The following is a 54,460-nucleotide window of genomic DNA, read 5'->3' on the forward strand; positions in this document are numbered from 1 at the left end:
CTAGCAAGTATTACGTAGCTAGTGGAGCTTTTGGATTTGACATTCGCTTCACGAACGAGCGGCCTAGTGTCCCGATTCCGAAGTTCGTAAGCATTTGCGGCACGCTCGTACGAACTTCGGAATCGATAAGGACACTAGAAACTCTATACCTTTTGTGCCGCTGAGGCTCCCGCCGAGGAGCCCGCCGCTGAGGCTCCGGCCGAAGAGCAGGCCGAGGGCTGAGCATGGCTCACCCCTCCCCTTCAGGGGAGGGGCAGGGGGTGGGGCCCGTGCGCTGCACGGCTCCATCTCGTCCCCACCCCAACCCCTCCCCTGAAGGGGAGGGGCTTGCTTCTGAACGCCCCGTCACTCTCGCCGTCATCACTGGCGCCCACGGCGTCACCGGCGAGGTGCGCCTGAAGCTTTTCAGCGACGATCCGGCGAATCTGAAGCGCTATGCGGCCTTCACCGCCGCAGGGCGAACCCTCACGCTCAAGGCCATCCGTCCCGGCAAGAACGGCGCCATCGCCCGCTTCGCCGAGGTGGCCGACCGCAACGCCGCCGAAGCCTTGCGCGGCACGGAACTCACAGTCCCCCGCTCGGCCCTGCCGGAACTGGAGGAAGGCGAATATTATCACGCCGACCTCCTCGGCCTGCCCTGTGTGTCGAGTGAAGGCGAGGAACTGGGCGTTGTCGTTGCCGTCGAGAATTTCGGCGCAGGCGACATACTGGAAATCGAACGTCCGAACGGCAAGCGCTTCATGGTTCCGATCCACGCGGTGCATGTCGAGGATGCGCGTGCGGTAATTGACTCCGCTTTTGCCACTTAGTATATACACGTCGTATATACGGAGCTTGCAATGAACGCGCCTCATAAGCCAGAAGCAACTGGTCAAAGGACCACTCGCACTTTCAAGTCGGGGAATTCAGTGGCCCTTCGCTTACCCAAGGATCTGGGATTTGGCGAAGGGGACGAAGTGACAATTGTACCCCATGACGACGGCTCTTTCACCTTCTGGAAGCAGGACAATACCCGCGATTTGCTGATGAGCCTTTACGGCAGCATGTCGCCCGGTTTCATGCGGGATGGCCGGGGTGATATTGAACAGGACGAGCGTGACTGGTCCTATTCCGGAAAAAAACCGGATACGGTTTGAAAAGCCACGCAGTCCATGTACATGCTCGACACGAATAGCTGCATCGATTTTCTGCTGGGACGCAGCGAACGACTCGCCAAAAATATGGCCGAGGCATTCGGCAATTTGACCGTTTCCATGATTACCGTTGCCGAACTACGCGTAGGCAGCCGGACTTCGAGTGACCCTAAGGGTGACGATCGGCGGCTCGATGCGTTTCTCGCTGCGCTCACTGTTACCCCGTTCGGTGAGCAGGAGGCGGCGACCTACGGCAGGATCGTCCGCAACATAGGCGTGAAGCGCAAAAGTTTTGACCGGTTGATCGGCGCGCACGCCCTTTCGCTCGATCTCATACTGGTCACCCGAAACAAGCAGGATTTTGCCGATTTTCCGGGGTTGAAGATCGAGAATTGGACGGTGTGATGGATGCTGCTGGCGGTTTCTTAATGTATCTTTTTATTTATGCGACCGCAGTTACGATGTTGCCTTCCGCAGTTGCAGGTGCTGTGGTTGGCGCGCTTGCTGGAATAACGGAATCGAACCCGTTTTCCAGATTTCATCATTGCTTGTTTATAGGAGTTGTTTGGTCCGTTGCGCTGATTTTTATATTCGGCGCTACGATCAGCAGTTTGATGTCGTACGCATTGACGTTAGGGTTCCTGCTGATTGTGTCGACAATTTCTGCCTTGGGAACTTCTCTGTTTTTCTGGTTTCTGGTGCGGGGCGTAATTGCTTCTTGGCGAATGTTGCGGAACAGCGTTGCTTCATGACCTTCACCACCCAAATCCTTACCCTATACCCGGAAATGTTTCCCGGTCCTCTCGGCCAGTCCCTCGCGGGCCGTGCGCTGGCGGAGGGGATATGGTCGTGCGAGCCGATCCAGATTCGCGACTTCGCGACCGACAAGCACCGCTCGGTCGACGACACCCCGGCGGGCGGCGGGGCGGGGATGGTGATGCGGGCCGATGTGCTCGCCGCCGCTGTCGACCATGCCATTGCCCGCCAGCCGCAAGCGCCCATCCTCGCCATGACCCCGCGCGGCGCGCCCCTCACGCAAACCCGCGTCCGGCAGCTTGCGCAAGGCCCCGGCGTCACCATTCTCTGCGGTCGTTTCGAGGGGATTGACGAGCGACTTTTTGAGGCTCGCCCGATCGAGCCTGTATCCATCGGCGACTATATTCTTTCGGGCGGAGAAACGGCTGCGATCGTGCTGATTGACGCTTGCATTCGCCTGCTGCCCGGGGTAATGGGCGCGGCTTCTAGCGGAGATGAGGAAAGCTTCGAAGCGGGGCTTCTCGAATATCCGCACTATACCCGTCCTCAAATGTGGGAAGGGCGCGCGATCCCTGAAGTGTTGCGATCGGGGGATCACGCGAAAATCGCCGCCTGGCGGAAACAAAGGGCGGAGGATGATACACGGCTAAGGCGGCCGGACCTTTGGGAGCGCTATGTCAGTGCTCGGGACCAGTCGCCCTCTGGCGCGCAACGGAAGAAGAAAAGGGAAGATGAGTCATGAACCTCATCCAGACGCTCGAGGCTGAAGCCATCGAGGAATTCAAGTCCAAAAAGTCCATCCCGGACTTCCGCGCGGGCGACACGCTCCGCGTTGGCGTGCGCGTTGTCGAAGGCGACCGTACCCGCATCCAGAATTATGAAGGCGTTTGCATCGCCCGGTCCAATAAGGGCCTGGGCTCCAGCTTCACCGTGCGCAAGATCAGCTTCGGTGAAGGCGTGGAGCGCGTCTTCCCGCTCTATTCGCCCAATATTGACTCGATTACCGTCGTCCGCCGCGGTGTCGTGCGGCGGGCGAAACTCTACTACCTCCGTGGCCGCACCGGTAAAAGTGCGCGTATTGCGGAGCGCAGGGACAACCGGCCAACGGAAACCGGGGAATAAGGCGGAGCAGGTCCACCAGACCCCAAAAACAGGTTTCAAGACAGCCGGTGCCCAAGCGGGAACCGGCTGTTTTCATATCGATAAGGGACCATTAATCCGTCATTCCCGCGAAAGCGGGAACCCATCTTCTGAACTAGTCGCTTGGCGCAACGTTGGGAGATGGATCCCCGCCTTCGCGGGGATGACGAAAAAGGATGGTGGCGCCCGGCACCAGATGAAGGGAACACAGGAAAATGGGTTATCGCGTAGTTGTCGTCGGGGCCACGGGCAATGTTGGCCGCGAAATGCTGAACATCCTTGCAGAGCGCGAATTTCCGGCTGACGAGATCGCCGCCGTCGCTTCGCCCCGCTCCACGGGAACGGAGATCGAATATGGCGAGACCGGCCGCAAGCTGAAGGTGAAAAATATCGAACATTTCGATTTCACCGGCTGGGACATCGCCCTCTTCGCCGCAGGCTCGGGCCCGACCAAAATCTATGCGCCGAAGGCCGCCGAGGCAGGCTGCGTCGTCATCGACAACAGTTCGCTCTACCGCATGGATCCGGACATTCCGCTGATCGTGCCGGAAGTGAACCCGGACGCCATCGACGATTACAAGAAGCGCAACATCATCGCCAACCCCAACTGCTCGACCGCGCAGATGGTCGTGGCGCTAAAGCCCCTGCATGACTATGCGAAAATCAGGCGCGTCGTTGTGTCGACTTATCAGTCCGTGTCCGGCGCAGGCAAGGCCGGCATGGACGAGCTGTTCGAACAGTCGCGCAACATATTCGTCGGCGACCCGGCTGAGCCCAAGAAGTTCACCAAGCAGATCGCCTTCAATGTCATTCCGCACATCGACGTTTTCCTGGACGACGGTTCCACCAAGGAAGAATGGAAGATGGTGGTCGAGACCAAGAAGATCCTCGACCCGGCTATCAAGCTCAACGCGACCTGCGTGCGCGTGCCCGTCTTCGTCGGCCATTCGGAAGCCCTTAACATCGAGTTCGAGAACGAAATCTCGGCGGAAAAGGCCCAGTCCATCCTGCGCGAAGCGCCGGGCATCATGCTTGTCGACAAGCGCGAGGACGGGGGCTATGTGACCCCGGTTGAATGCGTTGGCGACAGCGCCACCTATGTCAGCCGCGTACGCGAGGACCCGACGGTCGAGAACGGCCTGGTCCTCTGGTGCGTATCCGATAATCTCCGCAAGGGCGCGGCGCTCAATGCCGTTCAGATCGCGGAACTGCTGGGACGCCGCCACCTGAAGAAGGGCTGACCTTCTGATTCGGCAAGGCAGGCGCGGCCAATGATGCTGCGCCTGCCGGTGCCTGGTGCCAGCCTTCTGGCACGCATTTACTCCATCACTGGCCGCAGATCTTGCTCGCCCTTCTTCCCGCCCTTGGGCGCGCGGAGCAAAAGGATCAGGGGGAGGGCTGCCAGGCAGGCCCACATCATGAACCAGAAATCGTCGATATAGGCTATCATCGCGGCCTGACGGTTGATCTCCATATCGATCATCGACATCACGACATCGCCCGCCGAACCGGCGCTCAGTGCCATGTTCGGATCGACCGGCAGCTTGTACTGGGTGAAATGCCCGGCAAGATCAGAATGACTGACCTGAATGTTCTGGGCGAGCAAAGCGGTCACGATGGAGATCCCGATCGATGCCCCCATATTCCGCATCAGATTCAACAGGCCAGAGGCTTCTGTGCGATATTGTGGCGGCAAGGTCGCGAAGGCCATGGTGTTGAGCGGTACGAAAAGGAAACCGAAACCCAGACCTTGCACAAATCCGCTGCTGACAATCGGCCACCAATCCATGTCCAGCGACCAGCCGGTCATCATGTAAAGCGATAGCGCGCCAATGCTGAACCCCATTAACACCATGAGACGAGGGTCGATCTTGTTCAGCAGGCGTCCCGCTATGCCCATGGTGAGGAGAACCCCGAAACCGCGTGAGGCAAGAAGAACGCCCGTGTCCATCACTGGATAGCCATAAATGCCCTGCAGCATGGGGGGGAGGAGCGCCATGCTGGCTGTCAGGACAAGGCCCAGGATGAAGAGGAAGAAGGTGCCGGTGATGAGATTGCGATCGGCCATCATGCCAGGACGGAAAATCGGTTCCCGTCCGGTCGCCAGGTGAATGATGAACATCCACAGGGCTGCCACGGCTACGCCGGCCTCGATCCAGATTTCGGTGGACCGGAACCAGTCCTCTTGGACCCCGCGATCCAACATCAACTGCAGCGCGCCCAGCGCCAAAGCCAGCAGGGCAAAGCCTGTAAGATCGAAACTCCGCCGTGTCACAGGCTTGCTTGGCAACAGCGCCCAAAGCCCCGCAAGGCAGAGCAAGCCGACCGGAAGATTAACGTAAAAGACCCAGCGCCAGGAAAAATTCTCCGTCAGCCATCCGCCTAATACAGGTCCCATGATTGGCCCGATCATGATCCCCATGCCATAGATCGACATTGCCCGGCCATGTTCTTCGGGCCGGTTGATATCCAGCATGACCGTTTGCGCGAGCGGAGCGATGAAGGCGCCGGCAACGCCTTGAAACAGCCGGAACACCACCATTTCAGGCAAGCTGGTCGCCACACCGCAGAGCATGGAAGCCACGATGAAGAGGCTGACCGAAAAAAGGAATAGCTGCCGCGATCCCACCCGGTCGGACAGCCATCCCGTGATCGGAATGGCCACAGCGGAGGCGATGATATAGCTGGTCAGCACCCAGGTGACGGTCTCCTGCGTGGCGCCGAGCTCCGCCTGCATATGGGGCAGCGCCACATTGGCAATGGTGCTGTCCAGGATCTGCATCACCGTGCCGCCCATCACGGCGATGGTGAGCAGCGCCTTGCGTGACCCTCTCAAGGTCTGGCCCGGAACAGCACCCTGCGCGTCAATTCTTTTGCCGGACATCCACCGTCACCTCGGCACTCATGCCCGCGATCAGCTGGCGGCTGGATTTCTCGTCAATAACTATACGGACAGGGATGCGCTGGGTGACCTTGACCCAGTTACCATTGGCATTCTGGGCGGGTATCACCGAAAATTCCGATCCCGTTCCCGCACCGACGCTCTGCACATGGCCCTTGAGCTTGAGGCCGGGATAGGCGTCCACCTCGACCTCGGCGGCCTGGCCTGGCCGCATCTTGTCCAACTGCGTCTCCTTGAAATTCGCTTCGACCCAGCTCCGCTCGTCCGCCACAATGCTGACACCGGGCAGGCCGGTCACCATCATTTGCCCGACCACCAGCCGGTCCGCCTGGCTGACCCGCCCTGAAACCGGTGCGCGCACGACCGTCCTTTTCAGATCGAGCGCGGCCTTGTCCCTCTGGGCACGCGCCGCTGCAATGGCGGGATTTTCTCCCGGTACTGCGGAGCCCGTGGCCAGGGCGGCCTTGGCCTTTGCTACATCAGCCTGTGCCGTGCGCCATTCTTCCCGCGCTTGTTGCAGCACATGCTCGGCGTCCTGCAACCTTGCGCGGGTTGTGAACCCCTGCGCCATCAAAGCCCTCTGCCGCTCATATTGCTTCTGCGCATAGTCGATATCTTCTTCTGCACCGGAAATATCGACGCCGGCCGCGCTATAGTCGGTGTGCAGCTTCTTTAGGTCCACCTGCGCCGAGGCGATGGCGGCATTGGCCTGCGCCAGTGCCACCTCATAGGGTTCAGGATCGACGCGGAACAATATGTCTCCTGCCTTAACGTGCTGGTTTTCCTTGACATAAACTTGCACGATGCGCCCCGACACGTCGCTGCTGATGGCAACCTTGTCCTGTTGCACATAGGCGTTGTCAGTGCTGACAAAGCGTCCGCTTGTCAGCCAGAAATACCCTCCTGCCACAGCAAGCAGCAGCGGCAGGGAAAACATCAGAACCCTTTTCCTCCAGGGCCCTGCCGTGCCTTGCATCTCCAATGCCGGTGCGTCGGCCGGAGGTGCGTTCGAAGGCCGAATTCTGACTGGACTGTCCGCCTCAGCCATTGCTGGCCTCCTTCTGCTCACTGGCGCCTGACAAATTGTTTCGGATGACCTCAAGTTGGGACGTCAGAGCCTCGATTTCCTCTTCACTCAGGCCCTTGAGCGCCCGCCGCCGCATCTCCACGCTCCGTTCCTGCAACCGGTCGAGCAGAGGCATCGCAGCTTGGCCCAAAAATAACTGCCAGGCCCTGCGGTCGTTCGGATCAGGCCGCCGCTCCACAAGGCCCGCCTGCTCAAGGCGGTCCACCATGCGGCATGTGGTGATGGGTTCCACCTCCAGAAGCTCCGCCAACATTCCCTGGTTAAGCCCGGGCCGGCGGCTGATGGCGAACAGAGCCCGCCACTGGGCGCTTGTGACGCCCAGATCCTGGCACATTTCATCGAAGCGCTTGCGCATGAGACGTCCAACATCGTTCAGCATATATCCGATATTCTCAGCCATGGGCGGAGATATAATAACTATGCTTATAATATGCAAGAACTATGGCTTACCCTTGCGGAAATGCGGAAAGTAGCGGCTGCTGCGGGGGGCTGGGCAGAGTCGAGGAGGCAATCATCATGGCGAGGCAGATGACCGGTGGCTGTCAGTGCGGCCGAGTCCGCTATGTGGCCGAGGTGGAGCATGAGGAAGCTTATCTTTGTCACTGCCGCATGTGCCAGCGAGCAACCGGCGGCGTATCGGTAGCATTCAAGAATCTTCCCCGGACGGCGGTCCAATGGGAAAGCGGCAGGGAAGCGGACTGGTATCAAAGCTCGCCCATTGCACGGCGCCCCTTTTGTTCACGCTGTGGTACGGTGCTCGGCTTTGCCTATCTGGAAGGGCCGAACATCGATCTTACCATCGGCAGCTTCGACGAACCCGGCTATTTCCGGCCAGTGTACCATTTCGGAGCGGAAAGCATGCATGAAGCATGGCTCGACACAAGCAATCTGCCGCGCTACCGGTCCGATGAGAATGAAGCCCTGGTTGAACGGTGGATGACAAGTGTCGGCAAGCTTCCCGGCTGAACCAAAAACGGACTGGTTCCAATCCTTTGATGGCGCGCGGCTATGCGTCCATGAAATGGGGGAGGGCCGTCCGCTGCTGCTGTTGCACGGGCTGTTCTCAAGCGCCCATGTGAACTGGATCAAATATGGGACGGCGAACCGTGTCGCAGCGGCGGGGTTCAGGGTCATCATGCCGGACCTTCGGGCCCATGGCGAAAGCGCTGCGCCCCATGATCCCTCGGCTTATCCGCACGACGTGCTGGTCAGGGACGCGCAGGCCCTGATCGCGCATCTCAACCTGACGGATTTTGATATTGGCGGCTTTTCGCTGGGTGCCCGGACGACGGCCAGGCTTCTCTCCCACGGGCTTGGCCCCAGCCGGGCGATTCTTGCGGGCATGGGGCTTGAGGGGCTGTCGGGCTGGGCGAGACGGCGGGATTTTTTTCTGGCCGCCATCGAACGGCGAGAGAGCGTTCAGCGAGGCGATCCGCACTGGATGGCAGTGCAGTTCATGAAGACCATGAAGATAGACACGGTCGCTGCGGCCTTGCTGCTCGGGACTTTGGGCGATCTGGAGCCGTCCGAAGTCGCCGGAATCAACACTGAGATCCTGGTCCTTTGCGGCCGGGAAGACAGGGACAATGGCTCGCCCGTCGCGCTGGCCGACCTGCTGCCCAATGGTCGTCTCAAGGAAATTCCGGGCAACCATATGAGCTGCGTCACCATGCCTGAAATGGGCTTTGCCATGGTGGATTTCCTGACCGCTTAGTCATCGTGCTGGCGAAAGGGCGGAGCTCGCTTGACCCCTTTGGTTGCATTTGTCACTAATTGGACAATGAACCATTCCCCGGAAAAGGACTGATAATCATGAAGTTCGCTATCTCTGTCGCCGCCCTGGCGATGGTCCTTGCCGCATCGCCGGCGCTGGCCGCGCCTGCTCAACCGACAGCGGGCGACGCCGAAGCCTTTGTGGCTAGGGCAGAAAAGGAGTTGTCGGACTATACCGTCGACGCCTCCCGCATGAGTTGGATCAATGCCACCTACATCACAGACGACACCGATGCGCTTGCCGCCAAATTCGGCGCGCAGGGGACGGAGATGGCGGTGCGCTTTGCCCTGGAGGCCGCCAAATATCAGAAGGTTTCCGGTCTTTCCCCGGACGTGAAACGGAAACTCGATATATTGCGTGGCGGCATTGTCCTGCCTGCTCCCACCACGCCGGGGGCGGCGGCAGAACTCAATGCCATCGCGACCAAGCTGCAATCCTCCTATGGCAAGGGTAAGGGAACGCTGAACGGCAAGCCCATCAACGGCAGCGATATCGAGGCGGAGATGGGGACCAACCGTAACCCGGCTCAGCTTCAGGAAATGTGGACGAGCTGGCACGACAATGTCGGCACGCCAATGAAGCAGGATTATGCCAGGCTGGTGGAGATCGCCAACAAGGGCGCGGTCGAGCTTGGCTACAAGGATGTCGGCGCCATGTGGCGGTCGCAATATGACATGCCCGCCGATGAGTTTGCGGCTCTAACCGACAAGCTCTGGAAGCAGGTGAAGCCGCTCTATGACGAGCTTCATTGCTATACCCGCACCAAATTGAACGAAAAATACGGCGCCAGGGTCCAACCCGCGAGTGGCCCCATCCGCGCTGACCTCCTCGGCAATATGTGGGCTCAGGAATGGGGCAATATCTATGACGTCGTAGCGCCCAAGGGCGCGGGCGATCTTGGCTTCGACACCACCGATCTGCTGGCCGCCAAGGGCTATGATCCCTTGAAGATGGTGAAGACTGGCGAGGGCTTCTTCTCATCGCTCGGCTTTGCGCCGCTGCCCGAAAGCTTTTGGCAGCGTTCAATGATCACCAAGCCACAGGATCGCGAGGTTGTCTGCCATGCCAGCGCCTGGGATATCGACAACAAGGATGATCTGCGGATCAAGATGTGCACCAAGGTCAATGGCGACGATTTCGTCACCATCCATCATGAACTTGGCCATAATTACTATCAGCGCGCCTATAACAAGCAGCCCTTTCTTTATCTGAACGGAGCCAATGATGGCTTCCATGAGGCGATCGGCGATATGGTCGCGCTGTCGATCACGCCCGATTATCTTGTGCAGATCGGCCTCCTTGATCCCGCCAAAGTGCCCAGCGCCGACAAGGACATCGGCCTTCTTCTGCGGCAGGCGATGGACAAGGTTGCCTTCCTGCCGTTCGGCCTGCTGGTCGACAAATGGCGTTGGGGCGTGTTCAACGGATCGATCAAGCCGCAGGGCTATAATGACGCCTGGACCTCGCTTCGCCTGCAATATCAGGGGATAACGCCGCCGGTGGACCGGCCCGACGGCGCCTTTGATCCGGGAGCGAAGTTCCATATTCCGGGAAACACGCCCTATACCCGCTATTTCCTCGCCCGGCTGCTTCAATTCCAGTTCTACAAGGCGGCGTGTGACATTTCGGGCTGGAAGGGCCCGCTGCACCGCTGCTCCTTTTATGGGAACAAGGAGGTGGGCCAGCGGCTTAACGCCATGCTGGAAATGGGAGCCTCAAAGCCTTGGCCGGACGCGCTTCAGGCCTTTACCGGCAGCCGTGAGATGTCCGGCGAAGCCATGATCGAATATTTCGCGCCCCTGCAGGCCTGGCTCAAGGAGCAGAACAAGGGGAAACAGTGTGGCTGGTAAAGTTCCGGCAACTAGGTCCGAACTGGAGAAAACGCTGCATTTCCAGCTATTTGGTAACTGATCCTTAACTGTTATGCTCCGGCCAAAGATAAAATGCGCGGTCGCAGCAGCAACATTTTGTCTTTTTCAGACAGGGGATCATCAAATGAAGAAATTGCTTCTTGCAGCCGCCCTGGCGGTATCGACCATCGCTGTGTCCGCACCCGCGCATGCGGCGGCTGTCATTTCCTTCGACGGCACGACGGGCACTTTCGCGCATAACAGCATCGCCGGGGGCGCATTTTCCGATACGCTGAAGTTCACCGTACCCGGGATCGGTTCGGTCGGCTCGACCATTTCGTCCATCGCGGTCAGCTTTCTCAACAATATCGACTTCACTTCGGTAACGCTGAACGGACAGGAGTTCGATATCGCCAGCCTGGGCATGTTGGAGTTCCGTTCCATCAAGGTGCCGGTGGGGGCAGGCGAGCAGACGCTGGTGATCAGCGGCAATTCGGGCGGCAATGGCTCCTATTCCGGCACCTTGGCCTTCGCAGTTCCTGAGCCTGAAAGCTGGGCGATGATGATCACCGGCTTCGGCCTTGCCGGTGCTGCTATCCGCACCCGCAAGCGGCGCCAGGGAGCAAAGCTGGCGACTGCCTGAGCAGCAATAAATAGAGCGCAACTGAAAGGCCCCGCCCGCTCACCAGCAGGCGGGGTTTTTCGCTGGGAGTCGCGATTCCCCGCTTCACCCCCTCATCCCTGTGCCGGGACGAAGGCCATGGCGTGCGCCTTGCATTGCGAATGATAATCAGTTACATTGTTTAATCAGACGAGACTAATCGCTCCAATCGATCAGTCATATTCAGAATTCCTCTTAGCCGCCTTACCTTCCCTCGGCTAAAGTCCTTCGGCTTTCGAAGATCCGCAGCATCTTGCCGCGCTGTTCAAGGAGAAAAGCCATGGAACTCAAAGGTTCGAAGACCGAGGATAATCTGAAAGCTGCCTTTGCTGGCGAAAGCCAGGCGAATCGCCGCTATCTCTATTTCGCCCAGCAGGCCGACATTGAAGGCTATAATGATGTCGCCGCCGTGTTCCGCTCCACCGCCGAAGGCGAGACCGGCCATGCGCATGGGCATCTGGAGTTCTTGCAGTCCGGCGGCGGCGATCCGGCGACCAACATGCCGATCGGTGACACTTCGTCCAATTTGAAATCGGCCATCGCTGGCGAGACGCACGAATATACTGACATGTATCCGGGCATGGCGCGCACCGCCCGCGACGAAGGCTTTGACGAGATCGCCGACTGGTTCGAAACGCTGGCCAAGGCGGAAAAGAGCCATGCAGGCAAGTTCCAGAAAACGCTGGACGGACTGGAAGCCCTGGCTTGAACAGATAATCCCTCTCTCCTTCAGGGGGATCGTTGCTCATCTTTCGTTATTCGCGCGAGGGCGGGAATGACGGCGGCTGGCGTTTCGCAAGGATCTCCCTTGGAGAGGGGATAAGGACCACCGAATGAAGGAAGGCAGCCTGGAGGCACCCATCCGCCACCCGATCGCTTGGCAGGATGAGGAATTTTACGACGAGGCGGCGCTGGACGCGGAGTTGCGCCGTATCTTCGACATCTGCCATGGCTGCCGCCGCTGCTTCAACCTGTGCGACAGCTTCCCAACGCTTTTTGACCTGGTCGATGAAAGTCCGCACGAGGATGTGGAGCATCTCGACAGCAAGGATTTCAAGAAGGTTGTCGACGCCTGCACGCTTTGCGACATGTGCTTCATGGTGAAGTGCCCCTATGTTCCGCCACACGAATGGAACGTGGATTTCCCGCACTTGATGCTCCGCTATCGCGCGGTCGAGCACAGGAAGGGACTGACGAGCCTTGCGGACAAGGAACTCGCCAAGACTGACCGCAATGGCAAGCTCGGCACATTGTTCGACGGTCTCGCCAATATCGCCACCAAGGAAAATGGTCCGGCGCGCGGTGTCATGCAGAAGATGCTTGGCATTGATAAACGCGCGCACCTTCCGGCTTTTGCCGATGCCCCGCTGACGAAGAAGGCCGCGCATCGCATCCCAGCACCCAACCCGGATGCGCCTGGCTTTGGCAAGAAGGTGGTGCTCTATGCCACCTGCTATGGCAATTTCAACGATCAGACGCCGGGCGAGGCGGCCATGAAGGTTCTTGCCCATAATGGTGTAGAGGTACGGATCGAGCACCCCGAATGCTGCGCCATGCCCAAGTTCGAAAATGGCGATCTTGCCGCCGTGGCGAGCGCGGCGGAGCGCATTGCGGCCCATTTCGCGCCTCTTATCGAGCAGGGCTATGACATAGTGCCATTGACCACCAGTTGCTCGCTCATGCTGAAGTTCGAATGGCCGCTCATCCAGCCCGGCCATGAGAAGATCAGGACGCTTAGCGAGCATAGTTATGATCTTAGCCAATATATGGTCGCCCTCGCCAAGGAATGCGGTCTTGCCCCGATCGATGAGCTTCCCGCCAATATCGCCGTGCACTTCGCTTGCCACAGCCGGGCGCAGAATATGGGACCCAAGGCGATGGAGATGCTTCGCCTGATCCCCGGTGCGCGGCCTGCGCTCACTGACCGCTGCTCAGGCCATGGCGGCAAATGGGGCATCTATGCCGAGAATTTCGATACGGCGGTGAAAATCGGCCGCCCCACAGTCCGCAATATGGAAAAGGCTGCTCCTGATTTTATGGTCAGCGAATGTCCGTTGGCGGGCCAGCATCTGCGCCAAGTGATGCAGCTTTCCGGTTCGGACCATGTGCCCGAACGGATCGGCCATCCCATAGAGGTGATGGCCAGGGCCTATGGGCTGTAGACAGAGGAGCGGATATGCCCCGCGACCAGAATATCATCACTGCCGAAGACATAATGGAGCTTGGCACCTATGAGACGATCCGCGCCGAAAAGCGGCAGGAAAATATCGTCCGCAAGCGTTTCCGCCGCCTGTCCGTCGGTCCCTATGTGACGGTGCATTTTGAAAACTGGGACACAATGTGGTGGCAGGTCCAGGAGATGCTTCGCGTCGAAAAGGGTGGCGAGGAACAGTTGAATGATGAGCTTGCCGCCTATAACCCGATGATTCCCAAGGGCAGCGAACTGACCTGCACCTTGATGTTCGAAATCGACGATCCCGGCACGCGCGGGCGGGTGCTGGGCCAATTGGGCGGCGTCGAGAATCACATCTCCATCAGCATTGGCGGAGAGAAAATCGCCGCCGTCCCGGAAGGCGACGTTGAACGCAGCCGCCCGGACGGCAAGGCATCAAGCGTTCATTTCCTGCACTTCCCCTTTAGCAGCGCCGAAATCGCGGCTTGGAAAGACGGCAGGGGCCAGGCGATGTTCCATATAGATCATCCCCATTATGGGCATATCGCCATCATCGGCGAAGAGATGCGCAGGGAACTGGCGCGGGATTTTGGATAGTGGAATGGGACGTTCTCAACCAGGGCGAGGGGTTCTACGCTACTGGTGGGGCGGATCCGCTCACCAACTCCGGCTAGGCTGCAAGCAGCCAAGCCTTCATATCCTCTCCCCATGGGAGAGGGAAAACAGACTGGCTGCTCCTCACCCGCCCGGATCAATCCGCCCAGTACAGCCGCTCGGGATTGTCGACCAGCAGCTTCCTCTGGAGCTCCGCGGTGACCGCGATCCGGGGGATGACATCCACCAGATGACCATCATCGGGAATGTTATCTTGCATATTGGGGTGCGGCCAATCGGTGCCCCACAGCACGCGGTCGGGGTAGCGTTCGACCACTGGCCTCACGACTTCCACGAAATCATCCCAGGGGTAGCCCTGCGCCGATAGCCGGTCAGGGCAAGTGACCTTGGTCCAGATATTGGGATGCTCGTCCAGCAGCCTCTTGAAGGCGGAAATCTCCGCCCCGTCCCGGCCCTGCGTCATGGAGGGCCGCCCCATATGGTCGACTACGACGATCGTCGGAATGGCCTCCAGGAAGGGAAGCAGTTCCTCCAATATGTCCGCCTCGAAATAGATCACCACATGCCAGCCAAGCGGCGCGATGCGCTTGGCGATCTCCAGGAACTTGTCCTTCGGGGCATCGTCGACCAGGCGCTTCAGGAAATTGAAGCGCACCCCGCGGATGCCGCCTTCATGCAGCAGCTTCAATTCCTCATCGTTGATCACCGGATCAACGACAGCGACGCCGCGCGCCTTGCCATTCGACTTGGCGATAGCGTTCAACGTAGCGCTGTTGTCCGTGCCATGACAACTCGCCTGGACAATCACATTGCGGTCAAAGCCCAGCCGGTCGCGAAGCGCGAACAGCATTTCCGGCCCGGCGTCCGCCGGATGATATTTGGTCTTGGGCGAAAAGGGGAACTCCGCCTCTGGCCCGAACACATGGCAATGGGCGTCGATTGCGCCCGCGGGCGGGATATAGGATGGTTTGCTGGCCTCTTCGACCCAGCTTATGATGCGAGACATCTTTTCTCCTCTGGACCTTGTGTCCGTTCGGGCTGACCCTGTCGAAGCCCTCCCTTCCGCTTTATGGAAGAACTGCCCTCGACAGGCTCAGGGCAAAGGAATTTCTTAAAAAACCACCCCATCGAACAGCTTCCGTGCCGTCCGCAGCATGGCCGCGCTCGTCACCTTGCCATTGTCGTCCAATTCCATCACGCAAGTGGTCTCGCCGGTCGGATGCTCCACCGACAGAGTTTTGCGCCTTCCTTCTGGAATGAAGGCGACCTCAGCGGCAGGAGATCCCTCGATCAGGCAGGCGGTGGCGACGCTGACCGCGCCCAGCACGCCAATGCTGGCATGTGCCCGGTGTGGAATGAAGCTGCGCACCGTCACCGCCCCGCCATGGCGCGGGGGCGCGACCAGCATCATCTTGGGCACGGATTTTTCCCGCACATCGCCGAGGTTCATCCGTTCTCCTACGGCCAGCCGGATAGCCTCTATCCTGCCCTTGAGTTCTGTCGAATTGTCCAGTTCCTCCCGGCTTTCATAGCCGGTGGCGCCGACATCCTCCGCCTTCATCACGACGCAGGGCATGCCATTGTCGATCAGGGTCACACGCACCCCGCTCACTTCGTCAACGGCATTGCCGGTGGGCAGCAGCGCGCCGCAGCTCGATCCCGCCGTATCACGGAATTCCAGGGGAACCGGCGCGGCTGTGCCCGGCACCCCATCTATTCGCGCCTCACCTTCATAGGTCGCCCTGCCGCCCGGCGTCTGCACCGTGGCAACGGCGATCTGGCCCGTATTCTCCATGAAGATGGTGACCGGGGTTTCGCCGTCGTGCGCAGCGGTCAGCCCGCGTTCAATGGCAAAGGGGCCGATCCCGGCGAGGATATTCCCGCAATTCTGCGCGTCGGAGACTAGCGCCTGGTCCACGAAAACCTGCAGGAACAGATAGTCGACGTCCACGCCTTCGCGTTCGGATTTGCTCACCACCGCCACCTTGCTGGTCAGTGGATCCGCCCCGCCCATTCCGTCGATCTGCCGGGGATCGGGGGATCCCATGATCCGCAGCAGCAGCTTGTCCCGCGCCTGAGTGTCGGCGGGGAGATCGCTTTTCAGGAAATAGCCGCCCTTCGACGTGCCGCCCCGCATCCAGAGGCAGGGGGTGCCGGTGGTTTCCGTCACGCTCCGATCCGTTCGTGTCGAGCCAAGTCGAGGCACGCTCCTCGAGCCAAACGTCCCTCGACTTCGCTCAGGACGGACGGCGTATGCGCCGTGTCACACATATTTGAGGCCCATTTCGGCGAGCTTGCCCCGCATGTCATACATGTCGAGCCCCAGTTCACCCGCTGCCAGCCTTTGCCGCTTCGACTCTTCATTCGCCTCGCGCGCCCTTGCCTTTTCCAGCACCGAAGCGGCATCGGAGCGCGGCACGACGCAGACCCCGTCGTCATCTGCGATCACGACGTCCCCCGGATTGATGAGCGCGTTGGCGCATACCACCGGCACATTTACCGAGCCGAGCGTCGCCTTGACCGTGCCCTGACCATGCACTGCCCTTGACCAGACGGGGAAGTTCATTTGCGTCAGGTCGCGGACATCGCGCACGCCGGCGTCGATAATCAGCCCCCGGCAACCCCGCGCCTGTGCCGAGGTTGCAAGCAGGTCCCCGAAATAGCCGTCAGTACAGGGGCTCGTCGGCGCCAGCACCAAAATGTCCCCGGCCTTGAGCTGCTCGATCGCAACATGCACCATCCAGTTATCGCCTGGAGGAGCCGAAATGGTTATCGCTGATCCCGCTATCCGCGCGCCGGCATAGATGGGCCGCATATAAGGGGCGAGGAGGCCGGTTCGGCCCTGCGCTTCATGAACTGTTGCGACGCCGGATGCGGCAAGACCGTCAATGACGGAAGGGTCCGCCCGCTCGATATTCTGTACGACTATGCCGCTCATAAAATCGCCTCTCACCTGTATCTGATTGGAACAATTGCTTGCACAGTGGCCTTCGGGGCCCGCCAAGGCAATTTCGAATATCGGCACGGCCATAAGTTTTTGCTATAAGCCCATGATGCAGCTTTGGAGTCTGAATGTCCGCCATCTAAGGGCGATGGCCGCTATATGCCGTCTGGGCAGCGTCAGTGCGGCTGCCCAGGCCATCAGTCTCTCGCAGCCTGCAGTGACTCAGGGAATGGCCCGGCTGGAGCAGCAACTGGGCCGTCCTTTGTTCGAACGGCGAACAGATGGCATGACGCCAACCCCGGCCGGCGCGGTTTTGTGCGCGCGGGTGGATAAGGCGCTGGCCAGCCTTGCGGCGGGCTTCCGTGCGGCACGGGGCGGCTCGGCCCTGGGGGGCTTTGCCGAAGCCGACCGGCTGGTGACCATGGCGCAGCTTCGCGCTCTCATCGCTCTTGCCGACGCGGGCAGCTATATCAGCGCCAGTGCCGCTACAGGCCTTTCGCAACCGTCGCTCCACCGGGCAGTCCGTGAGCTGGAGACCGCCAGCGGCCTGACGCTTTTCGTGCGGCGGGGCAGGGGCGTGGCGATCACCAAGGCGGGCCGTATCGTGGTCCGCGCGTTCCGCCTTGCCCGGACGGAATTGCAGGCGGGTCTCTTCGAGATCGCTGCACTCGCGGGGGCCGCTACCGGACGGATTGCGGTGGGGGCCATGCCGCTTGCCAGGGCGAAGCTCATTCCCCAGGCCGTCGCGCGCTTCCATGCCGCGCATCCAGAGGTGCGGATCGACATCGTGGATGGCCCGCACGCCGAATTGATGGAGCAGCTTCGCGACGGCGATCTTGATTTCCTGATCGGCGCCTTGCGTTATCCTGAGCCCGGCAAGGATGTGGAGCAGCGGCGCCTGTTCGACGATCATCTGGTCATTGCCGGGCGCGCCCGCCACCCGCTGGCGGGGAGCAATGTTCCCTCGGCGGAGGAGCTTGCCCGCTATCCCTGGGTCATCGCCCGGGGCGGAACGCCGATGCGCCGCCTGTGGGAAAAGATGTTCACCAGCGCCGGCGTGGAGCCGCCCGCGGCGCCTGTCACCTGCGGTTCCGTTCTGGCCATTCGCTCGCTGCTGCTCGAGGGGGATTATCTGACGCTGCTCAGCCCCGACCAGATCGCCCGCGATGTCGAAAGCGGCCTCATCACCACCATTGGCGAGCCCCTTCCCGGCACCAGCCGTCCCATCGGCATCACCGTCAGGGCGGGCTGGCAGCCCACAGGGCTCCAGCAGGAATTCCTGCTCCAGGTGGAAGGGATGCGATAGGTCCAGGTCGTGCCGAGTTGCCCCCTCTCCCTCAAGGAGGCCTTTGCATAAGTGGCTGCTCCCGCCCTCGTCCCTGCCTGCTCAGGGACGACGGAAAAAAGGAAGGCTGCTTATGCAGATGTCTTTTCAAGGGAGAGTGTTTCATGGATGGGGCAGCTCTCTTCCGAAAATCTTATGACCCCCTTGCGCTTCGGATTAGCGGTTCCTGCGGCGGGTGGATAATTCCAGCATATGACACATGCGGATGGCACCATAGCATTTATAGGCTTCGGCGAGGCTGGGCAGGCCTTTGCAGAGGGCTGTGCCGGCGCTCTGCGCGCCAGGGCTTATGACATCAAGACGGACGACCCCTGCACGCGCCCGGCCAAGCTTTTCGACTATACCGCTTACAATGTCCGCGGGTGTGACAGCTTGGCCGAGGCTCTGGACGGCGCGCGCCTGATCCTCAGCCTCGTCACCGCCGATGAAGCGCCCAGGGCCGCACACGCCGCTGCGGAGTGCATTGCTCCCGGGACGGTTTTCTGCGACATGAACAGTATCGCGCCCGACACCAAGCGCGCCAATGCGGCGCTCATTGAGGCAGCGGGCGGCCATTATGTGGATGTGGCGGTCATGTCGCCGGTCCGCCCGGCGCTCAACAATGTTCCGCTGCTGCTTTCAGGTTCCAGCGCGCCGGAAGCGCTCGCGTTGCTGAAGGCTTGCGGTTTTGGCAAGCTTCGCGTCGTGGAGGGAGACGTCGGCAGCGCCTCCGCCATCAAGATGATCCGCTCGGTCATGGTAAAGGGCCTTGAGGCGCTCACCACAGAATGTGTGCTGGCCGCCCGCCGCGCCGGGGTTTATGATGAGGTGATCGCCTCGCTGAACGCCAACTGGCCTGGCACCGACTGGGGCGAGAAGGCCGATTATAATCTCGACCGCATGATGATCCACGGCCTGCGCCGGGCGGCGGAGATGGAGGAAGTGGTGAAGACGCTTGAAGCGCTCGGCACCGGCGCAACACTGACATCCGGGACAGTCAAGCGGCAGCGCGCCATTGGCTTGATGCACATCAATGAGCCCCCCTGCGGTCTGGACCAGAAGATCGACCTTATCTTACAGAGGATAGCGAGCGAATGATCATCGATTGCCACGGCCATTACACTACCGCCCCTGAGCCGCATAACCAGTGGCGGGAGGCGCAGAAGGCCGCGTTCAAGGCTGGCGAAACGCCACCCCCCTATCCAGAAATCTCCGATGACGAGATCCGCGAGACAATCGAGAAGAACCAGCTCCGCCTGATCCGGGAGCGCGGCGCGGACATGACCATCTTCTCGCCCCGCGCCTCCGCCATGGCGCATCATGTGGGTGACGAAGCGGTCAGCATCGAATGGGCGCGCCGCTGCAACGACCTTATCGCCCGCGTCGTCAAGCTCTTCCCCGAAACTTTCGCAGGCGTCTGCATGCTGCCGCAGTCTCCCGCTGCTGACCTTGAAGGCTCGATCGCGGAGCTGGAGCGCTGCGTCAACGAACTTGGCTTCATCGGCTGCAACCTCAATCCCGATCCGGGCGGCGGCCATTTCAAGCATCCGCCGCTCACCGATCGCTATTGGTATCCCTTTTATGAGAAGATGGTGGAGTTGGACGTTCCAGCGATGATCCACGTCTCGGGAAGCTGCAATCCCGGCCTCCATGCAACGGGCGCCTTTTATATCGCGGCCGATACCATAGCCTTCATGCAGTTGATCGAAGGCGATCTGTTCAAGGATTTCCCCACGCTTCGCTTCATCATTCCGCATGGCGGCGGCGCGGTCCCCTATCATTGGGGCCGTTACCGGGGCCTTGCCGACATGCTCAAGAAGCCGGACCTGCAAAGCCATGTCATGAACAATGTCTTCTTCGACACCTGCGTTTATCATCAGCCGGGTGTCGACCTGCTCGCCGATGTGATCGACAACAAGAATATCCTTTTCGGCTCCGAAATGGTGGGCGCGGTGCGGGGCATTGACCCCATGACCGGCCATTATTTCGATGACACCAAGCGCTATGTAGACGCGCTCGACATCCCCGACGCCGAGCGCCAGGCCATTTTTGAGGGCAATGCCCGCCGGGTCTTCCCCAGGCTCGACACGATCTTGAAGGAGAGGGGCCTGTGAAACGGGACATCCACGAATATCTCAAGGAGTTCGACGACATCCCTGGCACCCGCGTCTATACGGCCGCCCGTGCGCGCCAGGGCTATTGGATGAACCAGTTCGCCATGAGCCTGATGAAGGCCGAGAATCGCGATCGTTGGAAGGCGGATGAGCGGGCCTATATCGACGAATGGCCGATGTCCGAGGAACAGAAACAGGCGGTTCTCGACCGGGACTATAACCGAATGCTCGATCTGGGCGGCAATATCTATTTTCTCTCGAAAGTCTTTTCGACCGATGGCCTCAGCTTCCTGCAGGCGGTCAGCACGATGACCGGCATGAGCGTCGAGGAATATCAGGCAATGATGGTCGCAGGCGGCAGGTCGCCCAAAGGGCTCCGCTCGATCAAGGAAGGGCGCTGAACAGCATGGCACGAATAACCGCAGGCGTCGCCACCAGCCACATTCCCGCGCTTGGCGCGGCCATGGACCTGGGCAAGACGCAGGAAGATTACTGGAAACCCGCCTTCGCCGGCTATGAATGGACGAAGAAGTGGGAGGCCGAACAGGCCAAGCCCGACGTGGTGATCCTCGTCTATAATGATCATGCCTCCGCGTTCGATATGAAGATCATCCCGACCTTCGCCATCGGCTGCGGCGAGGAATATAAGCCCGCCGACGAAGGCTGGGGCCCGCGCCCGGTGCCTGTGGTGAAGGGGCATGCCGACCTTGCCTGGCACATTGCCCAGAGCCTGATCCTTGATGAGTTCGACATGACCGTCATCAACGAAATGGATGTTGACCATGGCCTGACCGTCCCGCTGTCATTGATATTCGGCGATGCCGAGCAATGGCCTTGCCGCGTCATTCCGCTTGCCGTCAATGTCGTCACTTACCCGCCGCCGTCCGGCAATCGCTGCTGGGCGCTGGGGGAGGGGATCAAGAAGGCCGTCGAAAGCTTTCCCGAGGACCTCAATGTCCAGATCTGGGGGACGGGCGGCATGAGCCATCAGTTGCAGGGCGCGCGCGCGGGCCTCATCAACAAGGAATGGGACAATATGTTCCTGGATGGGCTGGTCGGAGACACGGACAAGCTCCGTTACATTCCGCATATCGAATATCTGCGGGAAACGGGAAGCGAAGGCATCGAAATGGTGATGTGGCTCATCATGCGCGGCGCGCTGGGCAAGACCACCAGATGCCTGCACCGCCATTATCATGTGCCCGCCAGCAACACCGCCGTTGGGCACATGGTGCTGGAGCCGGTGGAATAGACCAAAGCCCCTCTCCTTCAGGGGAGGGGTTGGGAGAGGGGATCAGCCCTCTATTTGCAAAATGCACGGGAGGAGAAGGCACAGCCCCTCTCCCCCGCCCTCTCCCCTGAAGGCGAGAGGGAGAAGAAGGAGAAATTCATGAGAATAGCCCTCGCCGGAGCCGGCGCCTTTGGTGAAAAGCACCTTGACGGCCTCAAGAACATCGACGGCGTCGAAATCGTCTCGGTCATCAGCCGCCGCGCGGAGCAGGCCGCCGCGGTCGCCGAAAAATATGGCGCGAAGCACAGTTCCACGGAATTGGAGGATGCGTTGGCCCGCGACGATGTCGACGCCGTCATCCTTTGCACGCCGACGCAGATGCACGCCAGCCAGGCGATCGCCTGCATGAATGCGGGCAAGCACGTTCAGGTCGAAATCCCGCTGGCCGATAGCTGGGCCGAAGCGCAGGCGGTCATGGACAAGCAGAAGGAAACCGGCCTTGTCTGCATGGTAGGCCACACCCGCCGTTTCAACCCAAGCCACCAATATGTTCACAACAAGATCAGGGCGGGCGAGCTCAACGTCCAGCAGATGGACGTTCAAACCTATTTCTTCCGTCGCAAGAATATGAACGCCAAGGGCGAACCCAGGAGCTGGACTGACCACCTCCTCTGGCACCACGCCGCGCACACCGTGGATCTCTTTGCCTATCAGGCGGGTCCCGTCGTGCAGGCGAACGCAGTGCAGGGGCCCTATCACCCCGAACTCGGTATTGCGATGGACATGTCGATCCAGCTCAAGAGCGAAAGCGGCGCGATCTGCACCCTGTCGCTCTCCTTCAACAATGACGGGCCGCTCGGCACCTTCTTCCGCTATATTTGCGACAATGGCACCTATATCGCCCGCTATGACGATCTGGTGACCGGCAAGGAGGAGATTATCGACGTGTCCAATGTGGATGTCTCGATGAACGGCATCGAGCTCCAGGACCGCGAATTTATCGCCGCCATCCGCGAAGGCCGCGAACCCAACAGTTCCGTCGCGCAGGTGCTGCCCTGCTACAAGGTGCTGCACGATCTGGAGCGGCAGTTGGAAGGCAACTAGGGCCGCATATAAATCACATTGCCCCTCCGTCGTCCCCGCGCAGGCGGGGACCCCGCTTTCCTTCCGGTAGTCCGCAGGCGACAAGATTCCCGCCTGCGCCGGAATTACGAGGGATCAAGCCACGCGACCTCGCGAACAGGAAGGCCCGGGAGATGCAACTCCCGGGCCATGGTTTTAATGTCTGATTTGGTGGAAGGCGGACATTCAGCTTCCGGACGTTTTGGGGAGAAAGCGGACCTACCCGTCCGTCGATAACTTGCACTCGTTGCCGCCGCTATGGCACCAGAAGTCAGCTTACTATTCAGGGGGTTTATGCGATCTCTCAAGATGCCTTTTAATTTGGCATGCTACACTACCGTCGGCTTGCTCGTGTTATTGGCATTTTTCAGCGCAGATATATGGCTAGCGGCCGCCTTTCATGGTGCAGGGTTCATACTTCTATTCTTTGTTAAGATAACTTCTGACAATGCCAAGAATGATTGGCAGGCCGAGTCATATGGTGCTGCGCTCATCGCGGTAATGGCTCTTGTTTCATGGGGACCTCTTCTACTTGGTGGTGATCCAAAGCCTGTGCCCGCTTTAAGCGATTTATATGTTACCTCAGGCCTTTTGAAAAAAGGGGCCGGAGGCAATCGCTATATAATTAAGGATGACGGCAAATCTTTGAAGATAATATGCGCTGACAAACATGGCAAAGGTCCAGACAACTGGTGCTTATACCCTCACGAGAAGCCGTATCTAGGGAGAGCAGTTACAGTATATCATAGTAAACCGTTCAAAATTTCGAATAGCGTAGCGCATTTCTATGAAATGAGATCGGGAGATGTCATAATCGTCGAGCATAGCCAGATCGCGTCGCACATTCGAGATCAGATACCGCATTCAAAGAAGATGAATCTAAATTTTTCTATCTTTTTGACGATCTGGTCAATCTACTCTGGATTCGTAACCTTTTTTTACCGCCGAAAAGCAATATGCAATCCCATCGGTTTTACGGCCCGGAGGGTTGATGGCAGCTTTGTGAACGATTGAAGCCGGGTCGATGATTCCGATATTGGTCGCTTACGGATGGACGGCTTACGCAACTGGAAGCCGATTCCTGGCCTTTCATCTGGTTCAGACTAGTGATCCAAATTAGCATCCAAGCTGAGATGCTGGGCAGCATTTCGCAAGCGCTTGTCACGCGTCCAGAATTGCGCGCCAGGTGTGAGCAGCGTCCCTGCCAGCAGATGCGCATCGATGTAGCCAATGCCACTTCCGAACAGCCTATGATCCTCTATGAAGGAATGAACTTCTTCATCGCGGGCGACGAGAGCCGAGGGCAATCCACGAAGCGCCTCGAGAATGATGTCTCTCTGCCGAAGGCTGCCCAATGCCAACTCCCCAATTACGAAGGGATGGGCAAGAACCTGCCGCCGGTCGAGCAATTGGGAAAGGGTCGGATCGTCATGTCGAAAATGATCGATCCAGACAGAAGTGTCGACCAGGATCACGCAGGCTCGGGACGTCGGCGGGGTGGGGCTTCACCCTGAGGCTCAGTGCCACCAAGACGGGCCAGGCGGGCTGCACTCTCCCTCTCTATCAGGGCCTTAAGCGCTTCACGAATGAGCGACGATTTTTCGGCCAAGCCCGTGAAAGCCTGCGCCTTGGCGACCAGCTCATCATCTAACGCAACCGTAGTACGCATAAACCTACTCCTTGAGGCATGCAATATAACATCAGATGATGCGATTTCCAGTGGCTATATGATGTTTCAGGCCGTGGCAGGAGCAGGCACGCGGCCTGTTCCTTGGCGTGATTTTTGCCTTTTCAATAGGAAGGGGGAGGGTGTTATTCTTCGCCGCTCTCGCCTTCAGCGGCCCGCTCATACCAGGCCTCGACCGGACCGCTCAGCTTGATCGTCAGCGGCTGGCCGTTGCGATCCTTGGTCTTGCCCGCGGCGACGCGGATCCAGCCTTCGGAAATGCAATATTCCTCGACATCATTGCGCACCCGGTCCTTGAAACGGATGCCAATGCCGCGTTGCAGCTTCTCCATGTCGAAATGGGGGCTGCGCGGATTGGTGGAGAGGCGGTCTGGCGGTGTGTCGCCGGGATTGTTCGCTGCGTCGGTCATGGCCGCGCCATTGCCTCAATTCAGGCTCTAATTCCAGCGGAAATGTCTGCTTCAATAATGGTAGCGGCATTGGGCGATTTCCAGCCGCTGTTCTTCTGCCGCACCGGCGCAGCGGTAAACGAGCCGATGCTCGCCTGTGATCCGCCGTGACCACCAGCCCGTCAGGTTTCCGCGCAGCGGCTCCGGTTTGCCAATGCCCTTGAACGGTGAATGGGCGGTTTCCTGTATGAGGGCGTTAAGCCGTTCCAGCACCTTGCGGTCTGTTTCCTGCCAGTGGAGATAATCCGCCCATGCCTGCGGCAGGAAAATGATTTTCACGGACGCTTGAAGGCTTCAGCCTGCTCGTCCCAGACCATCTCGACACCCCTGCCTGCTTCAGCATCGGCAATCGCCTCATTCAACCGCCGTGCATTGGCGGGGCTGGACATAAGGTGCAGGGTCTCGGTCATGCTCTCATATTCGCTCTGCGCGAGGAGGACGCATGGCTCAGCGCCTTGCCGGGTGACAAGTACGAAATCATGGTCCTGCGTCGCCCGATCCATGAAATGGGCGAGCCTTTTGCGGAGTTCGGAAAAGCTGACGTGAATCATATGTACAAATTAATGTACATATGATCGCATATCAAGCGGCCTTTGCCCGGTTCGCCTTCTTCCGCTCATGCGGATCGAGGTAGCGCTTGCGCAGGCGGATGGACTTGGGCGTCACCTCGACCATTTCGTCCTCGTCGATATAGGCGATGGCCTGCTCCAGCGTCATGCGCCGGGGCGGAGTCAGGCGGATGGCGTCGTCCTTGCCGCTCGCGCGGAAGTTGGTGAGCTGCTTGGACTTCATCGGATTGACCTCAAGGTCTTCCGGCTTCGCGTTCTCGCCGATGACCATGCCCTCATAGATCGGCTCGCCGGGCGAGACGAAGAGGATGCCGCGGTCTTCCAGGGCATTGAGCGCATAGCCAACCGCCTCGCCGGTGCCGTTGGAGATGAGGACGCCATTGGGCCGGCCTTCGATCGTGCCCTTGTACGGGCCGTATTTCTCGAACAGCCGGTTCATGATGCCGGTGCCGCGCGTGTCGGACAGGAATTCGCCATGATAGCCGATAAGGCCGCGCGAGGGCGCGGAGAAGGTGATGCGCGTCTTGCCGCCGCCGGAAGGACGCATGTCCGTCAGTTCAGCCTTACGGATCTGCATCTTTTCGACGACCGTGCCCGAATATTCATCATCCACGTCGATAACGCAGGTTTCATAGGGCTCTTCGCGGCCATTCTCGCCGTCGCGGAACAGCACGCGGGGCCGGGAAATGCCAAGCTCGAAACCCTCGCGGCGCATGGTCTCGATAAGCACGCCAAGCTGCAATTCGCCGCGCCCGGCGACTTCGAAGCTGTCCTTGTCGTCGCTTTCGGTGACGCGAATGGCGACGTTCGATTCTGCCTCGCGGAACAGGCGGTCGCGGATCATGCGGCTTGTCACCTTGTCGCCCTCGCGGCCCGCCATGGGGCTGTCATTGACGGCAAAGCGCATCGACAATGTCGGCGGATCGATGGGCTGGGCGTAGATCGGCTCGGTCACCTGCGGGTCGGCAATGGTGTTCGCCACCGTCGCAGTGGTAAGGCCAGCAAGGCTGATGATGTCGCCCGCCTTGGCGCTTTCCACCGGAATGCGCTCAAGGCCGCGGAAGGCCATGATCTTGGTCGCGCGGCCCGTTTCCACCACCTTGCCGTCGCGGTCGAGCGCGTGGATGGGCTGGTTCATGTTGAGCGTGCCGGTCTGCACGCGGCCCGTCAGGATACGGCCAAGGAAATTGTCGCGGTCGAGCAGCGTCGCGAGGAAGCTGAAGGGCGCGTCCACATCCACCTTGGGCGCAGGGACGTGGGAGAGGATCGTCTCGAAAAGGACCGAAAGGTCGCCCTCGCGTACGTCCGGCGTCAGTCCCGCATAGCCCGCGCGGCCCGAAGCGTAGAGCGTCGGGAAATCGAGCTGCTCGTCATTGGCTTCCAGCGACACGAACAGGTCGAACACCTCGTCCAGCACCTCTTCGGCGCGGCCATCGGGGCGGTCGATCTTGTTGACGACGACGATGGGTTTCAGGCCAAGCGCCAGCGCCTTGCCGGTTACGAACTTCGTCTGCGGCATGGCGCCTTCGGAGCTGTCGACCAGCAGGATGACACCGTCGACCATGGAGAGGATGCGCTCCACTTCGCCGCCGAAATCGGCGTGGCCGGGGGTATCGACGATGTTGATGCGCGTGCCGTTCCATTCGACGCTGGTGCACTTCGCCAGAATCGTGATTCCACGTTCCTTTTCCAGATCGTTGGAGTCCATGGCGCGCTCTTCCACGCGCTGGTTGTCCCGGAAGGTGCCGGACTGGCGGAAAAGCTGGTCAACCAGAGTGGTCTTGCCATGATCGACGTGCGCGATGATGGCCACATTACGAAGGCTCATGCGGAAAAAACTGCCATGTGAGAGAGAATACAGGGCGCGCCCATAGCCTTTTTGTGGCAATGCAGCAAGGGGCCCTGGATCAGCCGGCAATCTCCATGACCGTCTCAGGGGTCAACAGGGGCAATATCCGCCGCATCTCCTCCGGCGCAATAGCGACGCAGCCCTCCGTGGGATGGGCATCGACCCAGATGTGGAAGAAAATGGCGCTGCCGGCCCCCGGAACAGGCGGCGCGTCATTATGGCCAAGCACCACGATGATGTCATAGGCCTGATCCCTCCGCTGCAGCGTTTCGGCAGACCATGGCCAGGGAAGGCGGACGGGGCGGTTATAGGTGGGATCGCGTATGTCGTCTGACCAGCCGTCATTGGACCGGGTCCAGCGCCAGGGGACGGAAAGCGGCTGGTCCAGCCTCACCCGTCCCGGCCGCAAAAGTGCTCCGCGCACTGGCCAGAGGCCAAGAGGGGTGCAGCCGTCGCCTTCGCGCTTCGTGTTCGCCGGACAACTACCGGAGCGGCCAATGGCGCAGGGAATATCGATATCCCCGAAGGTCAGGCGCCTTGCGCCAGCATCGACGGAAATCAGACTCACAATTTATGCCCCGTCCGGTCGCGCTTGGTGGTCAGGTAATGCGCATTGTGCGGATTGGCCTTTATGGCGAGCGGCAGGCGCTTGGCGACCTTGATGCCGGCCTTCTCCAGACCTTCGACCTTTAGCGGATTATTGGTGAGCAGGTTGACCTTGTCGATGCCCAGAAGATGAAGCATTCGGGCCGCGACCGAAAAGTCCCGCGCATCTATGGCAAAGCCGAGGCGCACATTCGCGTCGACGGTGTCGAAGCCCTGGTCCTGCAACGCATAGGCGCGCAGCTTGTTGACAAGGCCGATGCCTCGTCCCTCCTGCCGCAAATAGAGCAGAACGCCCCATTTGGCGTCCGCGATCTGGTGCAGGGCCTGATGCAGTTGCGGCCCGCAATCGCATTTCAGCGAGCCGAGCACGTCGCCGGTCAGGCATTCGCTATGCAGGCGAACGACCGGCGTGCTGGCGTCCCGCTTGCCGATGATGAGGGCGATATGCTCCTGCGGCTCTTCGGGACTGCGGAAAGCGACGATCTCCGCCATTTCACTTGCCGCAACGGGAAGCCTCGCCCGCGTCGCGATCGCAAGTCGGGCTGCATCGTCATAGGCCTCCACATCGGCGGCGTCCGCCGTCACTTCGGTGGGCACATCGCCTTCGAGCAGGAAAAAGGCCGGCAGAATGCCTGCGAGGCGAGCAATTCTGAGCGCTGCTGCAGCCGCTTCGGGGGCTATCAGCGGCTTGGCCCGGAAGGGGCCCTTGAGGGGCGAGTTCAGATCCTGCACCGGATCGGCAATGGCAAAGGCGAGTGGTAGATCGATCCAGGGCGCGCGCTCCAGCAGCACCCCGCGATCGGGTTCGGCAGCGGCGAACTGGTTGGTGAGCTTCAGTGTTTCGGCACGCGAGGCGGAAATCAATATGTCAGCCCGCCCGCCGGGGTCGAATTCGGCCAGCGCCTGATCGCTGGCGCTTTCCACGGCAAGCAGCGCATAGCCGCTGCCGCCCGCCATGACGGTCACCGGCCATCCCCGGTGCAGCGCGTCAATGGCGCGGGCGGCCGCGCGCGCATTCATCAGAACTGAAATTCCGTGATGAGCGGCACATGGTCGGAGGGCCGGTTCCATCCCCGGCAGGGTTCGGCCACGCGATGCGAAATGGCGGTGTGCGCGATGGCCGGGCTTGCCCACATATGATCGAGGCGGCGGCCCCGGTCGGACTCCGACCAGTCCCGCGCCCGGTAGCTCCACCAGGTATAGAGCCTCCCCGGCGGCGGCACGAATTTGCGGCCGATATCGATCCAGCCGTGCGCCGCTTGAAGGCGGCCCAGCATTTCGCACTCAATGGGCGTGTGGCTGACGACGTTGAGGAGCTGCTTATGACTCCAGACGTCGCATTCCAGCGGTGCGACATTGAAGTCCCCGACCAATATGGTCGGCTTGTCGAGTTGTTCCGACCAGGTGATCATCCTCTCCAGGAAATCGAGCTTCTGGCCGAATTTGGGATTTTCGTTCCGGTCAGGAATGTCGCCGCCAGCGGGGACATAGACATTTTCCAGGCGGATGCCATTGTCCAGGCGCACCCCGACATGGCGGGCTTCGCCATTCGCCTGCCAGTCGAGCCGGTCGTCCTCGCGAATGGGAATCTTGCTGATGATGGCGACGCCATGATGCATGGGTTGGCCATGCAGGATCTGATGATTGTACCCGAGCTGGCGGAACGGACCTTCGGGGAAGGTCTGGTTGATGACCTTGGTTTCCTGAAGGCACAATATGTCAGGGGATTCTTCCTGAAGGAAGCGCTCCACGATGTCGAGGCGGGCACGGACGCTGTTTATATTCCAGGACGCGATCTTGATGGTTTGAGGCATAGAAACTCCCCTAGGGGGGAATATTGGGGAGGGCAAGGATTCGGATTGGGCTGTTTCCGGTAACTGTCCATGTTCGTCCTCCCCGCGAAAGCGGGGACGCAATTCGCTTCCCAATCTGGCAGTGAAAGAAGGTGATGGGGTGGGTTCCCGCTGAGCAGTGTGACGCCTGCGCAGGAGCACATATGCGACATGAAAGACCCCCGCTCCGGGGGCGTGGAACGGGGGTCTCTATTGCGTTTTCACGCTGTGTGGCGGCGGTAATGATACGGGCAACAGGGGGGAATCCCGCATTCGTCCGCCGACACCCTCTTTTCTAGTAAGAGCGACCTGAGCGCTAGATGAACAATGGCCGTCATCCGCGCCCTCGCCGCAAATTCTTCTCGTCTTACCGGCTGGGCGGCCCTTTGGGACGCGGATCGCGCCATTTGAAAGCAGATTCAGGGACCGGCACGCCATAGCGGTGATTGGTCAGGCGGATGCTCGTCCGGTTGTTCTGCGAATCCAGCGCGACCCAGCCATACATTTCCAGACCCGCGGGCGCGGTGGGATTGCGCTGAAAGATGAGCGTAATGACGCCATATTCCGGGCGCTTTGGATCGCGCGCTTCGACCGTCAGGATCCGCGGATCGCCGGAAGGCACGACCTTACCATATTTGGAAAGGTCGCGGTCGGGATCGAGCAAGGCGCCCAAAGGCGAGTTGCGGATCGGCCAACGCTGAACCTGGGCGACCTCATAATCGATCATGGTGAGCGCCTTGCCATCGCCGACGATCAGGAGCGGCACATTCTTCTGATATTGGAAGCGGATCTTGCCCGGCTGCTTCAGCGTCAGCTTGCCGGTGACCGTTTGGCCGTTGCTGTCGGTTTGGGTGAAATCGGCGGTCATGCTCTTGACCGCGCGGATATAGGCATTGACCTGCGACAGGCTATCCGCCGGCTGCTGCGCGCTTGCCAATTGCGTGGCCAGGCCAGCCAGTGTCAGCGGCGCTGCAAGCAAGGCAAATGCATATCGGACCATATTGTCTCTCCGGTTGTCTGTGCCCGGATATATGGAGCAGCGCTATTGAATGCCAACTGAATTGGCTGGCTAGCTGGCGTTCAGCGACGGGAGGTTTCGGGGTGTCGAAGATTTTCGTCGCCCCTGCGCAGGGGCGACGGGTTAGGATGCAAAATTAAGAAGGAGCCCTCAGCCGCCCCGCTTTTTCCGATGCGAATCCAGATCCAGCACTGCCGTTTCCGCGCCTTCCGGCAGAAGGCCAAGCCGGCGGGCAACTTCCTGATAGGCCTCAACCTCGCCGCCCAGATCGCGGCGGAAGCGGTCCTTGTCGAGCTTTTCGCCCGTGTTCATATCCCACAGGCGGCAACCGTCGGGGCTGATCTCGTCGGCAAGAATGACACGGCTGAAATCATTTTCCCAAAGCCGGCCGAATTCCAGCTTGAAGTCGACAAGGCGAATGCCGATCGCGGCGAACATGCCCGACATGAAATCGTTCACGCGGATCGCCATGTCGGCGATGTCGTGCATCTCCTCCTGGCTCGCCCAGCCGAAGCAGGCGATATGCTCTTCGGTTACCATTGGATCGCCGAGCGCATCGTCCTTGTAATAATATTCGATGAGCGTGCGGGGAAGCTGCTGCCCCTCTTCGATGCCGAGGCGCTGCGAGAGCGATCCGGCGGCGACATTGCGGACGACCACCTCGATAGGGACGATCTCGACCTGGCGCACAAGCTGCTCGCGCATGTTCAGGCGGCGGATGAAATGCGTCGGGACCCCGATCTGGCTCAGAAGGGTGAAGACATGCTCAGAAATGCGGTTGTTGAGCACGCCCTTTCCGCTGATGGTGCCCTTTTTCTGCGCATTGAAGGCCGTGGCGTCATCCTTGAAATATTGAATGAGCGTGCCGGGTTCCGGGCCTTCGTAGAGGATTTTGGCTTTGCCTTCGTAGATCTGGCGGCGACGGGCCATGACAACGGTCCCCCTGTTCGTGGGTGCAATGAAAATAGTACGCCCCGGCAACGCGAATCAAGCAGATCAGCGAGGGCCGGGGCTGTTTCAGCGGGCCCTCTATACGAAAGCGCCCGGTCGTGCAATGCGGGGTGAATTGTTGCCAAGGGTCATTGTCTCTACCTTATTGGCCGTGCCGCACGTTTGGAAAAGCCGTCGTCCCTGCGAAGGTAGGGGGCCCGTTGCTTTTTTGGCGGCGTCCTTGAAGAAAGGCTGGGTTCCTGCCTTCGCAGGAACGACGTCGAGGGTGTGCGAATGGAGCGTTTCACTTCCCGCATATTGCTCCGCTTCATTGAGACTTGATATTATTTCACGGCGACCAGTTCTGGCGTTCCCGCGGTGTTTGGGCTTGGCGAGGGTCCGGCCAGCAGCGCGGAGAAGCGCTCGCGCCACCAGGCGACGTCCTGCTTCTGCACATTGTCCATCATCGAGCGCCAGCGGTCCTGGCGTTCCTTGAGCGGCATCTGCAGCGCCCGGTAAATGGCGTCGGAAATTTCCTCGGCCGAATAGGGGTTGACCAGCAGCGCCCGGTCGAGCTGAAGCGCGGCCCCGGCAAAGCGGGACAGGATGAGGACGCCGGGGTCGTCGGGGTCCTGCGCCGCCACGAATTCCTTGGCGACAAGGTTCATTCCGTCGCGAAGAGGCGTCACGAGCCCTATGCGGGCCGTGCGGTAGATGCCGCCCAACTGGTCGCGGGGATAGCCCTGGTTCACATAGCGGATGGGCGTCCAGTCGACATCGCTATATTCGCCGTTCACCCGGCCCGCATAGGAGTCCAGCTTCGCGCGTATCTCCTGATAGCTCTTCACCTCTCCGCGCGAGGGCGGGGCGATCTGAACCAGCACGACATCGCGGTGATATTCCGGGTAGTCCTTCAAGAAGCGTTCATAGCCGGCAAACCGTTCTTCCAGCCCCTTGCTGTAGTCGAGCCGGTCCACGCCGACGATAAGGCTGCGGTTCTGGAGCGAGGCACGCATCTGGCGGCGCATCTGCGCGGCGGCGGGGCTCTGCGCCGCTTCGACGAAATCCTGGAAATCAATGCCGATCGGGCAGGCTATCGCTCGGATGGAACGCTCGCCAACGGTGCAGATGTCGCCCTCAACCGTCCCGCCCATTTCCTTTTCGACATAATGGCGGAAGGATTCCAGCCATTCCTCCGTCTGGAAGCCGACCACGTCATAGGCGAACATTGCTTCGACAAGCTGCCGGTGATGGGGCAGCGAGACGAGCAGCCGCGTGGGTGGCCAGGGGATATGCAGAAAAAAGCCGATCCGGTTCTCAAGACCCCGGTCGCGCAGCATCTGCCCCAGCGGGATCATGTGATAATCATGGATCCAGACAATGTCCTCCCGTTCGATAAGCGGGGTGGCGGTGTCGGCGAAACGTTCGTTCACCCGGTTATAGCCGCCCTCGAAGGTACGGTCATATTCGGCAAGGTCGATGCGATAGTGGAACAGAGGCCAAAGCGTGCGGTTGGCGTAACCATTATAATATTCGTCGATATCCTGTTCTTCCAGATCGATGGTCGCGGTCTTGACGCCCTCATCCTCCTGAAAGGCGATGTGGCCTGTGAACTTTTCCGTCATATTGCCCGACCAGCCCATCCAGATGCCGCGGCTTTCCCGCAACGTAGCCGAAAGGGCGACGGCCAGCCCGCCTTGCGCGGCCGAGTTCCCCGGTTGCCTCACGCGGTTGGAAATGACGATCAGGCGGCTCATCGGCACTCACTCCATGGCTTGCTCAGAAGGACAGCGCAGTTGATGATCCCGACAAGCGAATAGGTTTGGGGATAATTGCCCCAGAGTTCACCAGTGATCGGATCAATGTCCTCGGAGAGCAAGCCGGCGGCGGTGCGGCGTTCGAGCATTTCGTTGAACAGATTGCGGGCTTCTTCTTTCCTTCCAGTGCGATACAACGCCTCAATCAACCAAAAGGTGCATATGTTGAAGGCAGTTACAGGTGGGCCGAAATCATCGGGTACGCTGTAGCGAAGCATCATCGATCCGCGGCGAAGCTCCTTTTCCGTGGCCTGAAGCGTGGCGAGGAAACGCGGATCATCCGCCGTCATGAAGCGAAGGTCCAGCAGTTGAAGCAGGCTGGCATCGCATGTGTCGCCTTCAAACACCGCGGACAGACAGGCACGGTCCGGCCGCCAGGCCTTTTCGATGATCGTCTGCATCATCCTGGCGGCTCGCCCTTCCCAATAGGCCTCCCGCTCCTCAAGACCCAGGGCGGCGGCCGCATGGGCCAGCCGGTCACAGGCGGCCCAGCACATGACGGCGCTATAGGTGTGGACATGGGCGCGGGTGCGTAGCTCCCAAAGTCCGGCGTCGGGCTGGTCATAGACCTTCCACGCGCGCTCCCCGACCTGCTCAAGCGCCACAAAGTCCTCCTCGCCGCTCATGCGGAAGAGGCGCTGGTCGATATAGGCTTGAGCCGAGGAGAGGACGATCTGCCCATAGGCGTCGTGCTGGATCTGATGATAGGCATCATTTCCGACGCGAACCGGCCCCATGCCGCGATAGCCGGGGAGGGCCTCTGCCACCCATTCCTCCAGGCGGGGATTTCCCCGCACATCGTAAAGCGGCTGGATATGGCCGCCCCTTGCGTCATCGACGATGTTGCGGAGATAGGCGAGATAGCCTTCCAATACGTCCAGCGCACCGAGGCGATTGAGCGCCTCTACCGTGTAATAGGCATCCCGAAGCCAGCAATAGCGATAATCCCAGTTCCGGCCGCTATTCGCATGTTCCGGGATGGAGGTGGTGAGCGCGGCGACAATGGCTCCTGTTTCCTCATGCTGGCACAGCTTCAGCGTGATGGCGCAGCGGATGACGGCGTCCTGCCATTCCGGCGGAGTGGCCAGACCCCGCACCCAATGCTGCCATTCGGCCGTGGTGTCGTCGAGCATCCGTTCAAGCGCGGGGCGCAGGGCGTCGGAGAAGCTCTCGTCCGGGCCGAGGAAAAAATGCATGTCGCGCTCGACGCGGAAGGCGCTTTCCTGCGAGATGAGACCGATGGGAGCGTCGGTGGAAAGGCGCATGGGCATGACGGCCAGCGGCATGCGGATGTGGTTGGAGCCATAGCGCACATCCGGCTGTTCCATGGCCCAGGCCGACGTCGGCCGCAGCCTGATCCGGATGCGCGGCGATCCGGCGAGCGGCCTGACGATCCGCGCGAAGGCGACGGGACGGTAGATGCGGCCCTGCTGCTTGAAACGGGGGCAGAAATCCAGGATTTCGACGACGTTGCCGCTGCTGTCGGTCTTGGTCGTGCGCAATATGGGCGTGTTTCTGACATAGGCCTGCGTGGTGGTGGCAACATCCTCCAAATCGATGGACCAGAACCCTCTCGCTTCAGGAGAGTCGTAATCATCATCGGAAAGGAGCGCCGAAAATATGGGGTCTCCATCCACCCTGGGCAGGCAAGCCCAAATCATCCTTCCGTCCCGGTCGATCAGTGCCGACGCCTGGCAGTTGCCGATGGGCCAGAGATCCAGCGTTCGCTTGTCCATCTATCCTGATTGCTCCTCGCCTTCGAACAGCCATCGCCGGACGGCCGCTACATCCTCCAGCCGGTAGTGAGCGGCGGTGATGCGCGGCTGGCCAACCAATATGCCGCTTCCGTCATGCCGGGCAGCGGCGAGAAAGCCATCCTCGTCGGTGATGTCGTCGCCGATGAAAATCGGATGGCATGCTTTGGGTTCCGTTCCGGCAAGGAGACGGTTTACGGCCGCGCCCTTCCCGGCATTGCCGGGACGGAGCTCGAACATCATCTTGCCATGCTGCAGATAGAGGCCGGTTTCGGCGGAAAGCCGTTCGCAAATGGCCCGGCATTCTTCTTCCCGTACCGGAGCCAAACGGTAATGCAGCGCGACACCGAGAGTCTTTTCCTCTACCAGCAAGCCACTTCTGCCATCGGCAAAGCGGATGAGCTCTGCCTGGGCTTCGTCGATCTGGCGGGGACGGAAAGGGGCTTCCGGCGGACAGCCGGGATAGGCCATTTCCAGACCGTGACTGCCGGAGAGGACGAAATCCCCAAGATCGAGCGCACCGCGCAGACTGGCGACCGAGCGGCCGCTCACAATGGCCAGCCGGCCCCCCAGCCTGTCGCGGATACCGGCAAGAAGAAGGCGAAGCGCCTGATCGACCAACACGTCGCCAGGTCTTGGCGCCAGATCGACCAGCGTTCCGTCAAAATCGAGGAAGAGGAAAGCATTCTTCAAAAGGGCGCCAGGCGGCGGAGAAAGGATGGGGGCGGCTTTCTCGGTCACCCCGGCAATTTAGAACAGCACAGAATGAAGGCAAGCTCGGTTCAACGCTTCAGACGACCTCTCTGGCGGCTCGTGTCTACCAGCAACCACCGCCGCAGCACCCCCTCGCCAAGCTTCGAAAGCGCTGCTATTCCCATCGCCGATGAGTGAATTTTCCGATCCGTTCGACCAGATTGTCGATCATCCCTTCGACGCCGCTCTTTCCGAACGCTACCTGGTCTATGCCCTATCGACCATTACTGCGCGGTCCTTGCCCGACTTGCGCGACGGGCTGAAGCCAGTGCATCGCCGCCTGCTCTGGGCGATGCGGCTGTTGCGGCTGGACCCGGCGAGCGGTTACAAGAAATGCGCCCGCGTCGTAGGCGATGTCATCGGCAAATATCACCCGCATGGCGACGCGTCGGTCTATGACGCGATGGTGCGGCTCGCACAGAGCTTTTCTCTGCGTTACCCGTTGGTCGATGGGCAGGGCAATTTCGGCAACATCGACGGCGATAATGCCGCTGCCTATCGCTACACCGAAGCGCGGCTGACCCAGGTTGCGATCGACCTGATGGCGGGCCTCGACGAAGGAACGGTCGAGTTCCGCCCGACCTATAATGGCGAGGATGAGGAACCGGAAATCATGCCGGGCCTTTTCCCCAACCTGCTCGCCAATGGCGCGAGCGGTATCGCTGTCGGCATGGCGACCAACATTCCTTCGCACAATGTCGCCGAAATCGCCGATGCCGCCATGCTGCTGATCGATCAGCCAGAGGCGACCCATGAACAGGTGATGGCGCTCGTTCAGGGGCCTGACTTTGCCACGGGCGGGATCGTGGTGGACAGCGCGGCGTCCATCAGCGAGGCCTATGCCACCGGCCGCGGCGCTTTCCGTGTCCGTTCGCGATGGCACAAGGAGGATGAAGGACGGGGCACCTGGGTCGCGGTAGTCACCGAAATCCCCTATCAGGTGCAGAAATCCAAGCTCATCGAACAGATTGCGCAGTTGATCGCGGACAAGAAGCTGCCGATCCTGGCGGATGTGAGGGATGAATCGGACGAAGAGGTCCGCATCGTGCTGGAGCCGCGCGCCCGCACCGTCGACCCCGATGTGCTGATGGACAGCCTATTCCGGCTCACTGACCTGGAAAGCCGCGTTTCACTGAACCTCAACGTGCTGGATGCCCAGCGCACGCCGCGCGTCATGGGACTGCGGGAGGTCCTATCGGATTGGCTGAAGCACCAGATCGAAGTGCTGGTCCGCCGCTCGCAGCATCGCCTGGAAAAGATCGATGCCCGCATGGAGCTGCTGGACGGCTATATCATTGCCTTCCTGAACCTTGACCGCGTCATCGAGATCATTCGTACGGAAGACGAGCCCAAGCCAGTGATGATGGCCGAGTTCCACCTTACCGACCGGCAAGCCGAAGCAATCCTCAACATGCGCTTGCGGTCCTTGCGCAAGCTGGAGGAGATGGAGCTTCGGCGCGAACGGGACGATCTGGCCGCCGAGCGGGAAGGGCTGGTGAAGCTCATTGAAAGCCCCGCAAGGCAGCGCACGCGGCTGAAAAAGGACCTCACGGCCCTTCGCGAACGCTATGGGCCGGAGACGCAGCTCGGCCGCCGCCGCACGACTGTTGAAGAGGCAGCACCGGCGCGGGAAATTCCTTTGGAAGCGATGGTCGAGCGGGAGCCGGTCACCGTCATCATGTCGCAACGCGGCTGGATTCGCGCGATGAAGGGACATGCAGACCTTGCCGCCCGCGACCAGTTCAAGTTCAAGGAAGGCGACGGTTTCGCTTTCGCTTTCCATTCACATACGACCGACAAGCTGCTGCTCGCCTGCGGCAACGGCCGCATCCATACCCTGGGGGCTGACAAGCTGCCGGGAGGCAGGGGGTTTGGCGAGCCGGTCAGGATGATGGCAGATCTTGAGAATGAAGCGGAGATTGTCGCGCTGCTGCCTGCCCGGCCGGGGGGAAGATTGCTGTTGGCCGCCGATAACGGCCGCGGTTTCATTGCCAATATCGACGAAATCATCGCCGAAACGCGGAAAGGCCGGCAGGTGGTGAACCTGAAGCCACACTCGAAGCTGAAGGTGGTGCGCCCGGTGGGAGCGCTGGCAGACTATGTCGCGGTGATCGGCGAAAACCGGAAACTTGTGGTGTTTCCTTTGAGCGAACTTCCGGAGATGGCCCGGGGGCAGGGCGTGCAACTGCAACGCTATCGCGACGGCGGCTTGTCCGACGCGATCACTTTCCGGCTGGACGAAGGGCTAAGCTGGGCCATGGGCGGCGACAGCGGGCGCATCCGCACCGAAACGGACCTGACGCCCTGGCGCGTGGCCCGCGGGGCGGCCGGTCGCATGCCGCCAACCGGCTTTCCGCGAAACAACCGCTTTTGATCCCTGCCATTTGGACAGCGGCTGTCTGGGACGTCCATCCAAGGCATGCTGGTGAACGGTTTTTTTGCCGTTAAGGAAAAAAATCGGGTGATTCAGCAATAATTTACGTGGGCTGTCGTAACTAGCCCATATGGTCGCGCTCAAGGCAGATAGAGGAGCTGATATTGCGGGCGTGCAAGCGCGTGCAATCGAAGCCGCTATCATTCCGTTCCAGGGAGGCGACGCTGCGCCTGACTGGCTGGCGGCATTGCCCGTTGCCGCAGCGATCATCTGCCTGTGCGGCAACGACATGACGATTGAGGCCTTCAATTCCGAATATGCCTCGGCCTCGTTGGATCGGGCGCAAGAGTGGATGGCCACCAAAGGTGCAAAGCGGCCAGGGATTTATGCGGACGTTGTGAGCTTCATGCGATCGGACCGGTCCTCGCAATCCTTCGACCTGCACCGGGAAGGTTGGCTGGGTCCTCAATATTTCACTTGCTCGTTGGGGCGTCTGGCCGACCGGGCGGATGGCGCACGGCGTTTCCTGGCGATCCACATTGATCGAACCAGCGAGCGGATGACGGAAAAAAATCTTCGCCGCGAACTGGTTTCGGACAGCCTGACCGGCCTTCCCAACCGAACCGGCTTTGGCGAGGACATAGATGCATGCCTTGCCGATATGGACCGGTTGCCCGTCAGCCAATATGCGGTCCTCGCCATCGATCTGGTCCGTTTCAGCCGTATCAACGAGTCTCTGGGGGCTGTGGCGGGCGATGAACTCATCATCACAGTAGCCCGGCGCCTCAAGTCCAGCTTGAGGCAAGGCGACATATTGGCGCGGCTTGGCGGAAATGAGTTCGGCATCTTCGCCCGGCTGAACAATGGTTTATCCGACGCCCTTCAAATCGTGGAACGGCTGAATAGCGCGCTGGCTGCGCCTTGCCGCCTGTCCAATCTTCAGCTCAGCATAGAGGCCGCGATCGGTTGCGCGATCTCAAACCCGCAGGAATGCGGCCCGGAGGATGTGGACGACATTCTTCGTCAGGCGCAGGTCGCGATGAAGCTGGCAAAGAAGAGCGGTAAGCTGGAAATCTATCGCCCCGGCGCCTTGCGGAAGGCCCGCGACCGCTTTGATCTGGAAAGCAAGCTGCGGGAGGCCCTGGCGAGCGGCAGGCTGCGCATGGCCTATCATCCGCTCATCGATCTCCAGAGCGGATCGGTGACCGGCTTTGAAGCGCTAGCTCGGTGGGAAGACCCTGAGCGCGGCGAAATTTCACCCAGTGAGTTCATTCCCGTCGCCGAAGAGTCAGGGCTGATCATCCCGCTTGGCCGCTGGGCAATGCACGAAGCGTTGCAGACCCTGGCGCAATGGGACAGCAAGCGGGGCAAGCCATTGCCGGTTGGCGTCAACGTCAATCTTTCCCCAATTCAAATGGCGCGTGACGATGTCCCGGCGGTCGTCGAGGAGGCACTGCGCTACTCCGGCATTGCGGGTAACAGATTGACGGTGGAGCTGACGGAAAGCGCAATCATCGCCGATCCTGACAAGGCCCGGCAGGTCCTCACGGCGCTGAAAACTCAATATGTTTCCGTCGCGATGGACGATTTCGGCACTGGCTTTTCCAACCTCGCCAGCCTCCACCGACTGCCCATAGACATATTGAAGATCGACCGCAGCTTCGTCGGCGAAATGCTGAACGACCAGGATAAATGCGCAATTGTTGAGGCCATATTGTCACTGGCCAGGTCGCTGAAGCTTCGCACGACCGCCGAGGGTATTGAAAGCCCGGAACTTTGTGCCGCACTCGCGCAATTTGGCTGCGATCAGGGCCAGGGCTTCCATTTCGCTCAGCCTATGCCGCCGAAAAAAGCCTATGAGTTCTGGCTGTCCTGCAACAATTGATCCACTATTTCGTCGGCAATAGCATTGACGCGCTCTGCGCCGGGATAATCTTCATCGATCCAGCGCTGCTCGACTTTTTGCAAGGCGCGGGCGACGAGAGGACCGGCAGCAAGACCCTTTTTGACCAGTGTGCCTCCCCCGATCGGAAGGCTGGGCTTTTCCCAGCTCAAAAGCCCGCGAGCGTCGGCGATGGGCCGGCTGCTGTCCAACAGCAGGCGATCCACGGCGCTTTCCCTGCCGATCCGATAGGCAAGTTCGGCTGGTTTATGGATATGAGACCAGGCCGCATCATGCGCGAGGGCCAGCCGCTTGCGTGCCTTGTTGGACAATTTGAGGCGGGCGCCCACTGCATCTGCGGTTCGGCTGTCCGGCTGTAACAGGGCCGCAAGACGGCGCAAGGAAGACGGCTCAGCGCCGGAGCCACTCTCACGCTCGATAAGCCTCGCCAGCCGGTCCAGGCCCGATCGTTCGATTTCCGGCAACACCGGGGCAAAGATGCTCCCATCGACCATCAGGCGGAGGGCGGGCAGGGGATCGCTCACCGCAAGAAGTTTCATCAGTTCATCGGCAATGCGCTCGCGCGACAGGGCCATCAGGCTGTTCGTCTTGGCCACGCAGACGCGATAGTCTTCCGCCTGTGGGTCAGGGATGCCGAAGCGCGCAAGGAAACGGAAATAGCGGAGGATGCGAAGATGATCTTCCTCGATCCGCTCGGCGGCGTTGCCGATGAAGCGGATACGCTTTTCCTCAAGGTCCTTGAGGCCGCTGAAATAATCGCTGATCTCTCCCGATAGGGGATCGGCGTAAAGCGCGTTGATCGTGAAATCGCGTCTTGCTGCGTCTTCCCGCCAGTCATCGCTATAGGCGATCGTAGCGCGCCGCCCGTCGGTCTCCACGTCGCGGCGCAGGGTCGTTATCTCCACCGGCCATCCACTCAGCACCGCCGTGACCGTTCCGTGATCGATCCCTGTGGGAACGGCCTTGATCCCGGCATTCTGCAGCCGGTTCATGACATGCTGAGGCAGAAGCCTGGTGGCAATATCAACGTCGGATACCGGCAGGCCCAGCAGGCTGTCGCGTACGGCCCCGCCCACATAGCGCGACATCCCTTCCCCAGCCTCAAGCACCTGAAGCAGGTGATCGAGGCCGGTCCGGTGGCGCCATTCCATATCCGGCAATGTCCGCGTCACCAGCCCAACCTCTTGCGCAGGTTGACAAGGATCGCCGCAGTCACGCCCCATATGCGCCGGTCCTTCCACAATATCTCATAATAGGGGCGCTGCTCGCCTTGAAATTCTATCCAGCGTCTAACCTGATTTTCGGGGTCCAGCGCATATTCCAGCGGCATTTCGAACCAGTCGGCGACTTCATGGGCATGAGGGACAAGGGGCAGGTCCGGCGGCACGACGGCAAGGACGGGGGCGATGTCGAAGCCTGTGAAGGTATGATAGCGGTCGGAAACGCCGATCACCTCCACCATGGAGCGGGGCAGGGAAATCTCCTCCTCCGCCTCCCGAAGGGCGGCATCAATCTCGTTCGCATCGCTATCGTCTACGCGGCCTCCGGGAAAGGCGATCTGCCCGGCATGTTTGCGCAAATGCGCGGTCCTTTGAGTGAGGATCAGGCCAGGTTCGGGCCGGTCGGTGACCGCGATCAGGACTGCCGCAGGCGCCAGAACAATGTCGGGCGTGATGCGCGGATCCCGCGTATCAGAAATTATCCCCGGCCCCTTCTCATGGCCATTTTGGAGAGCGGTGCGCAGCCGTTCGGCAAGTCTCATGCCGCCGCTTCCATCGCGAAGAATTCAGCTTCGCTCCAGAGGCCCAGCGGGACATGCGCTTCCTCGATGGCGAGATTGGCCAGTTCATAATAGACCGGCCTCGACACCAGCGCTTCCAGTCCTCCGCGCACGTGCAGATAAGGATGGGTTCCGTGGCCCCGGTCCTCAAAGCAAAGGCGATGGCCGGCATCCGCAACCACCAGATCGCCGCTGTTCAGGCGAAAAGCCAGGCGGCGTTCGCGTCCTTCCCCTTCCGTATGTAGCTCTACCGCCAGAAAGGGTGCGTCCTCCACATCGATATCCAACTTTTCCGCCGGGGTGACGAGGACATGGCGGCCATCCGGTTCCCGCCGCAAGATGGTGGAAAACAGGCGGATCATGGCAAGCCGGCCGATTGGGGAGCCCCGGTAAAACCACGTGCCGTCCTTCGCAATCCGCATGTCGCTATGGCCGCAATGCGTGGGGTTCCACTGATCGACCGGGGGCAGTTTCCGCTGCTCGGCCAGACTCGCAATTTCGGCAATCGAAAGCTTTTCCAGATCTATGGATGGGTCCGTCCGCATTCCGGGGAGATAGGATGTTGCGGGGGAGAAGGAAAGGCTTGTTGTCCGGGATTGTCATGGCCCTCCCGCAAGCGGAAGGGGAGTAATCCGGCATCAGCAGGCCGCGCGCAGCCCTGCGACGCGCGGGCCGAGCTTCCCTGCTCCGGGAAGGGGGCTGCCATCGATCGATTGCGCAAGCAACCGGTGACGTTCCACTGGTCCGGGCACTTCCCAAGCCGCAGTGCCAGCCGCGGAGAAGCCGAAGAAGCGGCCATAATATTCAGGATCGCCGATCATTATCAGCGGTTCGCATTGGCGCGCCCGCGCTTCGTCCATCAGCCGGTGCATCAGTTTCCTGCCGATGCCCCCCTGCTGGAGTGTTGGCTGCACTGCGACGGGCCCCACCATGATCAATGGGTGCTGCTTGCCTGCCGCATCGGTCAGCGCCACCGGCCAGCTCTGGAGCAGGCCCACCATATTGTCCCGCCCATCGAGCGCCGCAAAGCTGAGCGAGGCGACCGGCAACATGCCATCACGGATCGCATAGGCCGTCCGCTTCTGCCTGCCCGGGCCAAAGGCGGCATCAAGCAGCGCTTCGACAGCGCTATCGCTTTGCGTGGAGAGGGCTGTTATGTGCGTCAATTCTTGCGATTCCGTCAGTTCGCGGGCATCAGCGCCGCAAGCGCGGGGCTTTTAGCGACCTTTGCGCAAAATTAAAGCGCAATTTGGAACGAAGGAATGAAGGCGGCATGAACGGGGAAGGGGACTATCTGGTCCTGGAGGTCGATGATCTGGACGTCGATGTGCTGACCGGCATCTATTCGGAGGAAACTCACCTGCCGCAGCCATTGCGGATCAGCGTGCGTGCCACGTTGGAAATGGCGGACCGTTACGCCCCGGATACGCATCTCAACCATTCCAAAAACTATATGGACCTGAAGCATGCCGCCTCCACCGCGCTGCCGCAGGGACAGCATTTCACCTTGATCGAGGCGGTTGCCGAGCACATCATCGAAACGATCTTTCTGCAGGACCGCAAGGTGAAGCATATCGAGGTGAAGATCGTGAAGCTGGCGCTTTCCGAGCGGGGCGAATCCATCGGGATCACCATGGGCCGCGCCCGGAAATGAGAAGCGTTTCGCTGAGCGACCGGTTTCCGCTTGGCAAAATCGCGGCAAATGGCCTGAAGGCGCTTGGCTGGTCGATCGCGTCGGCTACCCAGGCCAGGGCGGACTTGCGTGTGGAACTGCTCAAGGATGCGCCGTCTCCCTCGCTGCCGCAAGGGGAGTGGGGAACGTTCATTCTGCTGGCAGCGGCGCCGGATCGGCTCCGCATTTCCGAACTCTCGCTTCAAGTACAGAAACTGGCCGTCCAGGCGGCGCCCGCACGGCGGGTGAACGCCGTAGCGGTTGCCCAAGGGTGGGAAAAGGATGTTCCGGCTGTCCTCGATTGGCTGGCAGATGCCGATATGGTGACCGGACAGATTATTCTGCTCAGCGGGGAACCTGGACCTGCCATTCCGCTTTGACGCCCTTTACTTTCCTGACCGATCTCAGGAAGAAAGCGCGCTCTAGAGTGATTTTGAGCCAGATGGAATCATCTGGCGGCTCGGAAATCACGGAAAACAAAAAAGTTTAGGCTCGCGCCGGTTCGATCAGGACCGGAGCGAGTCAGAGGCTTCGGCAGGGACCTTCATGACTAACAGAAGCAATTCGGCCCTCGGCAATTTCCACGCAATCAATATCGAATCAAAGCTCTCGTCCCTCTGGTCATCCACTACTGACTGGGTGGCGACGAACAGCGTGGACATTGCCCTTGCGATGCTGGTGGGGATCGGCATCTATCTGCTGCTGGGTCTCGGCCGCAGTTTTGGCATGCGGCTTCGGAACCGGCGGGACCCGCTGGGTCTTGCCCCGATCATCGGCAGGGTCGCTGCCAAGACCGGGCAGTTCTTCCTGATCATGGTATCGGCCAAGCTGGTGGCAGGGCACACAAGCCCGCCGCCGCTGCTTGCCGAGGGGATCGCTTTTCTCTTCACCATTTCCGCCGTATTTCAGGGCGCGATCTGGTTGCGCGAACTCATCATGGGCGTGTTGGAGCGGCGCGCTAGCGATGGCGTTTCCGGAGAGACGCTTGCCAATGCCATGGGCGTGATCCGCATCGTCGTCACGGTGGCGCTGTTTGCGATTGCGGCGGTTGTCGTTCTCGACAATCTGGGCGTCAATGTCACTGGCCTGGTCGCTGGCCTCGGCATTGGCGGCATTGCCATAGGTCTTGCCGCGCAAGGCATTTTCTCTGATCTTTTCGCGGCCCTCTCCATCATATTTGACCGCCCCTTCCTGAAGGGGGAAACGATCAACTATGACCAGACCACGGCCACGGTAGAGAAAATCGGGCTGAAGAGCACGCGGCTGCGGGCGATTACGGGTGAAAAGAAGATCATTTCCAACACCAATCTGCTGTCGAAGGAAATCACAAGCTATGCCGGGCTTGATCACCGGCGGATGAAGTTCCCGATCGGTGTCATTTATCAGACCGATCCGGCAGTGGCGGACCGCATTCCGGCACTGTTGAAGGAAATCGTTGACAGCCATGGCGCGGTATTCATCCGCAGCGGCTTTGTTGGTTTTGGGCAAAGCTCGCTGGATTTCGAAGTGGAGTTCGACGTGTTCGATCCCGATTATGAGCAGGTGTATCAGATGCGCCACGCCATCGGTCTCGCTATACTCCGGCGTTTCAAGCAGGAAGGCATTGAATTTGCCTATCCGACGCAGACAACCTTCACGGCTGCGCCGGATGGCGCCATGATCATGCCATATCCGGTAAAGACGTAGCTGCCGCGAGATTGCGGCTTCTGCCTTTCCGGTTTTGTTGCAGATGACCGGGCGAAGACGCCATTCCACCAACCATTTTTTCCGTCGTCGCTGCGAAGGCAGGGACCCAGCTTTTCTTAAAAAAACGCAGCTAAATAGGCAGCGGGGTCCCTGTCTGCGCAGGGACGAGCTTCATAATAATCCCGCTATTTCCTCTCACCCGCGCTTCCGCGCCTCCGTGTGATCGAGGAATCCCCGGCCCAGCGCCGCCTCTGCCTCCATCATATAATCGCGTGTGATCGGCAGCGCGCGGCGGTTGCGCAGATATTGAAGCTGATAGATCACCATATTGCCATGCTCGAAGGCAGTGGCCGAGCCCGCGAGATAGAATTTCCACATGCGGTAGAAACGCTCGTCATAGAGCTTCACGATCTCGGACTTGTTGGCTTCTACCCGCTGATACCAATGGCGCAGCGTCAGCGCGTAATGGAGCCGTAGCACCTCAACGTCAGACACCATCAGCTTGTTGGGCTCGCTTGCCGTCAAAATCTCGCTCAAGGAGGGGCAATAGCCGCCGGGGAAAATATATTTACGGGTCCAGGCGTCGGTCACGCCGGGCTCGTTCAGCCTGCCGATCGTGTGAAGCAGCATGACGCCTTCGTCGGTCAGCAGATTGTGGCAATGGCGGAAGAATTCGCTGTAATGCGGCGTTCCCACATGTTCGAACATGCCGACCGAAACGATGCGGTCGAAGCGGCCTTCGACATCCCGATAGTCGATCAGTTCAAATTTCACATGATCGCTGACGCCGGCAGCCTCAGCCCGCTCCCTCGCCACCTTGAGCTGTTCTTCGGACAGGGTGATGCCCAGCACATCGACCCCGCACTTTTGATGCAGGTACAGGGCCATGCCGCCCCATCCGCATCCTATGTCCAGCACGCGCTGCCCGGGTTCCAGGGCCAGCTTGGCGGCTATATGCGCCTTTTTATCCTCCTGCGCCTGCTCCAGACCGTTTGCAGGATCGGAAAAATAGGCGCAGCTATATTGGCGGTCCTTGTCGAGGAAAAGTTCGTACAGCCTGCCTGAAAGGTCATAATGATGCGCGACATTCGCCTTTGACCTGGCGCGCTGGTTAATGCGATCGAGCTTGCCGATCAGCGCGCCGCCATATTTGCGGACGAGGTTCGGCCGTTCCAGCGGACGCCCGCTTTCCCAGCGGGTATTCGCCTGGACCAGTTCCACAAGGCCCATTATGTCGTCATTATCGACCGAATAGCGGCCGTCCATATAGCCTTCGCCCGCGCCAAGGGCAGGATTGCGCACAATGGCGCCCGCAACGCCCGGATCGTTGAGCCGGATGGTAATATCGGGCAGACCCGGTGTTGCCTGGCCGAAGCTTTGCGCCTTTCCCTTGTGATCAACGACAGTGAGCGTACCCTTAAGGATGACGCGGCGGAGAAATACGTCCAACAGGCTCATGCGCAGGACTATAACCGACTGAAAATCTATATCAATCAAATGCCGGCATACCATTCATAATTGCCGCGATCTTCCCAATAACCTCCCTTGCCGCGGCCTATCTGCGCAAAGCTGTCGACGGCTTCTACCCGCATGACATATTTGGCGTGCTTATACCCCAATTGCCGCTCCACCCGCAGGCGCAGAGGCGCACCATGCGCGATGTCCAGTCTTTTGCCGTTCAGCGCGAAGGCAAGAATTGTCTGTGGGTGGAAGGCGTCGACGAGGTCGATGCTTTCATAATAAGGGGTGGTACCCATGAAATCGGCGCAGTGAAACACAATATAGCGCGCCCGTTCCTTCATCCGCGCGGCATGGAGCAAAAGACCCAGGGATATGCCGGTCCATTTGCCGATGGCGCTCCACCCTTCCACGCAGTCATGCCGAGTGATCTGGCTTCTGCTGGGCATTGCCAGGATTTGCGGAAGGGAAAGCGACAGCGGCCGGTCCACCAGCCCGTCAATCCTCAGCCGGTAGTCCGCAAACTGGCCTTGGACCAAGGCCCTATATTCCGCAGTGTCCGGATTGCGGGTGCCGTTGGAACGGAAATAGGGGGACATGTCCTCGGGTGAAAATTCCCGGGCGAGGGCATTGCGGTCCATCAGCGTCCTTTGTGCCCAGCGATGCATATTTTCAGCGGAGAACAATGCCTCCCGGAAGCTCTCATTTCGCGCCAGCCGGTCGCATCCGGCCAGCAATCCTCCGGCTCCCGCGGCAAGGCCGCCGAGCATGCTGCGGCGTGTGATGAGGCCGCTCATGACCTGCCCTCCCGGACCTTGAATTTGCCCGTAATCATGGACCGCATTTCATTGATCGGCCCCGCGAGCACGACCATCAGGATGTGAATGACGAAGAAGGCGACAAGCAGCGCTGCGGCCAGGAAGTGAAGCGAACGCGCCGATTGCCTGCCGCCGAAGATGTCCACCAGCCACGGCCAGGCGGCATTCATGCCGGGCGCCATGGTGAGGCCTGTGAAAACCAGCAGCGGAAGCAGCAGAAATATCACCGCCACATAGCTCAGCTTCTGAAGGATATTATAGCGGAGCGCCGCTTCGCCCGCCGGAAAACGAAGCCGCGCATGATCCTTGATGTCCTGCCATAGGTGGCTTGGCCGGATATCGTCCTTTCCGATGGAAAGGTCGCAGCTGATATGGCGGTTGAAAAGGCTCCACAGCATGTAAAGCAGCAGGGCGAAGGCAAAGATCAGCGCAAAGGCGAGATGCCATCGCCGGGACATGGCCAGGCTGTAATGGCCGGGGATCGTCGCCCATGCGGGAAAGCGTTCCAGCACCAGCCAGGCCCGGTCGAAATTCGCTCCGTACTGCCCCCAATAGAGCCGGGGATGGGCGTTGAAAATGCCGAGGCCGCTCATCAGCAGGATGGTGACGCAAAGGAAGTTCGTCCAATGCCAAAGCCGCGTGGAGAGCCGGTGCCGCTTCACCAATCTCGTCTGCCCGTTCATGATCCATCCGTTCTGTTGCATAATTGTAACAATGGAAAGCCGAAAAGCGATATTTGGCTATTGTATCATGTTCATTGGGGATTCACCTGATGAGACGCAAAGGGCAGCGAAAGCGCGCTTTCTGGCCGCAAGCAGGGCGCCGGAGCGTGAAAGTAAAGCAGAATTAAAGAAGGAAATACGGATTTTTTCTCTTTTAATTTGCGTAGACGATCATAAATGACACCTGCCTCGTTCGAAGGCGACCTGAAATAACGTTCGTTAAAAGGAAGAACATGAAAACTGCAATTCTTGCAGCCGTTGCTGCTGCGTCTGTCGCTGTTCCTGCTTATGCACAGGAAGCTGGCAGCTTCGCTGGCCCTCACGCGGAAGTGCTTGCGGGTTATGATTCGCTCGACACGAACTCCGTTGCTGGAACGCCCGACGGTTTTCTCTATGGCCTCGGTCTGGGCTATGACTTCCAGGCTGGCTCGATTGTCTATGGCGTCGAGGCGGAAGTTTCCGACTCCACTACGGAGCGGACCGTTGCAGGCGTGAAGCTGGAAAGCGACCGTGACCTCTATGCCGGCGCGCGTCTCGGCTATGCCATGGGCGACACCGCGCTGCTTTATGCAAAGGTTGGCTACACCAATGCGCGCATCGACGTTGACGGCGACGGCAGCAATGGCGACGGCATCCGTGCCGGTGCCGGTCTGGACTATAAGCTGGGCGGCAATCTGTTCCTGCGCGGCGAATATCGCTATTCCAACTATGAAGCCGACATTGAGCGTCACCAGATCCTGGGCGGCGTTGGCATTCGCTTCTGATAGCGCCTGAATAAAAAGCCCGGGACGATCGCTCGTCCCGGGCAGTTTTTCCTGAAGGCCAGTTCAGGAAGCTGTTAATCAAAGAAATCGTAGATCACGTCGACGACATAGCCGTCCCGCATGTCGACCAGCAGCGCGTCGTCATAGTAGCGGATCCAGCGCAGCGAGCCGTAGGCCGGCGGCAGGCGATAGTACCAGGGGTCGTCGATCCAATAGCTGCTGCCGTAGAGCGGCGCTCCCAGGAAGATGCCGATAGAAAAGCGGCTATAGCCATAATCCCAGCCCCGCGGCGCATAGTAGCGCGGCATGCGATAGATGTGCCGGTGGCTATGGCGGTAGCTCCGCCAGTCATAGCGGTGATTGTCCCGCCAGCGATGGTCCCAGCGCCGCTGGTCCGACCAACGATTCAAGACCCGGCGGCGATCGTCGCGCCATTCGTTGCGGTCGCGCCGCCACTCGTTCCGGCCTTCCCGCCAGTCTCGGCGTTCCTGCCGCCAGTCACGACGCTCTGCATCCCCGCGGCGGCCGCTCCAATCCCGACGGTCGTCTCGGCGATCGTTCCCCCAGTCGCGATCTTCCCGGCGCTCCTGCCGCCCATCCTGTCGGTGATCACGGCGGGTCCAGTCCCGTTGCGGCTCACGCCGCTCCTGCCGCGCTTCCATCCGGTTTTCGCGGCGGTCATTCCGCCATTCGCGGCGTTCTTGCTGCCGCTCCTGGCGGGCCTCACGCCGTTCAGCGTGATCATGGCCGCGATCCTGCGCCACCGCCGAGGAAATCGGCGTGAATGCAGTAGCGGCCATCAGCCCCGCCAGCACAAACTTCTTCATTGCAGTTCCTCCAGGGGCCTCACTGGCCCCAGCATGGCAACAGGGCTACGCCCCCTGCAATGACCCTTTGCTGAACTGCGGAGTCAGGAAATAGCAAGAATCGGATGGGTGCTAATCGTTATTGGGCGAGAGGGCCGGTATGGCGCGGGCCGCGTCCTCGGGCGCGATGGCGGGTGGGGGAGCGGCCGCGACATTTTCCTCCCGCCGCAGGATCCGGCCCGCGCGCTTCACTGCCTCGCGAATACGGGGATAAGTGCCGCAACGGCAAATATTAGTGATCGCCGCCTCTATGTCGGCGTCGCTGGGATTGGGGTTTTTCTTGAGCAGTACCGCCGCCGCCATGATCATGCCAGACTGGCAAAATCCGCACTGCGGCACATTTTCCGCCGCCCAGGCCTGTTGAACAGGATGGCTGCGATCAGGCGAGAGCGCCTCGATGGTGGTGACGAACCGGCCCTCGACCGCGGCAATGCTGATCTGGCAACTCCGGATCGCTTCTCCGTCAATCTCCACCGTGCAGGCCCCGCAGTCGCCAGTGCCGCAGCCATATTTGGTGCCGGTCAGATTGGATGCGTCCCGCAGGGCCCAAAGCAGGGGAGTGGCGGGATCCATGCGGTATTGGATTGGCCGGTCGTTGACGGTGAATTTTGTCATGCCGGGGTTTCTAGACGATGATTGATCGCGTGCAAATGGCTGCCATCGGCCCTGCGACAGCTCCCCTTCCGGCAATCCGGCGGCGAACCCCTGCGAACCATGGCATTTGGATCACTATTCGGATAAGAAAGCGGGCTGTTGAGAGCAGTCCCAAGAGCTTTGGGGTTGAAATCAGCCGACTCTGCTGATAGGGCGCGCGGCATACGGCGCAGGCAATAGCTGCGACGAACCCTGTTATATGCTTTCGGTATTGTCACAGGCGGCCCCAGGTACAAGGGACGATACCGTTTTCGATTGGAGATTGACTGGCTTATGCAAATTATCGTTCGCGACAACAACGTCGACCAAGCGCTGCGGGCGCTCAAGAAGAAGCTGCAGCGCGAGGGCGTGTATCGCGAAATGAAGTTGCGCCGTCATTATGAAAAGCCGTCGGAAAAGCGTGCTCGTGAAAAGGCTGCGGCTGTTCGCCGTGCCCGCAAGCTGGAGCGCAAGCGGGCGGAACGCGACGGCGTCCGGTAAGGCGCCGCCTTTCTCCTTTTCTCTTTGATCAAAGGTATTCCGGCATGTCGGAAGTGACCGCTGTTCCCCTTCGTCCAATCGCGAAGGGGTCCCTTGTCAAGCTCTGGATTGGCGTCGCCGCGGCGGCTCTTGCCGGGGCTGGCTTGGCCTATGCCGGAACACAGGGCGTCATCGGCAAATCGGCTGCTGGCTTTCTGGCGGCCAATGCCGATGAAGAGGGTGTGGTCACCACGCAAAGCGGTCTTCAGTACAAGGTGCTGGAAGCAGGGCAGGGCGACCGGCCAACGACCGATGATGTCGCGCTCATCAACTACACGGGCATGCTGACCGACGGAAAGATCTTCGATCAGAACCAGCGGGCGCCGCTTCCGGTCGACGGCGTCGTGCCGGGATTTTCAGAAGGGCTGCAATTGATGCAGCGCGGCGGCAAATACCGCCTGTGGATCCCGCCTGAGCTCGGCTATGGCTCGAATGTGCCTGAGGGCGGGCCAATTCCGAAGGACAGCGTGCTGGTCTTCGACGTTGAGCTGCTGGATTATGTATCCAAGGCGCAGCTCATGCAGATGCAGCAGCAAATGCAACAACAGCAGGGCCAGGCACCGGCCGGCCAGTGATTTTACGCTGAGCCCGGGGCTCGTTCGCCCTCGTTTTGGCGAATGTCTTTTCAAAAAAGAAATCGCCATAAGACAGCGGGGTCCCCGCCTGCGCAGGGACGACAGGTTAAATGGTCGAAGGCGGATAAAATCCTCCGCACCTCTGCCCGAACAATTATCCGTTAGAGCGGCGGACGTGAAATTTGAATCGGTAGGAATTCCCTTGGGCTGAGATTTGTGATTCGTTCTCTTTGGAGGTGGATCATGGGCAAAAGCTTGATCTTCGGGTTCGGATTTTCACGCAGAGACGCACAGACCGGAAGGAAAAGCCCTTCCACCCTAAATTCTTGGACATAATTCTCAGGATACACGTCGTCCCTGCGCAGGCAGGGACCCCGCTGCCTTATGGCGAGAGAGCGGCCTGAGGCGAACATGTCTCGACTTCAGCCAAAGCTCAAATTTATCCGAGCGCGTGCCTTGCAGGCAGTCCAGGGGCACAAACGGAAATGGATGAGTGATCCCAGCCCGGCCAAAATATGCTCTCGTGCAGAGATTGCCGACGGTCCCAACCTCAAGCCGCCTGGCATTCGATTTCCCGCCGAGCCTTAACCTCCCGCTTACCTTCCTGTGACAAAGTGCGTCCGAGATTGGACCCGGACGGCATCATGGTTTCACAGCCCATTCCCTTTAATGACTTGCCGGACCGGTCCTATGACCGGCACAATCTGCTGATCGGCGTGAAGCTTCGCCGGGCAGGGGAGAATTGGTTCAATGCCCGTCTCTCCAATCTTTCGCCGACCGGTTTCCGGGTGCAGAGCTTTGCAAAGCTGGAACAGGAATCCGTGATTTACGTCATGCTTCCCGGCTTTGACGGCCGCAAGGCCAAGGTCATGTGGACTCGCGATCATGAAGCGGGCTGTCAATTCGAACGGCCCCTCCATCCCGCCATCTTCGACCACATTATCAGGATGAGCCGCCTTCGGGCTCGCCACGATTCAGCCTGAGGCTATCACGAATCTGGCGCGCCGTTCTGTTTGGAGCGTTCCTCCAGAAACACCTTGATCATCGCCACGATCGGATCGGCGAGGAACAGCCCCAAAATGCCAAACAGGGCGCCGAACAATATCTGCGCGCCGAGCACCAGTGCCGGAGCCAGATCGACCGCGCGCTTGGCCACCATCGGGACAATCAGATAGCCATCCACCGTCTGGACCACCAGATAAACGCCGATGGCGTAAAGTCCCGCGTCCATGCCGGCCGAAAAGCCGACGAGAACGATGAGCACGCCTGAGACGATCGCGCCGATATTGGGCAGAAAGGCCAATATCCCGGTAAGTACGCCAAGGAGCGCCGCCATTGGCACGCCGCCCAGCAACAAAAGGATCCAGGTGCCGAAGCCCTCGACGGCCATCCCGACCAGCCGGCCGAACATCAGCCGCCGCATGGTCCAAGCCATCTTGTCAGCAGTCTTGTAGAAATTGGCGCGCCGGCTCATTGGCAGCATCCAGGCCACGCCTCGCTCATAAAGCCGGGGCTCGACGGCAATGAAGATCGCCAGCACCAGCATCATGATAAGGCTGCTGATCGCCCCGACCGCAGTACTGACTGCCGCCGTCACCTTGCCGAGCGACCCCCAAATCTGGTCGATCAGCGATCGGAGATCCGTAGCGGCGGCAGTGAAGCCCTGATCGGTGGCAAAGGCGCTGATGCGGGCAATCTGAATCTGAACAATTTCCTTCATCGCCGCGGCCTGGGCGGAAAGTTGCGATCCGGTCAGCCAGACCGTCCATCCAAGGAATAGCACCAGCGCCAGAATCACGATGGTAAGCCGCCATCCCCGCTTGATCGGCAGCACGCGGCCCAAAAGGCGCGCCCCACCATCCAGCATGGACGTGATGACGAGCGCGCCGAGGATCAGCAGGATGGGCTGGGCGAGCAGGACGACCAGGGCAACAAGGATGGCCATGCCAAGCCAGATCGCGGCTTTCTGCACCTCCCGCCGAAGCAAGGGATCGTAAAGCTCCGTCGGGCCCGGAGCCTCTATATGAGACGTGTCGCCCGAATCCTGAGCAGCCTTCATCTTGTCTTGTCCTTCGCCGCCGTTGCCGGATGCAAGCTTGTACCGGCGCGGCCGCCGCGCAGGGCCGAGAGCCAGCTCAGCGGATTCCATCCGGCCGTTCCATCCAGCGAGAAACTTATGAACTCCGCCCGGCCGCCAATGGTTTCGACCGGCACAGGTCCGCCCAGACCGCCCTCCTCCAGGCTGACCCGGCTGTCCGCCGACCGGTCCCGATTGTCTCCCATCAGGAACAAATGACCTGCGGGCACCTTGATGGGACCGAACCAGTCGAGTGGCCCGCGGTCGCCCAGGTCGATCACATCATAATATCGGCCGTTGGGAAGGGTTTCCCGTTTGACCGGCAGATCGCAAAAGGGCTGGCCTTCCATCCCCAGGGTTTGGCGTCCAGGGAACTGGCCTGCCTCGCATGGCGCATTGGCATCAATGGGAAGGCGCAAATTGGGCTGTGTATCCTGCCGCACGGGCTTTCCGTTCAGGATGACCTGCCCATCGCGGATCTCTAGCAGGTCTCCCGGAAGAC

Annotated in this window: 61 protein-coding genes (1 of these 61 cut by a window edge); 30 read left to right on the plus strand and 31 right to left on the minus strand. The window is 60.2% G+C overall.

Going from position 1 to position 54,460, the window contains the following annotated elements; translation table 11 throughout:
* Positions 1-224 precede the first annotated feature (224 nt).
* From rimM to VJS46_RS01815, 7 genes are all read left to right on the plus strand, one after another.
* On the plus strand, positions 225-809 hold the full coding sequence (rimM, locus tag VJS46_RS01785) for a ribosome maturation factor RimM (RefSeq protein WP_324057629.1): 585 nt from the start codon (positions 225-227) through the stop codon (positions 807-809).
* Between the two features lie 99 nt (positions 810-908).
* Complete coding sequence (locus VJS46_RS01790) at positions 909-1,136, plus strand: AbrB/MazE/SpoVT family DNA-binding domain-containing protein (RefSeq protein ID WP_414707952.1); 228 nt, start codon at positions 909-911, stop codon at positions 1,134-1,136.
* 21 nt (positions 1,137-1,157) lie between these two features.
* On the plus strand, positions 1,158-1,538 hold the full coding sequence (locus tag VJS46_RS01795) for a type II toxin-antitoxin system VapC family toxin (RefSeq protein ID WP_324057756.1): 381 nt from the start codon (positions 1,158-1,160) through the stop codon (positions 1,536-1,538).
* Positions 1,538-1,885 (plus strand): hypothetical protein, encoded by a 348-nt coding sequence (locus VJS46_RS01800; protein WP_324057631.1) that lies wholly within the window; start codon positions 1,538-1,540, stop codon positions 1,883-1,885. The genes VJS46_RS01795 and VJS46_RS01800 overlap by 1 nt, the downstream gene beginning before the upstream one ends.
* Positions 1,882-2,631 (plus strand): tRNA (guanosine(37)-N1)-methyltransferase TrmD, encoded by a 750-nt coding sequence (gene trmD, locus VJS46_RS01805; RefSeq protein ID WP_324057632.1) that lies wholly within the window; start codon positions 1,882-1,884, stop codon positions 2,629-2,631. Before VJS46_RS01800 ends, trmD begins: the two co-directional genes overlap by 4 nt.
* Positions 2,628-3,011: a 50S ribosomal protein L19 gene (gene rplS, locus VJS46_RS01810; RefSeq protein ID WP_324057633.1), complete on the plus strand. Its 384-nt coding sequence runs from the start codon at positions 2,628-2,630 to the stop codon at positions 3,009-3,011. Before trmD ends, rplS begins: the two co-directional genes overlap by 4 nt.
* A gap of 233 nt (positions 3,012-3,244) precedes the next feature.
* Complete coding sequence (locus tag VJS46_RS01815) at positions 3,245-4,270, plus strand: aspartate-semialdehyde dehydrogenase (RefSeq protein WP_324057634.1); 1,026 nt, start codon at positions 3,245-3,247, stop codon at positions 4,268-4,270.
* 77 nt (positions 4,271-4,347) lie between these two features.
* Here the strand turns inward: VJS46_RS01815 and VJS46_RS01820 are convergent, their stop codons facing one another.
* The 3 genes from VJS46_RS01820 to VJS46_RS01830 form a co-directional block, all read right to left on the minus strand.
* The gene (locus VJS46_RS01820) at positions 4,348-5,913 is read right to left on the minus strand and encodes an MDR family MFS transporter (RefSeq protein WP_324057635.1); all 1,566 of its coding nucleotides are present in this window, start codon (positions 5,911-5,913) and stop codon (positions 4,348-4,350) included.
* A complete protein-coding gene (locus VJS46_RS01825; RefSeq protein WP_324057636.1) occupies positions 5,894-6,868 on the minus strand; it encodes an HlyD family secretion protein in 975 nt (324 codons plus the stop codon). The genes VJS46_RS01820 and VJS46_RS01825 overlap by 20 nt, the downstream gene beginning before the upstream one ends.
* A 103-nt stretch (positions 6,869-6,971) precedes the next feature.
* Positions 6,972-7,418 carry a MarR family transcriptional regulator gene (locus VJS46_RS01830; protein ID WP_324057637.1) on the minus strand — a complete coding sequence of 149 codons (447 nt, stop codon included), beginning with the start codon at positions 7,416-7,418 and terminating at the stop codon, positions 6,972-6,974.
* 116 nt (positions 7,419-7,534) lie between these two features.
* On the opposite strand from VJS46_RS01830, the gene VJS46_RS01835 reads away from it, so the two are divergent.
* The 7 genes from VJS46_RS01835 (at position 7,535) to VJS46_RS01865 (ending at position 14,073) form a co-directional block, all read left to right on the plus strand.
* The gene (locus tag VJS46_RS01835) at positions 7,535-7,984 is read left to right on the plus strand and encodes a GFA family protein (RefSeq protein WP_324057638.1); all 450 of its coding nucleotides are present in this window, start codon (positions 7,535-7,537) and stop codon (positions 7,982-7,984) included.
* A gap of 55 nt (positions 7,985-8,039) precedes the next feature.
* Positions 8,040-8,732 carry an alpha/beta fold hydrolase gene (locus VJS46_RS01840; RefSeq protein ID WP_324057639.1) on the plus strand — a complete coding sequence of 231 codons (693 nt, stop codon included), beginning with the start codon at positions 8,040-8,042 and terminating at the stop codon, positions 8,730-8,732.
* A 98-nt stretch (positions 8,733-8,830) separates the two neighbouring features.
* The gene (locus VJS46_RS01845; protein ID WP_324057640.1) at positions 8,831-10,642 is read left to right on the plus strand and encodes a M2 family metallopeptidase; all 1,812 of its coding nucleotides are present in this window, start codon (positions 8,831-8,833) and stop codon (positions 10,640-10,642) included.
* Between the two features lie 145 nt (positions 10,643-10,787).
* The gene (locus tag VJS46_RS01850) at positions 10,788-11,285 is read left to right on the plus strand and encodes an FxDxF family PEP-CTERM protein (protein WP_324057641.1); all 498 of its coding nucleotides are present in this window, start codon (positions 10,788-10,790) and stop codon (positions 11,283-11,285) included.
* 298 nt (positions 11,286-11,583) lie between these two features.
* Complete coding sequence (locus VJS46_RS01855) at positions 11,584-12,012, plus strand: rubrerythrin family protein (RefSeq protein ID WP_324057642.1); 429 nt, start codon at positions 11,584-11,586, stop codon at positions 12,010-12,012.
* Between the two features lie 124 nt (positions 12,013-12,136).
* Positions 12,137-13,465: a heterodisulfide reductase-related iron-sulfur binding cluster gene (locus VJS46_RS01860; RefSeq protein WP_324057643.1), complete on the plus strand. Its 1,329-nt coding sequence runs from the start codon at positions 12,137-12,139 to the stop codon at positions 13,463-13,465.
* Positions 13,466-13,479: 14 nt separating this feature from the next.
* Entirely contained in the window at positions 13,480-14,073 is a 594-nt protein-coding gene (locus VJS46_RS01865) for a DUF3501 family protein (RefSeq protein WP_324057644.1), read from the plus strand.
* A 154-nt stretch (positions 14,074-14,227) separates the two neighbouring features.
* Here VJS46_RS01865 and VJS46_RS01870 read toward each other — a convergent pair whose 3' ends face one another.
* The 3 genes from VJS46_RS01870 to ligK form a co-directional block, all read right to left on the minus strand.
* Positions 14,228-15,097: an amidohydrolase family protein gene (locus VJS46_RS01870; RefSeq protein WP_324057645.1), complete on the minus strand. Its 870-nt coding sequence runs from the start codon at positions 15,095-15,097 to the stop codon at positions 14,228-14,230.
* A 105-nt stretch (positions 15,098-15,202) separates the two neighbouring features.
* Positions 15,203-16,261 carry a 4-oxalomesaconate tautomerase gene (locus VJS46_RS01875; RefSeq protein WP_324057646.1) on the minus strand — a complete coding sequence of 353 codons (1,059 nt, stop codon included), beginning with the start codon at positions 16,259-16,261 and terminating at the stop codon, positions 15,203-15,205.
* Between the two features lie 93 nt (positions 16,262-16,354).
* Positions 16,355-17,029: a 4-carboxy-4-hydroxy-2-oxoadipate aldolase/oxaloacetate decarboxylase gene (gene ligK / locus VJS46_RS01880; RefSeq protein ID WP_324057647.1), complete on the minus strand. Its 675-nt coding sequence runs from the start codon at positions 17,027-17,029 to the stop codon at positions 16,355-16,357.
* Positions 17,030-17,054: 25 nt separating this feature from the next.
* Here ligK and VJS46_RS01885 point away from each other — a divergent pair, with 25 nt between their 5' ends.
* From VJS46_RS01885 to VJS46_RS01915, 7 genes are all read left to right on the plus strand, one after another.
* Positions 17,055-18,341, plus strand: coding sequence for a LysR family transcriptional regulator (locus VJS46_RS01885; protein ID WP_324057648.1), 1,287 nt, complete (start codon positions 17,055-17,057; stop codon positions 18,339-18,341).
* A 231-nt stretch (positions 18,342-18,572) separates the two neighbouring features.
* Positions 18,573-19,457, plus strand: coding sequence for an NAD(P)-dependent oxidoreductase (locus VJS46_RS01890; protein WP_324057649.1), 885 nt, complete (start codon positions 18,573-18,575; stop codon positions 19,455-19,457).
* Positions 19,454-20,473 (plus strand): amidohydrolase family protein, encoded by a 1,020-nt coding sequence (locus tag VJS46_RS01895; RefSeq protein ID WP_324057650.1) that lies wholly within the window; start codon positions 19,454-19,456, stop codon positions 20,471-20,473. The genes VJS46_RS01890 and VJS46_RS01895 overlap by 4 nt, the downstream gene beginning before the upstream one ends.
* Positions 20,470-20,874, plus strand: coding sequence for a protocatechuate 4,5-dioxygenase subunit alpha (ligA, locus tag VJS46_RS01900; protein WP_324057651.1), 405 nt, complete (start codon positions 20,470-20,472; stop codon positions 20,872-20,874). Before VJS46_RS01895 ends, ligA begins: the two co-directional genes overlap by 4 nt.
* A gap of 5 nt (positions 20,875-20,879) precedes the next feature.
* Positions 20,880-21,725 carry a class III extradiol dioxygenase subunit beta gene (locus VJS46_RS01905; protein WP_324057652.1) on the plus strand — a complete coding sequence of 282 codons (846 nt, stop codon included), beginning with the start codon at positions 20,880-20,882 and terminating at the stop codon, positions 21,723-21,725.
* A 138-nt stretch (positions 21,726-21,863) separates the two neighbouring features.
* Positions 21,864-22,808, plus strand: coding sequence for a Gfo/Idh/MocA family oxidoreductase (locus VJS46_RS01910; RefSeq protein WP_324057653.1), 945 nt, complete (start codon positions 21,864-21,866; stop codon positions 22,806-22,808).
* A 276-nt stretch (positions 22,809-23,084) separates the two neighbouring features.
* Positions 23,085-23,840 (plus strand): hypothetical protein, encoded by a 756-nt coding sequence (locus VJS46_RS01915; protein WP_324057654.1) that lies wholly within the window; start codon positions 23,085-23,087, stop codon positions 23,838-23,840.
* Between the two features lie 89 nt (positions 23,841-23,929).
* Here VJS46_RS01915 and VJS46_RS01920 read toward each other — a convergent pair whose 3' ends face one another.
* The 14 genes from VJS46_RS01920 to otsB all read right to left on the minus strand — a co-directional run bounded on the left by VJS46_RS01920 (position 23,930) and on the right by otsB (position 36,078).
* On the minus strand, positions 23,930-24,301 hold the full coding sequence (locus VJS46_RS01920; protein ID WP_324057655.1) for a type II toxin-antitoxin system VapC family toxin: 372 nt from the start codon (positions 24,299-24,301) through the stop codon (positions 23,930-23,932).
* Positions 24,298-24,495 carry a type II toxin-antitoxin system VapB family antitoxin gene (locus tag VJS46_RS01925; RefSeq protein WP_324057656.1) on the minus strand — a complete coding sequence of 66 codons (198 nt, stop codon included), beginning with the start codon at positions 24,493-24,495 and terminating at the stop codon, positions 24,298-24,300. Before VJS46_RS01925 ends, VJS46_RS01920 begins: the two co-directional genes overlap by 4 nt.
* A gap of 143 nt (positions 24,496-24,638) precedes the next feature.
* The gene (locus VJS46_RS01930; protein WP_324057657.1) at positions 24,639-24,923 is read right to left on the minus strand and encodes a DUF3297 family protein; all 285 of its coding nucleotides are present in this window, start codon (positions 24,921-24,923) and stop codon (positions 24,639-24,641) included.
* Between the two features lie 51 nt (positions 24,924-24,974).
* Positions 24,975-25,241 (minus strand): Txe/YoeB family addiction module toxin, encoded by a 267-nt coding sequence (locus tag VJS46_RS01935; RefSeq protein ID WP_324057658.1) that lies wholly within the window; start codon positions 25,239-25,241, stop codon positions 24,975-24,977.
* Positions 25,238-25,513, minus strand: coding sequence for a type II toxin-antitoxin system prevent-host-death family antitoxin (locus VJS46_RS01940; protein WP_324057659.1), 276 nt, complete (start codon positions 25,511-25,513; stop codon positions 25,238-25,240). Before VJS46_RS01940 ends, VJS46_RS01935 begins: the two co-directional genes overlap by 4 nt.
* A 31-nt stretch (positions 25,514-25,544) precedes the next feature.
* A complete protein-coding gene (gene typA, locus VJS46_RS01945) occupies positions 25,545-27,359 on the minus strand; it encodes a translational GTPase TypA (RefSeq protein ID WP_324057660.1) in 1,815 nt (604 codons plus the stop codon).
* A gap of 79 nt (positions 27,360-27,438) precedes the next feature.
* The gene (locus VJS46_RS01950) at positions 27,439-27,948 is read right to left on the minus strand and encodes a L,D-transpeptidase family protein (RefSeq protein WP_324057661.1); all 510 of its coding nucleotides are present in this window, start codon (positions 27,946-27,948) and stop codon (positions 27,439-27,441) included.
* A complete protein-coding gene (ribA, locus tag VJS46_RS01955) occupies positions 27,945-29,006 on the minus strand; it encodes a GTP cyclohydrolase II (protein ID WP_324057662.1) in 1,062 nt (353 codons plus the stop codon). Before ribA ends, VJS46_RS01950 begins: the two co-directional genes overlap by 4 nt.
* Complete coding sequence (locus VJS46_RS01960; RefSeq protein ID WP_324057663.1) at positions 29,006-29,800, minus strand: exodeoxyribonuclease III; 795 nt, start codon at positions 29,798-29,800, stop codon at positions 29,006-29,008. The genes ribA and VJS46_RS01960 overlap by 1 nt, the downstream gene beginning before the upstream one ends.
* Before the next feature lie 385 nt (positions 29,801-30,185).
* Positions 30,186-30,818: an outer membrane lipoprotein carrier protein LolA gene (locus VJS46_RS01965; RefSeq protein ID WP_324057664.1), complete on the minus strand. Its 633-nt coding sequence runs from the start codon at positions 30,816-30,818 to the stop codon at positions 30,186-30,188.
* A 168-nt stretch (positions 30,819-30,986) separates the two neighbouring features.
* Entirely contained in the window at positions 30,987-31,766 is a 780-nt protein-coding gene (purC, locus tag VJS46_RS01970) for a phosphoribosylaminoimidazolesuccinocarboxamide synthase (protein WP_324057665.1), read from the minus strand.
* A 344-nt stretch (positions 31,767-32,110) separates the two neighbouring features.
* Entirely contained in the window at positions 32,111-33,523 is a 1,413-nt protein-coding gene (gene otsA, locus VJS46_RS01975; RefSeq protein ID WP_324057666.1) for an alpha,alpha-trehalose-phosphate synthase (UDP-forming), read from the minus strand.
* A complete protein-coding gene (locus VJS46_RS01980; protein WP_324057667.1) occupies positions 33,520-35,319 on the minus strand; it encodes a glycoside hydrolase family 15 protein in 1,800 nt (599 codons plus the stop codon). Before VJS46_RS01980 ends, otsA begins: the two co-directional genes overlap by 4 nt.
* Complete coding sequence (gene otsB, locus VJS46_RS01985) at positions 35,320-36,078, minus strand: trehalose-phosphatase (RefSeq protein ID WP_324057668.1); 759 nt, start codon at positions 36,076-36,078, stop codon at positions 35,320-35,322.
* A 142-nt stretch (positions 36,079-36,220) separates the two neighbouring features.
* Here otsB and parC point away from each other — a divergent pair, with 142 nt between their 5' ends.
* Together parC and VJS46_RS01995 are read left to right on the plus strand one after the other, a co-directional pair.
* Complete coding sequence (gene parC / locus VJS46_RS01990; protein WP_324057669.1) at positions 36,221-38,464, plus strand: DNA topoisomerase IV subunit A; 2,244 nt, start codon at positions 36,221-36,223, stop codon at positions 38,462-38,464.
* A 172-nt stretch (positions 38,465-38,636) separates the two neighbouring features.
* Positions 38,637-40,349, plus strand: coding sequence for a bifunctional diguanylate cyclase/phosphodiesterase (locus VJS46_RS01995; RefSeq protein WP_324057670.1), 1,713 nt, complete (start codon positions 38,637-38,639; stop codon positions 40,347-40,349).
* Here VJS46_RS01995 and VJS46_RS02000 read toward each other — a convergent pair.
* The 4 genes from VJS46_RS02000 to VJS46_RS02015 form a co-directional block, all read right to left on the minus strand.
* Entirely contained in the window at positions 40,319-41,539 is a 1,221-nt protein-coding gene (locus VJS46_RS02000; RefSeq protein WP_324057671.1) for a CCA tRNA nucleotidyltransferase, read from the minus strand. The genes VJS46_RS01995 and VJS46_RS02000 overlap by 31 nt on opposite strands.
* Positions 41,536-42,129 carry a CoA pyrophosphatase gene (locus tag VJS46_RS02005; RefSeq protein WP_324057672.1) on the minus strand — a complete coding sequence of 198 codons (594 nt, stop codon included), beginning with the start codon at positions 42,127-42,129 and terminating at the stop codon, positions 41,536-41,538. Before VJS46_RS02005 ends, VJS46_RS02000 begins: the two co-directional genes overlap by 4 nt.
* Complete coding sequence (locus VJS46_RS02010) at positions 42,126-42,692, minus strand: DUF1285 domain-containing protein (RefSeq protein WP_324057673.1); 567 nt, start codon at positions 42,690-42,692, stop codon at positions 42,126-42,128. The genes VJS46_RS02005 and VJS46_RS02010 overlap by 4 nt, the downstream gene beginning before the upstream one ends.
* A gap of 93 nt (positions 42,693-42,785) precedes the next feature.
* Positions 42,786-43,313, minus strand: a complete 528-nt coding sequence (locus VJS46_RS02015) for an N-acetyltransferase (protein ID WP_324057674.1) — start codon at positions 43,311-43,313, stop codon at positions 42,786-42,788.
* A 107-nt stretch (positions 43,314-43,420) separates the two neighbouring features.
* Here VJS46_RS02015 and VJS46_RS02020 point away from each other — a divergent pair, with 107 nt between their 5' ends.
* From VJS46_RS02020 to VJS46_RS02030, 3 genes are all read left to right on the plus strand, one after another.
* Positions 43,421-43,801: a dihydroneopterin aldolase gene (locus VJS46_RS02020; RefSeq protein ID WP_324057675.1), complete on the plus strand. Its 381-nt coding sequence runs from the start codon at positions 43,421-43,423 to the stop codon at positions 43,799-43,801.
* On the plus strand, positions 43,798-44,199 hold the full coding sequence (locus tag VJS46_RS02025; protein ID WP_324057676.1) for a Rossmann fold domain-containing protein: 402 nt from the start codon (positions 43,798-43,800) through the stop codon (positions 44,197-44,199). The genes VJS46_RS02020 and VJS46_RS02025 overlap by 4 nt, the downstream gene beginning before the upstream one ends.
* A 166-nt stretch (positions 44,200-44,365) precedes the next feature.
* A complete protein-coding gene (locus VJS46_RS02030) occupies positions 44,366-45,505 on the plus strand; it encodes a mechanosensitive ion channel family protein (RefSeq protein ID WP_324057677.1) in 1,140 nt (379 codons plus the stop codon).
* Between the two features lie 195 nt (positions 45,506-45,700).
* Here VJS46_RS02030 and VJS46_RS02035 read toward each other — a convergent pair whose 3' ends face one another.
* The 3 genes from VJS46_RS02035 to VJS46_RS02045 are packed head-to-tail and all read right to left on the minus strand — an operon-like array spanning position 45,701 to position 48,485.
* Positions 45,701-46,963, minus strand: a complete 1,263-nt coding sequence (locus VJS46_RS02035) for a cyclopropane-fatty-acyl-phospholipid synthase family protein (RefSeq protein ID WP_324057678.1) — start codon at positions 46,961-46,963, stop codon at positions 45,701-45,703.
* Positions 46,964-46,998: 35 nt separating this feature from the next.
* Positions 46,999-47,760 carry a molybdopterin-dependent oxidoreductase gene (locus VJS46_RS02040; RefSeq protein WP_324057679.1) on the minus strand — a complete coding sequence of 254 codons (762 nt, stop codon included), beginning with the start codon at positions 47,758-47,760 and terminating at the stop codon, positions 46,999-47,001.
* Positions 47,757-48,485 (minus strand): cytochrome b/b6 domain-containing protein, encoded by a 729-nt coding sequence (locus VJS46_RS02045; protein ID WP_324057680.1) that lies wholly within the window; start codon positions 48,483-48,485, stop codon positions 47,757-47,759. Before VJS46_RS02045 ends, VJS46_RS02040 begins: the two co-directional genes overlap by 4 nt.
* 251 nt (positions 48,486-48,736) lie before the next feature.
* Here VJS46_RS02045 and VJS46_RS02050 point away from each other — a divergent pair, with 251 nt between their 5' ends.
* Positions 48,737-49,267, plus strand: coding sequence for a porin family protein (locus tag VJS46_RS02050; RefSeq protein ID WP_324057681.1), 531 nt, complete (start codon positions 48,737-48,739; stop codon positions 49,265-49,267).
* Between the two features lie 74 nt (positions 49,268-49,341).
* Here VJS46_RS02050 and VJS46_RS02055 read toward each other — a convergent pair whose 3' ends face one another.
* Both VJS46_RS02055 and VJS46_RS02060 read right to left on the minus strand, forming a co-directional pair.
* Entirely contained in the window at positions 49,342-50,094 is a 753-nt protein-coding gene (locus VJS46_RS02055; RefSeq protein ID WP_324057682.1) for an RcnB family protein, read from the minus strand.
* A gap of 111 nt (positions 50,095-50,205) precedes the next feature.
* Positions 50,206-50,748, minus strand: a complete 543-nt coding sequence (locus VJS46_RS02060; protein ID WP_324057683.1) for a (2Fe-2S)-binding protein — start codon at positions 50,746-50,748, stop codon at positions 50,206-50,208.
* A gap of 312 nt (positions 50,749-51,060) precedes the next feature.
* On the opposite strand from VJS46_RS02060, the gene rpsU reads away from it, so the two are divergent.
* The 3 genes from rpsU to VJS46_RS02075 all read left to right on the plus strand — a co-directional run bounded on the left by rpsU (position 51,061) and on the right by VJS46_RS02075 (position 52,864).
* Positions 51,061-51,267: a 30S ribosomal protein S21 gene (gene rpsU / locus VJS46_RS02065; protein ID WP_004208618.1), complete on the plus strand. Its 207-nt coding sequence runs from the start codon at positions 51,061-51,063 to the stop codon at positions 51,265-51,267.
* A gap of 44 nt (positions 51,268-51,311) precedes the next feature.
* Positions 51,312-51,881 carry an FKBP-type peptidyl-prolyl cis-trans isomerase gene (locus tag VJS46_RS02070; RefSeq protein ID WP_324057684.1) on the plus strand — a complete coding sequence of 190 codons (570 nt, stop codon included), beginning with the start codon at positions 51,312-51,314 and terminating at the stop codon, positions 51,879-51,881.
* A 644-nt stretch (positions 51,882-52,525) separates the two neighbouring features.
* Positions 52,526-52,864, plus strand: a complete 339-nt coding sequence (locus VJS46_RS02075) for a PilZ domain-containing protein (protein WP_324057685.1) — start codon at positions 52,526-52,528, stop codon at positions 52,862-52,864.
* 5 nt (positions 52,865-52,869) lie between these two features.
* Here VJS46_RS02075 and VJS46_RS02080 read toward each other — a convergent pair whose 3' ends face one another.
* Together VJS46_RS02080 and lepB are read right to left on the minus strand one after the other, a co-directional pair.
* Entirely contained in the window at positions 52,870-53,940 is a 1,071-nt protein-coding gene (locus tag VJS46_RS02080; protein WP_324057686.1) for an AI-2E family transporter, read from the minus strand.
* Positions 53,937-54,460 carry the 3' portion of a signal peptidase I gene (gene lepB / locus VJS46_RS02085; protein WP_324057687.1) on the minus strand. 376 nt of this gene lie beyond the right edge of the window, so only the last 524 of its 900 coding nucleotides appear in the window; its start codon lies beyond the right edge, outside the window; its stop codon occupies positions 53,937-53,939. The genes VJS46_RS02080 and lepB overlap by 4 nt, the downstream gene beginning before the upstream one ends.

This window comes from Rhizorhapis sp., from assembly GCF_035276005.1.
Taxonomy (GTDB): Bacteria; Pseudomonadota; Alphaproteobacteria; order Sphingomonadales; family Sphingomonadaceae; genus Rhizorhapis.

What these genes read in the sequence shown, in the direction of transcription:
- VJS46_RS02005 (WP_324057672.1), bottom strand. Translation starts at nt 42,129, where the DNA reads ATGAGACTTGCCGAACGGCTGCGCACCGCTCTCCAAAATGGCCATGAG.
- VJS46_RS01825 (WP_324057636.1), bottom strand. Translation starts at nt 6,868, where the DNA reads ATGTTTTCCCTGCCGCTGCTGCTTGCTGTGGCAGGAGGGTATTTCTGG.
- purC (WP_324057665.1), bottom strand. Translation starts at nt 31,766, where the DNA reads ATGGCCCGTCGCCGCCAGATCTACGAAGGCAAAGCCAAAATCCTCTAC.
- VJS46_RS01890 (WP_324057649.1), top strand. Translation starts at nt 18,573, where the DNA reads ATGACACATGCGGATGGCACCATAGCATTTATAGGCTTCGGCGAGGCT.
- VJS46_RS02055 (WP_324057682.1), bottom strand. Translation starts at nt 50,094, where the DNA reads ATGAAGAAGTTTGTGCTGGCGGGGCTGATGGCCGCTACTGCATTCACG.
- VJS46_RS02010 (WP_324057673.1), bottom strand. Translation starts at nt 42,692, where the DNA reads ATGCGGACGGACCCATCCATAGATCTGGAAAAGCTTTCGATTGCCGAA.
- rpsU (WP_004208618.1), top strand. Translation starts at nt 51,061, where the DNA reads ATGCAAATTATCGTTCGCGACAACAACGTCGACCAAGCGCTGCGGGCG.
- VJS46_RS02060 (WP_324057683.1), bottom strand. Translation starts at nt 50,748, where the DNA reads ATGACAAAATTCACCGTCAACGACCGGCCAATCCAATACCGCATGGAT.
- VJS46_RS01840 (WP_324057639.1), top strand. Translation starts at nt 8,040, where the DNA reads ATGGGGGAGGGCCGTCCGCTGCTGCTGTTGCACGGGCTGTTCTCAAGC.
- VJS46_RS02035 (WP_324057678.1), bottom strand. Translation starts at nt 46,963, where the DNA reads ATGAGCCTGTTGGACGTATTTCTCCGCCGCGTCATCCTTAAGGGTACG.
- VJS46_RS02050 (WP_324057681.1), top strand. Translation starts at nt 48,737, where the DNA reads ATGAAAACTGCAATTCTTGCAGCCGTTGCTGCTGCGTCTGTCGCTGTT.
- trmD (WP_324057632.1), top strand. Translation starts at nt 1,882, where the DNA reads ATGACCTTCACCACCCAAATCCTTACCCTATACCCGGAAATGTTTCCC.
- VJS46_RS02025 (WP_324057676.1), top strand. Translation starts at nt 43,798, where the DNA reads ATGAGAAGCGTTTCGCTGAGCGACCGGTTTCCGCTTGGCAAAATCGCG.
- VJS46_RS02070 (WP_324057684.1), top strand. Translation starts at nt 51,312, where the DNA reads ATGTCGGAAGTGACCGCTGTTCCCCTTCGTCCAATCGCGAAGGGGTCC.
- VJS46_RS01965 (WP_324057664.1), bottom strand. Translation starts at nt 30,818, where the DNA reads ATGGTCCGATATGCATTTGCCTTGCTTGCAGCGCCGCTGACACTGGCT.
- VJS46_RS02075 (WP_324057685.1), top strand. Translation starts at nt 52,526, where the DNA reads ATGGTTTCACAGCCCATTCCCTTTAATGACTTGCCGGACCGGTCCTAT.
- VJS46_RS01930 (WP_324057657.1), bottom strand. Translation starts at nt 24,923, where the DNA reads ATGACCGACGCAGCGAACAATCCCGGCGACACACCGCCAGACCGCCTC.
- VJS46_RS01815 (WP_324057634.1), top strand. Translation starts at nt 3,245, where the DNA reads ATGGGTTATCGCGTAGTTGTCGTCGGGGCCACGGGCAATGTTGGCCGC.
- VJS46_RS01850 (WP_324057641.1), top strand. Translation starts at nt 10,788, where the DNA reads ATGAAGAAATTGCTTCTTGCAGCCGCCCTGGCGGTATCGACCATCGCT.
- VJS46_RS01835 (WP_324057638.1), top strand. Translation starts at nt 7,535, where the DNA reads ATGGCGAGGCAGATGACCGGTGGCTGTCAGTGCGGCCGAGTCCGCTAT.
- VJS46_RS01795 (WP_324057756.1), top strand. Translation starts at nt 1,158, where the DNA reads ATGCTCGACACGAATAGCTGCATCGATTTTCTGCTGGGACGCAGCGAA.
- VJS46_RS02030 (WP_324057677.1), top strand. Translation starts at nt 44,366, where the DNA reads ATGACTAACAGAAGCAATTCGGCCCTCGGCAATTTCCACGCAATCAAT.
- rimM (WP_324057629.1), top strand. Translation starts at nt 225, where the DNA reads ATGGCTCACCCCTCCCCTTCAGGGGAGGGGCAGGGGGTGGGGCCCGTG.
- typA (WP_324057660.1), bottom strand. Translation starts at nt 27,359, where the DNA reads ATGAGCCTTCGTAATGTGGCCATCATCGCGCACGTCGATCATGGCAAG.
- ribA (WP_324057662.1), bottom strand. Translation starts at nt 29,006, where the DNA reads ATGAATGCGCGCGCGGCCGCCCGCGCCATTGACGCGCTGCACCGGGGA.
- VJS46_RS02080 (WP_324057686.1), bottom strand. Translation starts at nt 53,940, where the DNA reads ATGAAGGCTGCTCAGGATTCGGGCGACACGTCTCATATAGAGGCTCCG.
- VJS46_RS01910 (WP_324057653.1), top strand. Translation starts at nt 21,864, where the DNA reads ATGAGAATAGCCCTCGCCGGAGCCGGCGCCTTTGGTGAAAAGCACCTT.
- otsA (WP_324057666.1), bottom strand. Translation starts at nt 33,523, where the DNA reads ATGAGCCGCCTGATCGTCATTTCCAACCGCGTGAGGCAACCGGGGAAC.
- VJS46_RS01915 (WP_324057654.1), top strand. Translation starts at nt 23,085, where the DNA reads ATGGCACCAGAAGTCAGCTTACTATTCAGGGGGTTTATGCGATCTCTC.
- VJS46_RS01865 (WP_324057644.1), top strand. Translation starts at nt 13,480, where the DNA reads ATGCCCCGCGACCAGAATATCATCACTGCCGAAGACATAATGGAGCTT.
- VJS46_RS01925 (WP_324057656.1), bottom strand. Translation starts at nt 24,495, where the DNA reads ATGCGTACTACGGTTGCGTTAGATGATGAGCTGGTCGCCAAGGCGCAG.
- VJS46_RS01820 (WP_324057635.1), bottom strand. Translation starts at nt 5,913, where the DNA reads ATGTCCGGCAAAAGAATTGACGCGCAGGGTGCTGTTCCGGGCCAGACC.
- rplS (WP_324057633.1), top strand. Translation starts at nt 2,628, where the DNA reads ATGAACCTCATCCAGACGCTCGAGGCTGAAGCCATCGAGGAATTCAAG.
- VJS46_RS01870 (WP_324057645.1), bottom strand. Translation starts at nt 15,097, where the DNA reads ATGTCTCGCATCATAAGCTGGGTCGAAGAGGCCAGCAAACCATCCTAT.
- VJS46_RS01895 (WP_324057650.1), top strand. Translation starts at nt 19,454, where the DNA reads ATGATCATCGATTGCCACGGCCATTACACTACCGCCCCTGAGCCGCAT.
- parC (WP_324057669.1), top strand. Translation starts at nt 36,221, where the DNA reads ATGAGTGAATTTTCCGATCCGTTCGACCAGATTGTCGATCATCCCTTC.
- VJS46_RS02020 (WP_324057675.1), top strand. Translation starts at nt 43,421, where the DNA reads ATGAACGGGGAAGGGGACTATCTGGTCCTGGAGGTCGATGATCTGGAC.
- VJS46_RS02040 (WP_324057679.1), bottom strand. Translation starts at nt 47,760, where the DNA reads ATGAGCGGCCTCATCACACGCCGCAGCATGCTCGGCGGCCTTGCCGCG.
- VJS46_RS01845 (WP_324057640.1), top strand. Translation starts at nt 8,831, where the DNA reads ATGAAGTTCGCTATCTCTGTCGCCGCCCTGGCGATGGTCCTTGCCGCA.
- VJS46_RS01940 (WP_324057659.1), bottom strand. Translation starts at nt 25,513, where the DNA reads ATGATTCACGTCAGCTTTTCCGAACTCCGCAAAAGGCTCGCCCATTTC.
- VJS46_RS01830 (WP_324057637.1), bottom strand. Translation starts at nt 7,418, where the DNA reads ATGGCTGAGAATATCGGATATATGCTGAACGATGTTGGACGTCTCATG.
- VJS46_RS01860 (WP_324057643.1), top strand. Translation starts at nt 12,137, where the DNA reads ATGAAGGAAGGCAGCCTGGAGGCACCCATCCGCCACCCGATCGCTTGG.
- ligK (WP_324057647.1), bottom strand. Translation starts at nt 17,029, where the DNA reads ATGAGCGGCATAGTCGTACAGAATATCGAGCGGGCGGACCCTTCCGTC.
- VJS46_RS01905 (WP_324057652.1), top strand. Translation starts at nt 20,880, where the DNA reads ATGGCACGAATAACCGCAGGCGTCGCCACCAGCCACATTCCCGCGCTT.
- VJS46_RS01855 (WP_324057642.1), top strand. Translation starts at nt 11,584, where the DNA reads ATGGAACTCAAAGGTTCGAAGACCGAGGATAATCTGAAAGCTGCCTTT.
- VJS46_RS02045 (WP_324057680.1), bottom strand. Translation starts at nt 48,485, where the DNA reads ATGCAACAGAACGGATGGATCATGAACGGGCAGACGAGATTGGTGAAG.
- VJS46_RS01800 (WP_324057631.1), top strand. Translation starts at nt 1,538, where the DNA reads ATGGATGCTGCTGGCGGTTTCTTAATGTATCTTTTTATTTATGCGACC.
- VJS46_RS01980 (WP_324057667.1), bottom strand. Translation starts at nt 35,319, where the DNA reads ATGGACAAGCGAACGCTGGATCTCTGGCCCATCGGCAACTGCCAGGCG.
- VJS46_RS01960 (WP_324057663.1), bottom strand. Translation starts at nt 29,800, where the DNA reads ATGCCTCAAACCATCAAGATCGCGTCCTGGAATATAAACAGCGTCCGT.